This window comes from Aminobacter ciceronei, assembly GCF_014138625.1.
Classification (GTDB): domain Bacteria; phylum Pseudomonadota; class Alphaproteobacteria; order Rhizobiales; family Rhizobiaceae; genus Aminobacter; species Aminobacter ciceronei.
This window is the reverse complement of record NZ_JACJHY010000011.1, coordinates 56,879-113,592: the sequence shown is the minus strand read 5'-3', so window position 1 is coordinate 113,592 and position 56,714 is coordinate 56,879. Positions and strand designations below refer to the sequence as shown.

Genomic DNA, 56,714 nt, shown 5'->3' with positions numbered 1-56,714 from the left:
CGACGCCAATGTGCTTGACGCCTGCCGTGAAGTGCTGGAGCTCGAAGAGCTGCGTGTGGCCGCGCATGGGTCGGTCAAATCGGCGCTCGCCGGATTGAGGGCAGACACCTCGGCCGTCATCGTTTCGGACGTGCGCATGCCCGATCATGACGGCTTCGATCTGGTGGCGGCGGTACGCAAGATCGACCGCGAAATTCCCATCATCCTGATGTCTGGCCATGGCGACATTCCGATGGCGCTGCGGGCGATGCGCGACGGTGCCTGGGACTTTCTCGAAAAGCCCGCCGATCCGCTGCACCTGATCGAGACGGTGCGCCGGGCCCGTGACCACCGGCATCTTGTCATCGAAAACCGGCAGCTTCGGCTGTCGTCGGAGACGGACGCCTGGGAGACGCGGCTGATCGGTCATTCCGCGCCGATGGTCGCCTTGCGTGAGAAGCTGAAGCGGATCGCAGGTGCTGCAACCGACGTCCTGATCATCGGCGAAACCGGCACCGGCAAGGAAGTGACGGCGCGCGCCATCCACGATTTCAGCGGTCGCAAGGGGCGCTTCGTTGCGGTCAATTGCGGGGCAATCCCCGAGACCATGCTGGAAACCGAGCTTCTCGGCCACGAGGCCGGCGCCTTCACCGGCGCCCGCGAGCGCCGGATCGGCAAGATCGAACACGCCAGCGGCGGCACGCTGTTTCTAGACGAGATCGAATCGATGCCGCTCGTCGCCCAGGTACGGCTGCTGCGCGTGCTCCAGGAGCGGGTCATCGAGCGGCTCGGCTCGAATGTAGAGCTGCCTGTCGATATCAAGGTCGTCGCGGCGACCAAGGCGGACCTGCATCAGCTGGCACGGCAAGGCAAGTTCCGCGAGGATCTTGTCTTCCGTCTCGATATCGCCCGCGTCGAGATTCCGCCGCTTGCCGCCCGCAAGAGCGATGTCGGCCTGCTGTTTCGCCATTTTCTCGGACTCGCTGCCAAGCGCCAGGGGCGAACGGCCCCCAAGGTGGAAGCTGCCTGGCTGGCCGAGCTCGAAAGCAGGCCGTGGCCGGGAAACGTTCGCGAGCTTCGCAACGTCGCCGAGCGTTTCATGCTTGGTCTGGAAGATCATGCGATGTTCGACAGGCCAGCCGGCAACAGCGACAGCCTCGAGGCGCGGATGGACCGGCACGAACGGGCCGTCATACTCGACAGCCTGGCTCATCACGACGGCCGGATCGGCGCCACGGCCGACACGCTCGGCATTTCGCGCAAGACGCTTTATCTCAAGATGCGCAAGTTCGGCATCTCGGTGGCCGGCGAGGGCGAAGGCGACTAGACTAGCTGTTTGGTCCCGGAGTGTGGCGGGAGGCAGTCAAGCTGATCCTTCATTCCGGGAGAAGCTATGGGACAGATACTCCGCGGCAGTGCCACGACCACGCACGCCATCCGAGCAGCGATACAGCGATCGAACGCTCCGCTCAACGAGCTAGCCGTGCAGCACGACTAAATCAGAAATCTGTTGCCACGTGGCACAACGGGCTTTTGTCCACGATGCGCCGATGGGGCCGATGACCGTGCAAGCCGCCAATTGAGAGGCGACGGTCGTTGCCTTTCGTAAGCATACGCTGCAGCCTCTGGATGACTTCCTCTATGCGCTGCGGGAGGCAACCGGTTCAGCGGTATCACTACGAGACTCACCGCCAACTCTGAAGATCACCTTGCCGCCTTCCTCAAAGGCTGCAATATTCGTCCGACCCCTCAAGACCCTTCGCGGTCTTGCATCCTTCGAAGCCATCTGTACGGACTGGGCCTATCAGCCAGATCGCTTCCGGTTCGACCTGGTCCACTTGACCTCGGGACTGAACACCTAGTCTAGGATCGCTTTCAGGAACTCACGTGTTCTCTCTTCACTTGGATCGGTGAAAAGCTCGTCCGGCGTCCCTTCCTCGCGGATTTGCCCGCGGTCGAAGAAGCAGACACGGTCGGATATCTCGCGTGCAAACCGCATCTCGTGGGTTACGAGCAGCATGGTCAGGTCGTGTTCTTCAGCAAGCCGGCCGATAACCGTAAGCACCTCACCCACCAATTCAGGGTCGAGCGCCGACGTTGGTTCATCAAACAACAGGATACTGGGCCTCATCGCAAGTGCACGCGCTATACCGACACGTTGCTGCTGTCCCCCAGACAGCTGATGCGGGAATTTCTTCGCCTGATCGGCAAGACCTACCAGATCCAGCAGTTCCTCGGCGCGTAGCTGTGCCTCCTTCTTGCCAAGGCCAAGTACTTTTACAGGAGCTTCGGTAATGTTGCGCATCACCGTCATGTGAGGAAACAGGTTGAACTGTTGAAACACCATGCCCAGTTTGGAGCGCATTCGGCGCAGATGCGCTTCGCTGGCCGGCAGGAGGGAGCCCTCGCGCAGTTCATGCCATAGTGGTTCGCCGTCGACATGGACAACGCCGCCATCAATCCCCTCGAGCGTCATCAGGATACGCAGCACCGTCGACTTGCCTGACCCTGAAGGGCCGATGATCGAGACCTTTTCGCCCTTCTTGACCTCGAAATCGAGCTCGTCGAGCACGGTGAGGTCGCCAAAACGTTTGACCACCTTGTCGAATCTTATGATGGCATCGGTCATTTCAGCGGAAGTCCTTGCTTGGGAAGGTAGGTGTCGAGAACGCGGACGCCGGCCGAGGCCACAAGAGTCATGACGAGATAAAGGCAGCCAACCAGCGACAGCGGTACGAGATAGTCGAAGGTGCGGTCGCCGATGATCTTGGCGACATTGAGCATTTCGAGAACAGTCACAACCGACAGCACCGGAACGTCCTTCATGATTGAGACCAGATAATTGCCCATTGCCGGCACGATGCGCGGCACTGCCTGCGGCACGACAATGTGGGTAAAGGTGTTGGCGGCCGATAGGTTGAGCGCACGGGCCGCCTCGCGCTGGTCTCTGCCTACTGCCTCGATGCCGGCGCGGTAGACTTCCGAAGTATAGGCACTGTACTGGATGCCCAAGGCGAGCGCCCCGGTCATGAAAGCCGGCAGCACGATGCCGTATTCGGGCAGCACGTAGTAGAGGAAGAACAACTGTACCAGCAGTGGTGTGTCGCGAATGAATTCGGTGACGAGTCGTGCCGGCCAGGCAATGAACCGCGACCGCGCGCTCTTGAGAACGGCAAGAAAGAGCCCGAGCACCAATGCGACGAAGAAGCCGAGTACGGTTGCCTGAATTGTCACCCACATGCCGACCAGCAGGATAGGCAGGATGGAGATGGCAAAGTTCAACGGGTTCGTCAGGTCCCATTCGAAGCCGAAAAGCATGGAACTAGCTCCCCACCATGCGCCATCGACCGGCGAAGCGTTCGATAAGGTGCATGACAACTGTGACCACCAGAGCCATGCCGAAATACATCAACAGCAGCAACGTGTAGATTGTCGTGCTGTCTTGGGTGAAGTTGCGAATCTGTTCGGCGCGGAAGGTCAGATCGCCGAGGCTTATCAGTGAAACAAGCGCAGTATCCTTGAGGTTCTGTACAGCCAGATTGCCAAATGAAGGCATCATCTCGGGAATTGCCTGCGGGATGACGATGTTGAACAGTGTCTGCCTTGGGGTGAAGTTAAGGGCACGCGCCGCTTCGCGCTGGTTCTGGTGGACAGACTGGATGGCGCCGCGCACGACTTCGGCACCGTAGGCGCCGATATTGAGGCCAAGTGCCAGCACGCCGGCAACCACTGGCGGCAGCCGCAGGTCTATACCGATCGCCATGCCTGCCAAGGGCAGAGCGAAATACAGCCAGAATAGCTGCACGAGCAACGATGTACCGCGGAAGAGTTCGATATAGCCGACCGAGACGCTCTTGATTGCCATGTTGGACGACAGCTTGCCGATGCCGAAGACAAAGGCGAGAACCCCGCCCAAGATCGTGGAATAGACGGTGAGTTGGACCGTGACCCACGCGCCCTCCGCCAGGGGAAGGAGATATTCAGACCAGTGCATGAGTTGATCCTGCGGGAAAGGTGATCAGAACCGAAAAGGCGGGTACCGTGGCACCCGCCTCGATCGCGTCTATGCCGTCAGCTTAGTCGGCGCTGCAAAGATCGGCTGTGGTGTGAGCAGTCGATCCCGAAACGTCAGCTTCGGTGAACCCGTAACCGGTTACGATCTCCTTCCACTCCGGCATTTTCTTGAACTCGGACAGCGCGTCATTCACGGCATCACGCAGGCTTTCGTTGCCACTGGCGAATGTGAACCCGCCCCAACTGCGAACCTCTTTGCCGTTCACCACCGGATCGGCAAAGTCGGACGCCACTTCCACGCCGTCGTTCTGGCTGGCCAGTCCGCTCACCGTCAGGCTGGTCGCGGCATAGGCATCAGCCCGTCCGGTTGAAACCGTTGAGATTGCATCGGCGTTGGAGGCGATGGTCACCAGATTACCTTCGGCAACGCCCAGCGCCTGCATCATCTCCAACTGGTCGGCACCCGCCATGATCGCAACCTTGAGCGCGGAATTCTTGGCGAAATCTTCATATGTCTTGATATCCTTCGGGTTGCCCGCAGCAACCAGAAGTCCTTCGCCGTAGGAGGTATTGGGTTCCGAGAAGAGGACCGTCTTGCAACGGTCGGGCAGGATAGCCATCTCGGCCGCCACCATGTCGAAGCGATCCGCCTGAAGGCCGGGGATAAGCGAAGAGAAGCTGGTCGTCACCCATTCGATCTTTTCGATGCCGAGTTTTTCCATCAGCTTCTTGGCAACCGTGGGGCCGGCGCCGAGGGCCTCGCCCTTGGGGTCGACATAGCCATAGGGGATCTCATTGGCGACAGCGATGCGGATCGTGCCCGACTTCTTGATCTGCTCGAGCGTCGCGGCATTGGCCAAGGTGAGGGCGAGTGCGGACATGGCAACGCCCGAAAGCGCCATCAGTACAGTTCTTCCGAATCCGGTCATCTCTCATACTCCTGTTGTTTTGATATGCGTCGGTATTGTGGAACCTGGAACAGCTTCGCCGATCGATCGCTCCCGAAGTCAGGCCGCGGCATTCAGCGGGGACACGTAGTCGGTAGCCGCCAGTTGCCGTGTTTCGATAAGCTCCCGATGCAGGCTTGTGACGGCCAGCTCGAAGTCGGATTCCTCAATGATCACCTGAAGGTCCACCTTGCGGACCAGGGCATGGACGCCTAGCGGCGCGATCTCAGCCTTCGCCAAAGCGTCGATGGCGCGCGCGAGTATGGTGGGGTCTGCGATGTTGCGCCCGATGGCCGAGATCAGCGCGACCTTTCGCAGTGTGATCTCCGCGTTAGGGTAGGCCTTGGACAGGTCCGACTCGACCCTCTTGATTGCCTTCATCGAACCCTTGAGGAAGTGGGTGATCGTGTTGGCGTTGGAGGTCTTCGACAGGATCCAGACCTTATGGCGCGTCAGCGCTTCCAGTATCTCGGCGTCATAGCCCTTAACCCCAACCATGTTCTGGTCGTAGAACTCGAAGGCAAACACATTCTTCAACCCGGTGACGATCTCGACCTGAGCAGACTGAGCTGCAAGGTCGGCTCGTATCAGCGTACCCTCATGGTCCGGCTCGAAGGCGTTGCGCACCCGCAACGGAATGCCGGCCTGGCGCAGGCTCTTGGCCGCGCGCGGATGGATCGCTTCCATGCCCATGTTCGACAACTGATCGGCAACGTCGTAGTTGGTTGCCCCGATCACACGGACAGCGCCGGTCCCAACGATGCGCGGATCGGCGGATGACAGGTGGAATTCCTTGTGAATAATGGCTTCGCTGGCCTGGGTTACCACGGCCACGCGCGACAGTGTGACCTCGCTGTAGCCGCGGTCGTAGCTGCGCATAAGCGCTTCGGTGCACTGGGCATACCCGGTCACGATCGGTAGTTCTCGGCTCAGGTCGACATCGGCGAACGCACGGCGGATACATTCGTCAAGATCGTGCTGGACCCCTTCGCGCCAGCCGGTCAGATCGATAAGCCGGGCATTGACGCCGTGCAGGTTGAGCAGCAGCACTGTATTAAAGGCCGACTGAGCCTCGCCCAGCGAACACAGCATTTCACGCACCGTCAGCAGGTGGTGTTCGAGCTGGAAGTGGCCGAAGGAACAAAGGCGCGCCAGATCGATCATGCACGATCGGACGCCCTCTATGCGTTCACGCACAAATCGATCGGCGGTCTGGCGTGCACTGTCGTCGGCGGCGAAGACAGTGGCGTTGTGCGTCTGCATCCTCTCGGCTGCCGCATTGAGCGCATCGCCCCAGATCCAGCCGCCTTCAGCGCCGGCAAACAGCGTATAGACACCCGGCTCGCCGGTCTTCTTGTGCTCGAGCAGGCTGTCGGTCACCCCTGCATAGGCCGAGACCACTAGAATGCGGTTGTAGAGGGTGTCTTCGCTGCGGTCGCCTATCAGGACTGTATCGAGCAGTTCCTTCGAGCGGGACATCGATGTGCCGCCGATCTTTTCTGCCGTGTGGGATTTGGTCGTGGTCATGATTTCTCCGGACGCCCCATGATCTGGCGGAGCGTCGTATGTCTGGACACGTCTGAGGGCGCGGATCATCCCAGCCGGCCGCGCTCGACCTTTATCGGGCCCGAAGGGTTGCGCGAGCTCAGAAAGTCGGGTCGCGGCGCCTTGGCCGCGAAAGGCGCTCCGACGCGATTGCTCCAGGCGTTGTAGACAAAAAACGCGTTGGAACGCGGGAATGGTGTGATATTTCCATTCGATCCATGCAGAGTATTGCAGTCGAACAGGATGACGGTGCCGGCCTTGCCGGGAACACATTCGATGCCGAACGCTTCGGCCATTCTCGACAGGGTCTGCTGCGAAGGCACGCCCACCTCTTGCTTCTGCAGCGAGGTCGCATGGTTGTTGTCAGGCGTTACTCCTGCGCAGGAGACGAACGTCTTGTGCGAGCCGGGTATGAGCATCAGTGCGCCGTTGAGCGCATCGTTGTCAGTCAGTAGGACCGAAGCCGAGATGGCCCGCATCCGCGGCATACCGTCCTCCGCGTGCCATGTCTCAAAATCGGAATGCCAGTAGAATTCCTTTCCGGTGAAGCCCGGCTTGTAGTTCAGCCGCGACTGATGCAGGTACACCTCGTCGTTCAGCAGAAACCCGGCACGCCCAGCGATACGTTCGTCGCGCGCCAGGCGGTCAAACAGCGCGTTCTGCTGGTCCAGACGAAACACCGTCCGCACCTCTTTCGAACCCGGTTCGGTGATGATGTTATTGGGATCAAGTTCGGCGTCGCCGGACCGCATCCGCGAAGATTCGCCTTGCAAGGCAGCAATCTCTGACTCCGAAAATACGTCGTCGAGCACGAGATATCCGTCCTGCTCGAACGCGCGGGCCTGATCATGGGTCAGCGGCGCGTCCGGTGACCATTGGCCCCATACGGTAGGATCCTTGCGTTCGAGCCAGCGTTCTCCGGGTCGACGAGTGGGGTAGTCGTCGGGGCTGGCGACGGAGGTTGCATGTAATGCCATGGCTTAGCCTTTCATTTCTGAGTGAGGTCAGTCAGCAATCGCAAGCTGGGCAATGGGCTCATACGAGCCGTCTTCGCGGTGCACCTCTTGTCCGATGACCGGCGGATTGAAGCAGCACGCCATGACCAACTCGCTGTTGGCGGTGAGCCGGTGCCGGTCATGCAGGTTGAGTGCGTAGACGGTACCGGGCCGAATCTGATGGACCTGGCCAGTGGCCAGATCCTCGATTGTTCCCTCACCAGAGAGACAGTAGACGCTCTCGAAATGGTGCTTGTAGTGGAACACATGGCTCGTGTTGGCGTGGATGCGGGTGATGTGGAAGCTGAAGCCCATGCCGTCGCCGGCCAGCAGCAGGCGTGTGCTGTCCCAGCCGTCGGCGTTGACCAGGCGATCTGTCTGACGCGCTTGTTCCAACTGTCTGACTATCATGGTGTGACTCCTATTCGGCAGCGGCGCGCATGGTGCCCATGGTTACGGCGAACGCCGTTTCCAGCGTGTCCAGGCCCGCTGCAAATTGCTGGTTGGAAATGGTCAACGGGGCCAGGACTTTGACAATTTCGTCGTGGCTTCCCGAGGTTTCGATAATCAGCCCACGCTCAAAACATGCCTTGCAGACGGTGGCGGCGGTTTTGCCGGAGCCAGCGTCGATCCCCATCATCATGCCGCGGCCCTTGATGGACAGGCCATAGGTTTCGGCTACAGCGTCGAGGCGTTTGGCGAGATAGGCGGCCTTGTCGGCGACCTCATTTTTGAACCTATCGTCGTTCCAGAATTTCTCCAGCGCTGCCGTTGCGGTGACGAAAGCATGATTGTTGCCGCGGAAGGTGCCGTTGTGCTCGGCTGGCTTCCAGATGTCGTGCTCAGGCTTGATGAGCGTCAACGCCAGTGGCAGTCCCAGGCCCGAGAGCGACTTGGCCATCGTGACGATGTCGGGTGACAACCCCATGCCGTCGAACGAAAAGAACCCGCCTGTTCGACCGCAACCGGCCTGGATGTCATCGATGATGAAGAGCGCGCCATGCTGGCGTGCTATGGCCTCGATCTTGCGTAGCCACTCGGGCGAGGCGACATTGAGACCGCCTTCTCCCTGCACTGTTTCCACAATGATCGCGGCGGGCGCATCAATACCGCTCGATGGATCGGTAAGCTGGCGCTCCAGCATTTTGGCGGTATCGATGTCAGGCCCAAAGTAGCCTTCGAATGCGGCGCGCGTGACGCCCGACAAGGGTGTGCCGGCACCGGCCCGATGCTTGGAATTGCCGGTCGCAGCCAACGCGCCCATCGTGACGCCGTGAAAGCCATTGGTGAAGGCCACGACGTTATGGCGGCCGGTTACCTTACGCGCCAGCTTGATCGCCGCTTCGACAGCATTGGCGCCTGTTGGTCCGGTAAACTGCAGGCGATGATCCATTGCCCGTGGCTTCAGTACGATGCGCTCGAAGCTCGCCAAAAATCTCTGCTTCGCGTCGGTAAACATGTCCAGCCCGTGGGTGATGCCGTTCGCCGACAGGTATTCGACGAGCGCCCGTTTGAGGTCTGGGTCGTTGTGGCCATAATTGAGCGATGAGCAGCCGCTGAGAAAGTCGAGATAGGTATTGCCTGCGGTGTCGTACAAAGTCGCGCCTACCGCCTTGTCGAACAGTCTGGGAAAGTTGCGCGAATAGGATCGAACGCGACTTTCGACCCGCTCGAAAGTGGTCGTTGCGGCGATGGTTCCAGTGGTGGGCATTGGTAGTCTCCCTGGGAGTTCGAGCTTGAATGCCGTTCTTGCCAGAAGCGTCAGGCGGTGAGACGTGCCGCACTTTCCCGGTGAAACGGGCCGATGGTGACGGCAAATTCGCTGTCATGCAGGTGTTCGAAATGGCTATCCCGCGCGAAATGAATGCGCTGGGCTATCGGCGCGTCGAGCTTGCGGGCGATGGATCTGAAGAGGGCCCACGACGCGGCATTGCTCTCGGTGATGGTGCATTCGATATGCTTGATCTGGCTGCTGGCTTGCCTGGTCAAAACATCGGCAATGAGCTTCCTAGCCAACCCCTGTCGCTGCCCCGCAACGCTCACGCATATCTGCCAGACAAACAAGGTGGATTGCTGGTGAGGGGGGATGTAGCCGGACATCCAGCCAAGGATCTGGTCGTCGCTTTCAGCGATGGCGCAGGTGGATGCGAAATGGCTGCATTGCAACAAATTGCAGTAGAGCGAGTTGTCGTCCAGCCCTGGTGTTTGGCGGATCATCTGCCACACGCGCACGCCGTCGCCTTTGTGTGGCTTGCGAATGGAAGCCGGACCGCGAGTCGCCTTGATCGGGAGAGGAGCGCCGCCCGCCTTACTGGCCCCTATTTCATTCAACAAACCTACCACCAAAATTTTCTGATGCCGGAATTATCCCTGCTCGACAACGTCATAAGCTTAGGTTGATCGAAATAAATGTCAACCGCTTAAATTGATGGAAAGCTCCTGCTCAGGCGCAGGGCCGCGCAAATTAGATAATAAAAACAACATATTATATGACGCAAATTCGTAGGCACTTCGATGATCAGAATTTGGTTCTGATAGAAGGACGTGAAATTAGTTAGCTTTTGCGAAATTATTTACGATACCGGCAAACGCAGTGGACAGCTGTTGGGTTTGCAGTAATCAGAAGTTAGAATGCGACCGAGAAATAGAACGGGCTGCGACAGTTGGAAGACCGGACCAAGCGGGCATTGACTGCCATGCGCAAGATTCTGCGCACCACGGAACTCAACGGTAGGGCAGTGATGCGCGCGACCGGGCTGACCCCTTCCCAGTTGGTCTTCATGCAGTTACTCGAGGAGGCCAACGAGCAAACGGCAGGTTATGTCGCGGGACGAATGGGTATCACCCAGGCGACCACGACCGCGCTCATCCAGAAGCTCGAATCCCATGGGATGATAAAGCGCCGCAAGGGCGATCAGGACCGGCGTCAATCTTGGCTTTCATTGACTGAGGCCGGCCGTAGTTTGCTGGCTGCCTCACCCGATGGCGTTCAGGCGCGGTTTCAGAACGAGTTCAACAAGTTGGTCGATTGGGAGCAGGCGATGTTGACAGCCTCTCTGGAGCGCGTAGCCGCAATGATGGGAAATCATGATCAGGACGTGGCGGCTGTGCTGGATGGAAAGCCTCTGATTGAGCTTGACTGACATGAGGTCGCAAGCCGGTGCCCAGGGAGCACCTCGCGGACCTTGCATTTTCCACCTTCATTCCATGCACTGCCTTCGGAATTGCGGCAGCAAGGGTATATGCGGCGCGGGTTTTTCACCCAATGAGCATGCTTAGCTTTCGTGATTGAAACAATTTGCCTACAAGTCATCCATGACCAGATTTGCCAAGCAGCCTCGTAGGGTGCCGATGCTTCGGCGCTCGCGCGCAATGTGGGTTTCGCCGCGCCTTTGGCGCCCCCGTGTTGTCTTCTGGGTGGGAGCAATCGCAATTGGTCTGATTAGTGTTCTTTTTGCCAAGATGGCCGATCAGGCGCAATTCCTGTTCCGGCAATTCTTCTCTGACAATGGAAGATCTTGGCTGCCTTTGTTCGTCACTCCAGCGGGTTTTGTTTTTTGTGCCTATGTCGCTGGCAAGTTTTTCCCTGGGTCGCAGGGGAGCGGCATTCCACAGGCCATCGCGGCTCGACATCTGCGCGACGGGCAAGAACGAGCTCGGCTTTTGTCTTTGCGCCTGGTTGTTGGCAAGGTCGCTCTGACTATTGCCGGACTCTTCGTCGGAGCCTCAATCGGCCGCGAAGGCCCAACGGTTCAGGTCGGCGCATCAATAATGCTGCAAGTTGCACGCTGGGGCGGGATGGCACAGGCACGCGGCCTTATTCTCGCAGGCTCAGCTGCCGGTATCGCTGCAGCCTTCAACACACCGTTGGCAGGGATCGTTTTTGCCATCGAGGAAATGGGGCGCAGCTATCAGGCACGGACCAACGGCGTCGTATTGGCCGCTGTTATCCTTGCCGGCTTGGCTTCGCTTGGTGTCCTCGGCAACTACACCTACTTTGGCATAACCCACGCCACAGTCGCCTTTCCAGGAGATTGGCCGCTGATTGTTGCTTGCGGGATTGTCGGTGGAGGGCTTGGCGCATGCTTTAGCCTTGCCGCACTAAGGATTTCCCGGCGATTGCGCCGATGGCTAGCTCCCCACCCACTAGGCCGCTCGCTCATCCTTTCAGGGGCTTGTGGTCTATGTGTCGCATTGATTGGAATTTCATCAGACGGGCTGACCTTCGGTACCGGATATGATCAGGCCCGTAGCGCAGTCGAAGGTGTGCCGCTTCCGACATTTTATTTCGCGGAAAAGCTACTCGCTGGCTTGTTTTCGATGTTGTCAGGAATTCCCGGTGGCATATTTGCCCCGTCTCTGTCGGTTGGCGCTGGACTGGGCAGCAGTCTCGGGGTGCTCTTGGGTGCCAATGTGGGACTTGCAGCATTGCTTGGAATGGCTGGTTATTTCGCCGGCGTGGTGCAGGCGCCTATGACCGCATTTGTTATCATTCTTGAAATGACAGGCAACCACGACAATGTCATTCCGCTGATGTTGACCTCGATGCTCGGTTACGGGACAGCCCGACTGGTATCTCGCGAGCCCCTCTATCATGCCATGTCACGGATATTCGTGGCAGACGCCCTACGTCGCAGGCGCGCGGAAACGCCAATGCGCCATGTAGCATAGCTACTGGTTTAGTTGCAGAGCCGCTTGGGCGTTTATCATCGCAACGTCGGGCGGGCATCACATGCCTGAGCGGAATCCCCCCGAAAAATGAAAAGACGCGCGACTTCAGCGGCGATTTCATTCTAGACCACCTTGGCAACACGACTGCGGCGTCCACTAGCCGACGCTTGCGATGTTACCCGTCTGACCCATGCCGGGCAGATCAGATGTTACCGCTATTTCCCATGTCGCATTTCGAAAGTCCGGAAATCAGGGCTTTCGCCAATTGGCACGCGCCTTGCTGTCCATGAAGTGGCCGCCGGCATTTGGCGGTGTCATTGGGAGGAGTACCTATGTTGAAGACCATTGCCGCGGCGATGCTGGTTTCGGCCGCCGCCATTTCGACCGCCTACGCCCAGGATGGCGGCAAGGTGACCGTCGTCACCTCCTTTTCCAAGGATGTGACCGACCCGTTCAAGGCCAGCTTCGAGGCGGCCAATCCGGGCTTCACGCTCGACGTCCAGAACAAGAGCACAAGCTCGGGCGTGAAGTATCTCGATGAAATCAAGGCCAACAACCAGGTCGACCTGTTCTGGGCATCGGCGCCCGACGCCTTCGACAGCCTCAAGGGCAAAAGCCTGCTGGCCAAGTTCGCGCCATCGGTGACCGGGTTGCCGGAAAAAGTCGGCTCCTATCCTGTGAACGATCCGGACGGCTTCTACTTCGGCTTCGCCGCGTCCGGTTACGGCATCATGTGGAACGACCGCTATCTCGAGGCCAACAACCTGCCCAAGCCGGCTGAGTGGAGCGACCTGACCAAGCCTGAATTCCACGACCACGTCGCCATCGCAGCACCCTCGCGTTCGGGCACGACGCACCTGACCATCGAGACCGTGCTGCAGGGCGAAGGCTGGGACAAGGGCTGGGGCACGCTGAAGGGCATCGGCGGCAACCTGCAGCAGGTGACCGAGCGCTCCTTCGGCGTTCCGGATGCAGTCAACTCTGGCCAGGCCGGCATCGGCATCGTCATCGACTTCTTTGCCTTCTCGGCGCAGGCCGGTGGCTTCCCGGTCAGCTTCGTCTACCCGTCGGTGACGACGGTGGTGCCGGCGAACATCGGCATCGTCGCCAACGCCCCGAACCAGAAGGGCGCCGAAACCTTCGTCAACTACCTGCTCTCGGAGAAGGGTCAGTCAGTCCTGCTCGAGCCGTCGATCCGCCGCTTGCCGATCAACCCCGCGCTCTATGCGAACGCGCCTGAAGGCTTCCCGAATCCGTTCAAGGATCCGCGCTTCCAGTCGATGATCACCTTCGATGCCGATGTGTCGAAAAAGCGCACGGATGTCGTCGACACGCTGTTCGACCAGTTGATCTCGTTCCAGCTCGATCCGCTGAAGGGCGCGACCAAGGCGATCTACGCCGCCGAAAAGGCGCTTGCCGCCAAGGACGTGGCGGAAGCGCGCACGCTGGTCGACGAAGCGCGTGCCCTGATCTCGGCAATGCCCGTCACGGCCGACGAGGCCGCCAGCCCGCAGATCCGCGACGCCTTCACCGGTGGCGAGCAGAAGACCGCGCGCCAGGCCGAGCTCGAGCAGCAGTGGGCGGCATTTGCGACCAAGAACTACGCCGAGGCCCAGGCCAAGGCGGAGAAGGCACTGTCCCTCGTCGACTGAGACGTCAGGGCAACAGCGGCCGCCTGCCTGGCGCGGGCGGCCAACCTCTTCACATCCTTGATAGCAGGCGATCCTGGCGCATCGATGCGGCCGGGCCAGCCGATATCATTTCGGAGTCTGCCTCATGGCTTTTGTTACTTCGTTCCCGCCGCGGCGGGTTACCGCCAAGCCCGGCCAGATCGCCGCGGTGGCGTTGATCGGCCTGTTCCTGGCGATCTTCCTGATCATTCCCGCGGGAACCGTGATCTACACGGCCTTCACCGAGAAGGGCACCGGCGCCCTGACCTTCGTCAACTTTCTGGATTTCTTCGCCACCGACCTGTTCCGCCGTTCGTTCTTCAACTCGGTCTATGTCGCCGGCATGTCGGTCGTGTGGGCGACGCTGATTGCGCTGCCGCTCGCCGTGTTGACGACGCGCTTCGATTTTCGCGGTTCGATGGTCATCCAGACATTGGGCTTCGTGCCGCTGATCATGCCGCCCTTCGTCGGCGCGGTGGCGATGCAACTGCTGTTCGGCCGCAACGGCACCGTCAACCTGCTGCTCAATGACTGGTTCGGCGTCCGCATCCCCTTCATGGAAGGGTTGAACGGCGTCATCTTCGTTCAGTCGCTGCACTATTTTCCGTTCATCCTGATCAATCTCTCGACCAGCCTGCGCAACATCGACCGGTCGATGGAAGAGGCAGCCCAGAACCTCGGCTCGTCCGGCTTCCGCCTGTTCCGCCGCATCGTGTTTCCACTGTCGATGCCGGGCTATCTGGCCGGCGCTTCTCTGGTGTTCGTCAAGGTTTTCGACGACCTCGCCACGCCGCTGCTGCTCAACGTCAAGGACATGCTGGCGCCGCAGGCCTATCTGCGCGTCACCTCAGTCGGTCTGACCGATCCCATGGGCTACGTCATCTCGGTGATCCTGATCATCGTTTCGATCTTCGCCATGTGGCTGTCGGCCGTTGCGATGCGCGGCAAGGATTATTCGACCGTGCAGCGCGGCGGCGGCGGCCTGATGCGCCGGAGCCTGAGCCGTGGCGAGAGCATCGTCGCCTATGGCGTCGTCGGCTTCATCCTGCTGCTCGTCCTGTCGCCGCATATCGGCCTGCTGCTGCTGTCTTTTGCGACCGTCTGGTCCTACAGCCCGCTGCCTGACGATTTCACCATGGTTCACTACGCCAGGGTGTTCGACGAAAGCTCTGTCTACATCAAGAACACGCTGATCTATGCCTCGCTTGCCGGGCTGATCGACGTCGTCATCGGTGGCGCCATCGCCTATCTCGTGCTGCGCACCAAGGTCGTCGGCCGCCGCTGGCTCGACTGGGCGGCAACCTCAGCCCTGGCGATTCCCGGCGTCGTCCTCGGCATTGGTTATCTCCGCACCTTTTATGGCGTGACGTTGCCTGATGGCACGCCACTGGCGACGTTGTGGGTGATGGTCGTTCTGGCGCTGGCGATCCGCCGCCTGCCATATGCCTTGCGCGCCTGCTACGCCGCCTTGCAGCAGGTGTCGGAATCGCTCGAGGAGGCTGCCGAAAATCTCGGTGCCACAAAGCAGCGTACGATCCGCCGGATCGTGCTGCCGCTGATGACCGGCGGTTTGCTCGCCGGCTTCGTCACCAGCTTCTCGACAGCGGCGGTTGAGCTCTCGGCGACGCTGATGCTGATCCAGAGCAACTCGGACGCACCGATCGCCTACGGCATCTACGTCTTCATGCAGTCGCCGGCAGGGCGTGGGCCCGGTGCCGCGCTCGGGGTCATCGCCGTCATCATGGTGGCGCTCTGCACCTTGCTTTCGCACTACGTCATCGAACGCCGGCAAAAGGCCATCGGATCGGCCAAATAGGAACTTGGGGAGAGAACAATGAACATGAACGCTAGCACCACCGGCCTTGCGCCAAGCCCCGCCAAGGCGATCAGCATTCGCGACGTCAACCTGTTCTACGGCGACCTGCAGGTGCTGAAGGACATCAATCTTGAAATCCAGCCGGGCGAATTCTTTGCCTTTCTCGGACCTTCGGGCTGCGGCAAGACCACCTTGCTCAGGCTGATCGCCGGCTTCAACACCGCCCGCCAGGGCAGCGTGGTCGTCGGCGGCGTCGACGTACTCGACATGCCGCCCTGGAAACGTGACATCGGCATGGTGTTCCAGTCCTATGCGTTGTGGCCGCACATGACGGTGGCCCGCAACGTCGCCTTCGGACTGGAAGAGCGCCGGTTGCCGCGGGCCGAGGTCGAGCGCCGTGTCGATGCCGCGCTCAACCTGGTTGGGCTCAAGCATCTGGCCGGGCGGCGTCCCGCCCAGCTGTCGGGCGGACAGCAGCAGCGCGTCGCGCTCGCCCGCACCATCGCCATCGAGCCCAAGGTGCTGCTGCTCGACGAGCCGTTGTCGAACCTCGACGCCAAGATGCGTGTCGAGGTGCGGCGCGAACTGCGTGAATTGCAGCAGCGGCTGCAGCTGACGACCATCTTCGTTACCCACGACCAGGAAGAGGCCAACACCGTCTGCGACCGCATCGCCGTGTTCAACGAAGGCCGAATCCAGCAGGTCGGCACGCCGATGGGGCTGTATGAGAAGCCGGCGAACCTGTTCGTCGCCAACTTCCTCGGCACGGCGAACATCCTTGACGGCCATGTCGTCGGAAGCGGTGCGGATCGCCTGTTCGAAGTGCCGGGTGCGGGCAGTATTCCTATCCCGGCAGGGACCACCGTGCCACGCGGCGCCAAGCTCGTCTTCCGGCCGCAATACGCAACCATCGGCACCGTTGCATCAGACGCCGTGGCGCTGGCAGGAACCATCACACATCGAGAGTTTCTCGGCGCAACCGTGCGCTACGGCGTGCAGGTTGGCACCGCATCGGTGTTGGTGGACGTGCCCTTCCATTCCGGTGACGCATTGCTCGAAACGGGCGCCCGGACGTCGGTCGGGCTGCAGCCCTCGTCGGCGCAATGGCTCGCCGAATGACATCATGGCCGCCGGCATCGCTCGGCGGCCCATCCCTCCCATTTTCAGCACGCAGAAATTCATGCCTTTTCATTTTCCCGATATGCTCGTCATCCGCCACGGTGAAACCCAGTGGAATGTCGCCGGCCGCCTGCAGGGTCACAAGGACACGCCGCTGACAGCCAATGGCGTGCGGCGGACACTTGAGGTGGGCACACATCTCGCGGTGCGGGTCGCCGCTTGCAAGGACGCCAGATTCTGGGTCAGCCCGCTCGGCCGCGCCCGCCAGACGGCGTCGATACTCGCCGATGTCTGGGGTGTCTCCTTCGACTGCTTCGTCGACCAGACGTCGCTTGTCGAGCGTGCTTTCGGCGTCTGGGAGGGACGCTCAGCCGAAGAAATCGAACAGGCGTTTCCCGAGCAGTTCGAGGCCGACCGCGCCGATCCCTGGGGGTATGCGATGCCTGGTGGCGAGAGCCATGTCGAACTGATGGCACGCATGCGGTCCTGGCTCGTCGGTCTCGACCGCTCGACGCCGCATGTCGTGGTCGCCCACAGTGTCAGCCTGCGGGCGCTGCGCGGGGTCTACACAGGCGCGGCGCCTGAGGACATTCTCGCCTATTGCGAGCCACAAACTGCGGCCTTCTGGCTCTCGGGCGGCCAGGAGACGATGATCGACGCGCTGGCTTGATCGGATTTAGCGTAGCCGGGCGAGGTCCGCGGCGCGGTTCTCGATGATCGCTTCCATGGAAAAGAAACCGGTCACCGTCGCCAGGTCGAAGTTGGTGATCAGTTTCTGGTAGAAGCCGTCGTAGCCCGACATGCCCCTGGTCACCACCTTGATCAGATAGTCCCAGTCGCCGCCGATGCGGTAGAAGTCGGTCACCTCGGGCATGCGTTCGACATGCTTGCGGAAATTGTCCGCCCATTCCTTGGAGTGGTGGCGGGTGCGGATCATGACGAACACGGTCAGGTCGTAGCCGAGTGCCGCAAGGTCGATGTCGGCATGGGTGCCGCGGATCAAGCCTGATGCGTTGAGCCGTTGGAGGCGGCGCCAGCAGGCGTTTTGCGACAGCCCGACACGCTCGGCCAGGTCGCGCTGCGAGATCGCACCGTCCTTTTGCAGGCACGCCAGAATCTTGTTGTCGATTTCGTCGATTTTTTCCATGATTCAGATCATATGACCCAAGTTGGCGCCAAAGTCGTGCGAAAACGATGAGGTTTCATCTCCCACATCCGATTAGAATCGCCTTGAGTTGGTTGCGGGAGAGATTCGATGAAGACCGAGCGCTGCGAAAATCCTGGCGGCACCGGCTTGCTGGACAAGTTCAAGGAGTGCCTTGCCGTACGTGACGTCGTCGCGGAGCTGCGCAGCGGCCTTGTCGGCAAGGACGCGAAGATCGACGGTCCGTTCGGTCTCAAGCCCATGGTCTATGCCGACTATGTCGCATCAGGTCGGGCGCTGATGCAGATCGAGCGCTTCGTGCTCGAGGAAGTCTTGCCCTATTATGCCAACAGCCACACCGAGGCTTCCTACTGCGGCGGCATGATGACCCGCCTGCGCCGCGAGGCGCGCGCGGCGATCGCCGCGTGCTGCGGCGCGAGCGACAGGCATGCGGTCATCTTCGCCGGATCGGGCGCGACGGCCGGCATCAATCGGCTGGTCAAGCTTCTGGGTGTTACCGATGCGGTTGCAGCCGGCAAGCAGGTCCGTGTCATCATCGGCCCCTACGAGCACCATTCCAACATCCTGCCCTGGCGCGAAAGCGGGGCGGAGGTGATCGAGATCGCCGAATGCGCTGCCGGTGGACCTGATCTCGTCGCACTGGACGAAGTGCTGCAATGGGAGGCTGACCTCACCGTCTGCGCGTTTTCGGCTGCCTCCAACGTCACCGGCATCATTACCGATGTCGCTGCCATCACCAGGCAGGCGAAGGCGGCTGGCGCCAAGATCGTCTGGGACTACGCCGGTGCGGGACCCTACATGCCGATCGCCATGTCGCCCGTATCAGGCGCTGAAATCGATGCCGTGGTCATCTCGCCGCATAAGTTCCTTGGCGGTCCGGGCGCTTCGGGCGTGCTGATCGTCCGCCGCGATGCGGTTACGACTGACAAGCCGTCATGGCCCGGCGGCGGCACCGTCAAGTTCGTCTCGCCCTCGGGCCACGACTACAGCACCAGCCTGGAAGCGCGGGAAGAGGCGGGCACGCCCAATGTGGTCGGCGACATCCGCGCGGCCCTAGCCTTCCTGGTCAAGGAAGCGCTCGGCGCGGACGCGATGCGGGCTCGCAATGCCGAACTGACCAGCCGCGCCATGTCGGCCTGGAACGGCGCCGGCAACATCGAGCTGCTCGGTGCGCTGGAGCCTCAAAGGCTGCCGATCTTTTCGTTCCGGGTCAGGGACGGCAAGGGCGGCTATGTTCACCAGCAACTGGTGACCCGCATGCTCAGCGATCGTTTCGGCATCCAGGCGCGTGGCGGCTGCGCCTGTGCCGGGCCTTATGTCCATCGCCTGCTGTCGATCGGCGAGACGGAATCTGAGCGCATGCGCCAAGCGATCCTGGCCGGCGACGAGATCAGCAAGCCGGGTTTTGTCAGGCTCAATTTCAGCGTGCTGTTGCCGGAAGAGAAAGTGCAGTTCATCCTCGATGCGGTGCTGAAGCTGGCTTCGGACGCGGTGCAGTATCAGGAGCGCTACGATTTCGATGCCAGCCGTGCGATTTTCTATCCGCGCGCTGCCGAAATGGCCGAGGCTTGAGCGATGGCAAGACCAGACGTCGCCGCCTTTTTCGACCCACGCACCTGGTCGGTGCAGTATGTCGTCTCCGACCCGCGAACCCGAAAATGCGCCATCATCGATCCGGTCCTCGATTTCGACGAGAAATCGGGCGCAACCGCAACCGCCAACGCCGACAAGCTGCTGGACCATGTTCGCGAACAGGATCTGGAGATCCAGTGGATCCTCGACACCCATCCGCATGCCGACCACTTCTCGGCGGCGTCCTATCTGAAGGCAAAGACCGGTGCGCCGACGGCGATCGGGGCGCGCATCGTCGACGTGCAGAAACTCTGGGCCGGTATCTACAACTGGCCTGAGCTCCGCACCGACGGTTCGCAATGGGACCACCTGTTCGACAAGGGCGACACCTTCGAGATCGGCGACATCAGGACGGGTGTGATGTTCTCGCCCGGTCACACGCTGGCATCCGTCACCTATGTCGTCGGCGATTCAGCTTTCGTCCACGACACCGTCTTCATGCCGGACAGCGGCACCGCACGTACGGATTTCCCCGGCGGCAGCGCCAATGCGTTATGGTCGACGATCCAGGACATCATGGCGCTGCCTGATGACACCCGCATTTTCGTCGGGCACGACTACCAGCCTGGCGGGCGCACCCCGTTGTGGGAAAGCACCGTTGCCGCCCAGAAAAGTCAGAACATTCACCTGACGCGTTATGAGCGGGAAGAGGATTTCGTGGCGTTCCGCAATGGGCGCGACGCCACGTTGCCGATGCCGAAGCTGATCCTGCATGCACTGCAGATCAACATCAATGGTGGCCGGCTCCCCGAACCCGAAGCTAATGGCCAGCGCTATCTCAAGTTCCCGCTCAACGCGCTTGACGGAGCTGCCTGGGATTGATTTCCCCCGCTTCCGGGAACAGGACGCTCGCGGATTTGGCGAAGGTCACTTCTTCCTGTTGGCGCGGCGTTCGAGATAGGCGGTCGTCTGCAACGCGGCGAGGATGACGATTGCGCCGATGACGATGCGCTGGTCGGGCACTTCGGCGAAGAAGACATAGCCGGCGGCAGTCGTGACGACGATCGAGAGATAGCCGATCGGCGCGAGCAAGCTGGCATCGGCAAGGCGATAGGCGCGCAGGAAGCAGTATTGACCGGCCTGCGCCAGAAGCCCGATGCCGAGCAGGGGCACCCAGTCGAAGGTCTTGACAGGCTGCCAGACGAAGATGGCCGGAACAGCGGTGATGACCGCAAGGCCGACAGTGTAGAATACCATCATCACGGTCGTGTTTTCATCGCGCAGCATGCGTGTCTGGATGATGGCGAGCGAGCCGAAGACGATCGTAGCAAACACTGCAAGCAAGCCGAGATTCCACTCGACGCCGCCCGGCGCCAGCATGACGAGCACGCCGGCGAAGGCGAAGGCAGCACCCACCCAGCGCAACCGCGAAACGGTCTCGCCGAGGAAGGCGACCGCCATGGCCATGGTGACGAGCGGCCTGGAAAAGCTCAGCGCGTTGACCACCGCCAGCGGCAGCAGCGTGTAGGCCATGAACTGGCTGGTCAGCGCGATGGCGTTGCAGCTGATGCGCGAGACGTTCTGCCAGGGATGCCTGGTGTGACGGATGTGGTGACGATGGCGCCAGATCAGCGGCAGGATGAACAGCAAGCCGATCATCGCCCGGATGAAGACGAGCTGGAACGCCGGATAGACGAGCCCTTGCGCCTTGACGAGCGCCGTCATGCCGCCGGAGACCAGCAGCATGTCTGCGAGCACCCAGACGATGCCTTCGCGGTTGGCCTTGTGACGCTCGTCCCCCGCCTCGGGCGTCACCGTGCCGTCAGGCTGGCTGGACAAGATTTGCCATCAGGCGGAATGCTCCCGGCACCAGCTTGTCCATCTGGTGATGCAGCACGAGGCTGGTGTGGGTATGGCGGCCCTTGCCGATCTCGGCAGAGACCAGAGCGCCCATCAGCGGCTGTTCGTTGGCGTCGTGCATCGCCAGCAGCGGTTGGTAGGCCTCGTCCCAGCGCGCGGCGAAGTAGAGCCCACGCTCCTTGTTCCAGCCGGACCAGTCCTGCGGGCCGATGATGTTCGGCCCCTTGAGCAGGACGTGGTCCGGCACCAGCACCGTAACCTCGGCGGTCGGATCCGTTACGCGCCAGCGTAAAGACGGCGAGCCGATCTCGAGTTTCCTCGGCGGCGTCGCTAGTGGATCCCAACCGTCGGTCGGGCGGTGGTAAAGGGTGACAAGGTGGCCGCCATTTTCGACGAAGCGGTGCAGCTTCTCGGTGCTTGCTGCCAGATCCTTGCGAATGCCGAAGGCAAAGATGCCGACGACGATTGATGTGTAGCGGCTGAGGTCTCCGGCCAATGCCTTGGCGTCGAGCTCGGTGACGTCGAGCCCCATGCGCGTGAGCCAAAGCCCGACGCGGTCGGCGCCTGCGCCGACATAGCCGACGACAGCACCCTGCGGCAGCTTGAGGTCGAGCGTGAGCACGCGCAGCGCTTCCGGCTGGCGATGGGTGACGCGGCCGATATGCGAATAGGCAATCGGGGTCAGCCGCAATGCCGGCCTGCCGCCGACCAGCGGCGTGATGGTGGTTAGCCCGGCAACACGTGTCTCGGGAGCGCGGATGACCTGGCCACCTTCCGCCTGGGCCAGCGACCAGCCGTCTTCCATGTTGAGCGAGACGGGCGCATCCTTGCCTGCGACCACTGACTTGACCGGCCATTCGCGTCTGGTGCCGTCGAGCGGTACGATCAGCGCTTCGGGCTCCATCACGACCGAGCTTGCCGGCAGCACGGCAAATGGCTCCTCGAGGTCATAGGTGGCGCGGGCGGTATGATCGCCGAACTTTGCCGAGATGACGACATGGGCGTCACCATTGCCGCCGAGAGCCGACCATGATGGCGGATAGAGCTTTGTGTAAGCGGCGTCGACGGTGGCAACGATCTTCAGGCTGCGTCGGCGTCCGGTGATGGTCTCCGCCTTGGCCGTGACGCCATTGGGCAGCACAGCTTCGACCTCGACAGAACGACTGTCGCCGGCGGAGGCCAGATCGACAGTGAGTTCAGCCGTTTCATCAGGCGCCACTGTCGATGGCGACAGCGTCGCGCGGTCGAAGAGGCCGGCGGCCTCGATCAAGGCGGCGTCGATCTCGCGTGCCTTGCGGTCGAGGCGGTGGCGATGGCGTTCGAGGAAATCGGGCGAGGCGTTATTGCGGGCAGCGGCAAGCTGGGTAGCCGCTTCGGTGAGGGCTGCAATGATCGCATCGGCGTGTGGGAATGCCGCGATTGCCTTGTCGACGGCCAAACCGGCGGCCTTCAGTGCCTGCGCGGCTTCATAGGAGAGGTCTCGCGATGCGGCGAGATCGGCGAGCGTTGCCGGCAGCGCGTCGAGCACCGACGTCTCGGCCTTTGTGCCGTTGGCGGCAAGCAGTAAATGCAGCGGCCAGCGCGTCTCGGCGACATCAGGCCAATGACCCATGCCCTGCGAGGCGTGGTAGTAGCGCGACCATTCTCCGATGCGGTCATATTCCGCGCCCGTCGCCGGTTCGCGCCCGGGCGCGTTGACGACAACCGTCGCATCGGGAGGTGGCACTTCGTCGTCATAGGTGTCGCCACCGCCCGACCATGCCGGCAGATAATACTTCGCCACCTGCCAGGGGCTCATGCCTTCCTTGAAATGTTCGGGGAACGCCTGCGGGTCGGCGGCAAGCCCGATTGCCTTTTCGGCTGCGCGGGTCATGGCGCGGTGGTGGCCATGCTGGCCGGGGACATCGAGAAAGGTCGGAATGACGATGTCGGGCCGTTCGCTGCGATAGGCACGCACCAGGCGTTCGACAGTGCGCATCTCGCCCCAGCGGGTGAAGGTCTGGTCGCCATCCTTGGAGAAGCCGAAATCATGCACTTCGTCATCTGGGCCATGGCCGAGCCAGACGACGTCGGCATCGAGCGCGCGCGCCGCTTCTTCCATCTCGCGGGTGCGCATCATGCCGAGCACGCCAAGGCGCTCCGGCCCGAGCGAGTTCTGACCGCCTTCGCCACGCGTCGAGCAGGCGACGATGACGCGCATGCCGAGGCCGAGGCGGAAATACGCAAGCAGGCCGCTCTGCTCGTCATCGGGATGAGCGCCGGTGTTCATCATGGTGACGGTAGAGCTGAGACGGCTGAGGGCACGGTGAAGCCTGAGCAGCGACGGGCTGGCCTTTTGTCTTTCGATACGTTCGCGGGCGCTCGGCATTCAGGTCCTCCGGTATTCCAGTCTGCTATTCGGTGGTCGTTGTGGCGGCGGTTTCGAGCTTGGGCGTGACCACCTCGAACAGCGGCAGCGCGGCGGCACCGAGTGCCGCCGTGTATTGCCCGGTCTGGCCGCGCATGACGCGGGGCAGGGCGCGGGTCCGTCGGCTGGCGACGGAAATGGGCAACGGTCCCATCCGCTCGATCAGCTCGTCGATGATCGCGTCCGGCAACACGCCGCCAAGGATCACCGTTTCGGGGTCGAGGATGTTTTCGATCATCGCGATCATCGGCGCGAGATAGGTCGCGGTCTCCTCCATCCACGCCAGCAGCACCGGATGGCGCTTGGCATGGAGTTCGGAGAAGTCGGCGAAGTCGCAGTCGGGGATGCCTGCCTCGCACAGCTTTTCGCGCAGCGCATGGACCGAGGCGTAGCGCTCGAGGCAGCCGTGCTGGCCGCATGGGCAAGCCCTGCCTCTGGGAACGACGACGACGTGGCCGATTTCGCCGGCATTGCCGAAGGCGCCACGGAACGGAGTGCCGTCCTGGATCATGCCAAGGCCAAGGCCGGCGCCGAAATAGACCATGCAGAAGCTGGAGATGGTGTGGCCAGCACCGAAGAAGCGTTCGCCGACGGCCGCGGCGTTGGCGTCGTTTTCCACCGTCACCGGCTCCCCGCAGGCTTCGCTGAGCAGGCTTGCCGCATCGATGTTTGCCCAGCCCGGCAGCGTCGTCGGGCCGACCGAGGTCATGCCTTCGATCTCGAACGGGCCGGGCATCACCACGCCGATGCCGAGCAGCCGCGACTTGAACGTCGACCTGACCGCATCGAGCTCGGCGCGCAGATGCGCGATGACCTGGCTCGGGCTGGTGTCGCTGACCGGCATGATTCGCCTGGAACGCGGCTGGCCCGACAGGTCGAGCACTGTCGACACCATGTGGTCGGAGGCCATCTCGATGCCCATGGTCATGGCGCCGTCGGGGTTGACGGCGAACTGGATCGGCGGCTGGCCACGGCCCGAACGCAGGCGCCCGGTCTCCATCAACAGGTTTTCGCTGACCAGCTCGTCGACGATGTTGGCGATGGCTTGCGCTGTCAGGTGCGTCAGCCGGGCAATATGCATGCGCCCCAGGGCGCCGTTCCGGCGCACGACGTCGAGCACCACGCGACGGTTATGGTCGCGGCTGCGCTCGGGGTTGTTGCCCAATGTGACCTGATGCGTGCTGCCCGGCTGAAATGCCATTTCGCCCATCCTGACCTCGGTTGCAAAATTGATAACGCGGAAGCGACGTTAGCTGCAATAGATTAATTCAAGTAGATTATCTTATTGACAAACGGCTGATGAAAGGGAACCGTAGAGGGAGTGTGCGGGGAGGATCCGCAGCTCCTTGGTGTCAGTTTTGTCGGGCGTGTTCCGCCCGCGTTCGATGGCCCATGAATTTAAGCGAGTGGCCCGTTTCTCGACTGCGAGAAAAATCGGGCCAAGGGGATAATGGTCGCCCGTGGTTCGGGATATCCGATGGGCGCATTTGGAGGCTAATATGCGTAGAGCAACCTTGTTTGCCGGTCTGATTGCTGGTTTCAGCACACTGGCTATGAACGCGGCGCAGGCCGTCGAGATCGAATATTGGCAGTATGTCTTCGACTCGCGCGTCAAGGCGATGGACCAGCTGATCGAGAACTTCGAGAAGGCCAATCCTGACATCACCGTCAAGCAGACGACCTTCCCCTATGCCGACTACCAGACGCGCGTCATCGCTGCGAAGATGGGCGGCCAGGGCCCCGACGTGATGCAGCTGTTCTACGGCTGGCTCGACAAGTTCGTTGCCGGCGGCCTGCTGCAGCCGCTGCCGACCGATGCGTTCCCGCACGACAAGATCGAAAGCGAATTTTTCCCGATCGTCAGCGCCATGAAGCGCGGCGAGGATTATTACGGCCTGCCGACCGCCGTGCGTTCGCTGGCGCTGTTCTACAACAAGAAGCTGTTCACCGAAGCCGGCCTCGACCCGGCGAACCCGCCCAAGACGCTCGACGAGTTCGTTGCCGCCGCCGAGAAGGCGACCAAGCGTGACGCCGCCGGCAATCTGATCGTCGCCGGCTCGACCCTCGACATGGCCGGCCAGGATCACCAGTGGTGGCGAGAAGTGCTGGTGCGCCAGTTCGGCGGCCAGCCCTACACCGACGGAGACCGCAAGGTGGCCTACAACACCGAAGCGGGTGAAAAGGCGCTGAAGTTCTACACCGACCTGCAGACCGAGAAGAAGATCGGCCAGGCCGGCTTCATGGACGAAGGCCAGGCGGCCTTCCGTGCCGGCATGGCGGCGATGACCATCGACGGCACCTTCCGTCTCGGCGCCTTCAAGTCGATCGAAGGCTTCGAGTGGGGCGTGACCGAACTGCCGGCAAATGCCGACGGCACCCGTTCCAACTATGCCAGCTACTTCGCCAACGGCATCTCGGCGACGACCAGCGGCGAGAAGCTCGAAGCCTCGAAGAAGTTCCTGGCCTACATCTCCTCGCCCGAGGCGATGGACGTCTGGCTGAAGACGGTCGGCGAGCTGCCGGCACGCCGTTCGGCTGCCATGACCGAAGCCAATCTAGCCGATCCGGTCTACGGCCCGTTCCTCAAGGGTCTCGAATACGCCCGCACCACCATGTTCGTTGATGAGGCAGCCCAGCGCCAGACCACCATCGACATGGCCAACCGCGTGCTGCTCGAAGGCCAGTCGGTGAAGGATTCGCTCGCACAGGCCGCAGCGGCCGAGCAGGCGATCATCGACGCAGCAGCCCCGAAGTAAGGCGAAGGCTTGATGTCTGTGACAGCGGATCAACAGGGGGCGGCGCTGAGCCGCCCCGGCGCGACCTTCTGGGAACGCCGTTCCATGCGGACGAAGCGGCTGGTGTGGGTGTGGAGTTTCCTCGCTCTGCCGATCCTGTTCTATTCGGTGATCCGCTTCTACCCGACCATCGAAGCCTTCTGGCTTTCGCTGACCAACTGGGACCTTTTGAAGCCGCCGCAGTTCATCGGCCTGGCCAACTACGAGAAGCTGTTCGCAGACCCGCAGTTCTGGAAGGTGTTCAAGAACACCTTTGCCTATCTGCTCGTCGGCACGCCGATCAGCCTGTTGCTGTCATTCGTCATTGCCTACCATCTCGATCGCGTGCGTTTCATGCACGGGTTGATCCGCGGTCTCTATTTCCTGCCCTATTTGACCACGGCTGCCGCGATGGCCTGGGTGTGGCGCTGGTTCTACCAGCCGGCACCGATCGGCGTGATCAACAATGCGCTCGGCACGCTCGGCATCCCCCAGCAGCCGTTCATCCGCTCGGTCGACCAGGCCTTGCCGTCGATCATGCTGACGGCGATCTGGGCCGGCCTCGGCTTCCAGATCATCATCTTCATGGCCGGCCTGCGGTCGATCCCCAACACCTTCTACGAGGCGGCGCGGATCGACGGCCTCGGCGAATGGGCAATCCTGCGCAAGATCACGCTGCCGCTGCTCAAGCCGACAACCGTGTTTCTCGTCGTGTTCTCGTCGATCGGCTTCCTGCGCATTTTCGACCAGGTCTACAACATGACCACCAACGACCCGGGCGGCCCGCTCGGCTCGACCAAGCCGCTGGTGCTGATGATCTACCAGACGGCGTTTTCGTCCTACGCGATGGGATATGCGGCGGCCCAGACGGTGGTGCTGTTCACCATCCTGCTGTTCGTATCGCTGTTGCAGCTCTGGATCCTGAGGGAAAAGAAATGAGTGCCGTCACCCAAACGCCGGCGCTGTCCCACGCCAACGTCAAGCCCGGCCGCATCCTCGCCTGGACGCTGTTGTTCATCGGCGGCCTGATCATGGTGACGCCGCTGGCCTTCATGTTCTCGACGTCATTCAAGACGGCCGGTCAGGTCTATGACCTCAGGCTCATTCCGGCAGCGCCAACCTTCGCCAACTACGTCGCGATCCTGGCCGACGGGCGCTTCATGCGCTGGTTCTTCAACTCGATGTTCGTTGCCGTCATGGTGACGCTGTCGAACGTCTTCTTCGACAGCCTGGTCGGCTACACGCTGGCCAAGTTCGAGTTCCGCGGCCGCTACTTCATCTTCCTGGCCATCCTGTCGACGCTGATGATCCCGACCGAGATGCTCGTCATCCCGTGGTACCTGATGTCGGCCAATCTCGGCTGGCTGGACAGCTATTGGGGCATCATGTTTCCCGGCATGATGACGGCCTTCGGCACCTTCCTGATGAAGCAGTTCTTCGAAGGCGTGCCCAACGATTTCCTCGAAGCAGCCCGCGTCGATGGCCTGAACGAGTTCCAGATCTTCTGGAAAGTGGCGATGCCGCTGGTGACACCGGCTCTGTCCGCGCTCGCCATCTTCACCTTCCTCGGCAACTGGACGGCGTTCTTCTGGCCGCTGATCGTGACCACCAGCAAGGAGCTCTACACCTTGCCGGTCGGCCTATCGAGCTTCGCGGTCGAACAGTCCATCCAGTGGGAAATGATCATGACGGGTGCTGCGATCGCCACCCTGCCGACGCTGATCGTTTTCCTCGTGCTCCAGCGCTACATCGTCCGCGGCGTCATGCTCGCCGGGCTCAAGGGATAGAAAATGTCTGAACTGAACCCGAGGCTCTCCGACAAGAGCGTCTTCCCCGATCCCGTCTACAAGGAGACGGTGCTTCGGCCGCTTTTCGACGGCGCCAAGACACACCATGTCGACGGCTTCCGCGCCATCGACCGGGCGCATCTGGTAATGCTGACCGAGACCGGTATTCTTGATGCCAAGCAGGCGTCGGCGATCGCCGGCGCTCTCGAAGCCATCGACCGTGAAGTCGATCCTGAGAAGCTGGTCTATACCGGCGAGGTCGAGGACTTCTTCTTCCTTATCGAAAAGGAACTGAAGGCCCGCCTCGGCGCTGATGTCGCCGGACGCCTGCACACCTCGCGCTCGCGCAACGACATCGATCACACGCTGTTCAAGCTAGGGCTCAAGCAGCGCATCGATGCGCTGATGGTCAAGGCGCGACATCTGCTGGCCGCGATGATCGACGCGGCCGAGCGTGAAAAGGCGACACTGATCGTTGCCTACACGCACGGCCAGCCGGCGCAGCCTTCGACATTCGGGCATTACCTGTCGGCTGCCATCGAGGTGCTGCTCCGTGACATCGAGCGCTTCGAAGAGGCGCGCAAGATCGTCGACCTGTCGCCGATGGGGGCCGCCGCCATCACCACGTCGGGTTTCCCGATCGACCGGCAGCGCGTCGCCGATCTGCTCGGCTTTGCCGCACCCTTGCGCAATTCCTACAGCTGCATCGCGGCATCCGACTACATCACCTCGACCTATTCGGCGATCGAGCTGATGTTCCTGCATCTCGGCCGCCTGATCCAGGACTTCCAGTTCTGGACCAGCTTCGAGGTCGGACAAGTCTACGTGCCGAACGCATTCGTGCAGATCTCCTCGATCATGCCGCAGAAGCGCAACCCGGTGCCGATCGAGCATATGCGGCTGCTCGCCAGCCAGACGATGGGCCGCGCCCGCACCGTACTCGGTGTCATCCACAACACGCCGTTCACCGACATGAACGACAGCGAAGGTGAAACGCAGTCGATGGGCTACGAGGCGTTTACCGCTGCCTCCCGCGTGCTCGACCTGCTCGCCGCCTTCGTCGGCGCGATCCGCATAGATCCGGAGCGTGTGGCTGAAAACATCCGCCGCTCGTGCATCACCATCACCGAACTTGCCGACTCGCTCGTCCGCATCGAGGACCTGTCCTTCCGCGAGGCGCACGAGATCGCGGCGACGGTCGCCAAGGCAGTGGTCGCGGCTGGCGGCGGGCTTGCCAAGGATGGCTACGCGCCGTTCCTCGAAGCCTTCAGGCATTCGACCGGACGCGAACCGAGCTTCGGCCGTGACAAGTTCGAAGAGATCGTCTCGCCCGAACATTTCGTTGCCGTGCGCGACCGTTTCGGCGGCCCGGCACCGGCGGCGATGGCCGAGGCGATCGGCGTCTACAGGAAGAAGGCAGCGGCATTGGAAGCCGTCGCACAGGAACATGCCGGGCACGAGGCGAAAGCCGCAAAAGAACTCGGTGAGAAATTCAAGGCACTGGCGGGGGCGCTCTGATGGCGACGATCGAACTTGAAAAGCTGGTCAAGCGCTACGGCAAGGTGGACGTCGTCCAGGGTATCGACCTTGAAATCGCCGACGGCGAATTCGTGGTCTTCGTTGGGCCTTCGGGCTGCGGCAAGTCGACGACCTTGCGCATGATCGCCGGGCTCGAGGACATCTCCGGCGGCACGCTGAAGATCGGCGGCGAGGTGGTCAACGAGCGTGACCCCAAGCAGCGCAACATCGCCATGGTGTTCCAGAACTACGCCATCTACCCGCACCTGACCGTGCGCCAGAATATCGGCTTCGGTCTCTACACCTCGAAGCTGTCCAAGGCCGAGAAGGACCAGCGCATCGAAGAGGCGGGCAAGATCCTCGGCCTTGAGAAATATCTCGACCGCCGTCCGGCGGCTCTTTCGGGCGGTCAGCGCCAGCGCGTCGCCATCGGCCGCGCCATGGTGCGCAATCCTTCGGCCTTCCTGTTCGACGAGCCCTTGTCCAACCTCGACGCCCAGCTGCGCGCCCAGATGCGCATCGAGATCAAGCGCCTGCACCAGAAGCTCAAGACGACCACGGTCTATGTCACCCACGACCAGGTCGAGGCGATGACCATGGCCGACCGCATCGTCGTCATGAAGGACGGCCACATCCTGCAGGTGGGCACGCCGACCGATCTCTACGAAAACCCGGTCGATGTCTTCACCGCGCGCTTCATCGGCAGTCCGTCGATGAACCTGGTGCCGGGCCGCAAGAACGGCAAGGGCATCGAGCCCGCTGCCGGCGGCGACATCCTGATTGGTGTGCGCCCGCACGAACTGACTGCAGCCGTCGAGAAGTCGGACGGCGGTCTGGAGCTCACCGGAACGGTGACGGCGGTCGAGCCGCTCGGACCGGAGACGCTGGTGCATCTCGATGTCGACGGCAGTGCCGTGATTGCCACTGCGCCGAGCAAGTTCATCCCCGCGACGGGCAGCACGCTGACCTGCCGCGCGGCGCCGGGCAGCCTCTATCTCTTCGACGCCAAGACCGAGAAGAGCCTGGGCCGGCAATGACATCGGAAAATGCAAAGCGTCCGGCGGTGCTTAGCATCGGGCGGATTTACTGTGACCTGATTTTCACCGGCCTGGCTGCGCTGCCCGAGCCGGGGCGCGAGGTGTTTGCGCAGGACATGAAGATGGCTGCCGGCGGCGGCGCGTTCATTGCGGCCGCCCACATGGCCCATGCCGGGCGTCAAGTCGCTCTGGTGGCGCGCCTTGGCACGGACGCGCTGTCGACAGGGATCGAGGCTGAGCTCGGTGCCAGCAATGTCGACCTGCGCTTCGTCGAGCATTCGCCCGGTGCCGGGCCGCAGGTTACCGTCGCCTCGGTGATCGGCAACGACCGCGCCTTCCTGTCGCGGCGTGCTGGGACCGCGCTGCCGGCGACGCTTGACGCCGCACTCGACTGGAGCGACGCCGGCCATCTGCACATCGCCGAATATGCCACGCTGCACGAGATCCCCGATCTGGTCAGCCGCGCCAAGGCCAGGGGGCTGACCGTCTCGCTCGATCCGAGCTGGGACGAGACGCTGATCTACGAAGCCGAACTGCTCGATCGCTGCGCCGGCGTTGATATCTTCCTGCCCAACATGGAAGAGGCCACCGCCATTACGCAGGAGAACGATCCGATCGCGGCAATCGAGATCCTGTCCAGGGACTTCCCGATCGTGGCCCTGAAAGCGGGCGGCGAGGGCGCGTGGTTGAAGGCCGCTGCCCAGTTGCTGCACCGCCGGGCCGAAGAGGTCCCTGTCGTCGATACGACGGGCGCGGGCGATGCCTTCAATGCAGGCTTCATCGACGCATGGCTTTCGGGTCAGTCCGAGCAAGCCTGCCTTGCCGCCGGCATCACTTATGGCAGCCTTGCCGTCCAGGCGGCGGGAGGTTCGGCGATCCTGCGCCAGCCGCTGCGCAGGGCTGCTGGCTGACGGTTACGAACGAGGCGCGCCGCCTGCTACGGCCGGCTAATCAAAAGCGAGATGCCCTGGCCGACACCGATGCACATGGTGGCCAGCGCGCGTCTTGCGCCACGCAGGTCGAGTTCCAGTGCTGCGGTCAGTGCCAGACGTGCGCCCGACATGCCGAGCGGGTGGCCAAGCGCGATGGCGCCGCCGTTCGGATTGACGTGGCCCGCGTCGTCGGCAAGGCCGAGCTGGCGCATGCATGCCAGCGACTGCGCGGCGAAGGCTTCGTTGAGTTCGATTATATCGATGTCTGATATGACAAGGCCGGCGCGGTCCAGAAGCTTTTGCGTCGAGGCGACGGGGCCGATGCCCATGATGCGCGGGGCAACGCCTGCGGTCGCCATGCCATCGATTTTGGCAAGCGGCTTGAGACCGTGGCGTTCGACGGCGCGTGCCGATGCGATGATGACGGCTGCGGCCCCGTCATTGACGCCCGACGCGTTGCCGGCGGTCACCGTGCCGCCATCTCTGAAGGGTGCCGAAAGGCCCGCAAGCTTTTCGATCGTCGTTTCGCGCGGATGCTCGTCGTGCTCGACGACGGTCGCTTCGCCCTTGCGGCCCTTGATGGTGACAGGAGCGATTTCGCGGGCAAAACGGCCGCTCTTCTGCGCTGCGGCGGCACGAGCCTGGCTGCGCAGGGCGAAGTGATCCTGATCCTCGCGTGAAATGGAAAACTCGGCGGCGACGTTCTCGGCCGTTTCAGGCATGGAATCGATGCCGTATTGTCTTTCCATCAACGAATTGACGAAACGCCAGCCGATGGTGGTGTCGAAGATCTCGGTGCTGCGCTGGAATGCGCTTGAAGCCTTGGGCATGACAAAGGGCGCGCGCGACATGCTTTCGACGCCGCCGGCAATGATGATGTCAGCTTCTTCGAGCTTGATGGCGCGTGCTGCATAACCAACCGCGTCGAGGCCGGAGCCGCAGAGGCGATTGATCGTCGTTCCGGACACCGATACCGGCAGGCCCGCAAGCAGGGCAGCCATGCGGGCGACATTGCGGTTGTCTTCGCCGGCCTGGTTTGCGCAGCCGAGCACGACCTCATCGATCTGGTCGGCGGGGATGCCAGGGTGCCGCGCCAGCGCTTCGCGAATGGCGTGAGCGGCGAGATCATCAGGGCGCACAGAGGCAAGCGCGCCGCCATAACGGCCGATCGGGGTGCGGACGCCGCCTACGATGTATGCTTCGGTCATGGTGTGATGTCCTTGTGCGTTTCGGCTGCAAACATCGGCCCGCCCTTGTGCTCCGGAAAACCGTAGCCATTGATCATCACCAGATCGATGTCGCTCGATCGCGCGGCGATGCCCTCGGTGAGCAAGGCAGCGCCTTCGCCGGCCATGGCGCGCAGCAACCGGTCGACGATCTCGTCGACCGTAAAGCGGCGGGGCGAGATGTCCTTGGCCGCGCGTGCGGCGGCGATCAGCGCAGTGACCTCTGGATCGACGGCCTTTTCGCCTGACGCATAGTCGTACCAGCCCTTGCCTGTCTTGCGACCGAAACGGCCGGCTTCGCAAAGCTTGTCGGCGATCTCGACATAACGCGCGTTTGGATCGCGCGTTGCCGCCTGCCGCTTGCGTCGCGCCCAGGCGATCTCCAGCCCGGCCATGTCGTAGACGGTGAAGATGCCCATCGGAAAGCCGTAGGCTTCGAGTGCTGCGTCGACCTCTTCGGGGGCTGCACCGTCCTCGACCATGAACTCCGCCTCGCGGCGATAGGCCGAGAAGATGCGGTTGCCGATGAAGCCTTCGGTTACGCCTGAGACCACCGGCAGCTTGCCGAGTTGCCTGGCGAAGGCCAATGCGGAAGCGAGCACGTCGGGCGCGGTTGCCTTGCAGTCGACGACCTCGACCAGGCGCATGATGTTGGCCGGCGAAAAGAAGTGCAGGCCGACCACGCGCCCGGGGTGAGCAGTCGCCGCCGCGATCTCGTCGGGGTTCAGGTAGCTGGTGTTGGTTGCGAGGATCGCATCCGGCCTGACGATGCCGTCGAGGCGTTGGAACAGCTCGGTCTTGACCGCGAGATCGTCGAACACCGCCTCGATGACGAGGTCTGCTGCGGCGAGTTCGCCGATGTTCGCAGCCACGGCCAGCCGCGCAAGGCATCCGTCGCGAACTGTCGCCGTAAGGCGCCCTGACTGGACCGCCTTGTCGAGAATGCCGGCGATGCGCTCGCGCCCTTTGGTGGCGGCGTCTTCGGTCTGCTCGATGCCGACGACGCGGTAGCCAGCTGTCAAGGCTGCGACCGCGATGCCGGCACCCATCAGACCGGTACCGACGATGCCGACCGTCTCGATCCTGCGTGGGGCAATGCCCTCAAGCTTGTCGACCTTGCCGGCTTGCCGCTCGGCGAAGAAGACATGGCGCAGGGCTGCCGCCTCATTGGAGTCCCGCAGGCGCAGGAAGGTGGCGCGCTCCTCGGCGAGACCGTCCCGGAAAGTCCTTTCCGAAGCCAGCCGGACAAGGCGAACGGCCTCGGCAGGTGCCGATTGGCCGCGTGATCTGGACAAGACCTTTTTTGACGCCGCCTCGACGGCGGCTAATTCGGCGATCGGGACATCGAGCAAGCCCGTGCGCCTTTGCGACTGACCGGCGAGTTGATGGACAAGGCCGACGGCTGCCGCGAGATGATCGGCTGCGACGCCGTCGACAAGGCCGAGCTTGATGGCTTCATCAGGCCTGACTGTGCGGCCGCTGCCGATCAGGTCGATTGCCGCGACGGTGCCGATGAGGCGCGGCAGGCGCTGGGTGCCGCCGGCGCCCGGCACGATGCCGAGCTTGACCTCCGGCAAACCGAAACTCGCCGCCTCGCCGGCAACGCGCCCATGGCAGGCAAGCGCGATCTCGCAGCCGCCGCCGAGGGCAGCACCATTGACGGAAGCAACCACCGGCTTGCTGCAATTCTCGATACGCTGCATGACCTCGGGAAGCGTCGGCTCGACCGGTGGCTTGCCGAACTCCCTGATGTCGGCGCCGCCGACAAAGGTGCGGCCGGCGCCGGTGATGACGACGCCGATGACGGTGCCAACGGCTGACGCATGGTCGAGTGCCTTGACCAGCCCCTGCCGGACATGCGCCGAGGTGGCGTTGACGGGCGCATTGTCGATGATGACGACGAGCACGCCGTCACGGATGCTGCCCGAAACGCTCTCCGAAAACCGCGTCGCGCTCATGGCTATGCCGGGATGACCGCGGTGGCCTGGATCTCGATCTTGGCGCGGTCCTCGACCAGCGCCACCACCTGCATGGCGGCCATGGCGGGGAAGTGGCGGCCGATCACGTCGCGATAGGCCTGGCCGAGGCCGCGCAGGTTCTCGGTGTATTCCTTCTTGTCGGTGAAGTACCAGGTCATCGTGGTGATGTGGTGCGGCTCGGCGCCGCCGGCCTTCAGCACGGCGACGACGTTTTCCAGCGTCTGGCGCACCTGGCCGACGAAGTCGTCGGTCTCGAACTGGCACTGCGCGTTCCAGCCGATCTGGCCGCCGACGAAGATGGTGCGGCCGCTCGCGGCGATGCCGTTGGCATAACCGATGGGCTTGGCCCACCCTTCGGGTTGCAGGATCTCATGCATCTCAAGTCTCCAGGCGGCTTTCGAGCGCGGCGCGGAGGTCATCCGGCCAGGCAAGCGATTTGTGGGTATCGAGCGAAGTGGCGACCACGCTGTGGCGGGCGCTCCAGAGCAGCGTGCCGGCGGCCGAAACCTTGTGCTCGAGATCGAGCGAGGAGCGGCCGATGCGGCGGACGAACAGCTCGAAGTCGAGCGTGTCGCCATGGAAGCCCGGGTGGGCAAAGGTGAGGTCCAGTCGCACCGTCGGCGTGCCGATGCGCCGTTCGGCGATCAGGTCTTTCCACGGCGCACCTGCATCGCCGAAGAACTCCTCCAAAACACCGACGAGGATGTTCAGGTAAGACGGGAAGTAGGCGATTCCGGAGGGATCGCAGTCTCCGAAACGCAGCGGCCTTGAGGTACGGAAGGGCACGTCAGCTCTCCTACCTCAAGGCCTTCATCAGCTCGCGGCCGATGATCAGCTTCTGCACTTCGGTGGCGCCTTCGTAGATGCGCAGCGCACGGATCTCGCGATAGAGGCGCTCGGTGATCTCGCCGACACGCACGCCGCGGCCGCCGAACAGCTGCAGTGCCTGGTCGATGACCCACTGGGCGTTCTCGGTCGCCGTCATCTTGGCCATGGCGGCCTCGCGGGTGATCGGCAGCTTTTGCACGTCGCGCCGCCAGGCAGTACGCACGGTCAAGAGCGAGGCTGCGTCGATGGCAGTCGCCATCTCGCCCAGCGTGCTCTGAGCGGTCGGCAGGTCGGCCAGCGTCGCCCCGAACATCTTGCGGGACCTGGCGTGCGCTACGGCTTCGTCGAGGGCGCGGCGGGCAAAGCCGAGGGCTGCGGCAGCCACTGACGGCCGGAAAATGTCGAGCGTGCGCATGGCAATCTTGAAGCCTTCGCCCGGTTCGCCCATCAGCTGGGATGCCGGGATGCGGCAATCGTCGAACCTGACGCGTGCCAGGGGATGCGGGGCGATCGTCTCGATGCGCTCGGCGATCGAAAAGCCCGGAGTGTCGGCATAGACGACGAAGGCCGAGATACCGCGCGTGCCGGGCGCCTCGCCGGTGCGGGCAAAGACGGTGTAGACGTCGGCGATGCCGCCATTGGAGATGAAGACCTTCTCGCCGTCGAGCACATAGGTGTCGCCATCACGGCGGGCGCTGGTACTCATGGCGGCAACGTCGGAGCCGGCCTCTGGCTCGGTCAGGGCGAAGGCCGAGATCAGTTCGCCTCGGGCAATCTTAGGCAAGATGGCCTGCTTGAGTTCGTCCGTACCGGACAGGCTGATCGCGCCGGTGCCTAGTCCCTGCATGGCAAAGGCGAAGTCGGCGAGACCGTCGGCATAGGCCAGTGTCTCGCGGATCAGGCAGAGCGAACGGCTGTCGATCACGTCCGACGCGCCGCCGAAGGCCGCCGGCACGCAGTGGCGCAGCATACCCGCCTGACCAAGCGCCGCCACCAGCTTCTTGCAGGCGCCGTCGGCATTGCCATGGTCGATCTCGCCCAGCCCGCCGCTGGCGATGAAGGCGTCGAGTTCAGCCGCCAACGCGCGGTGGGGGTCGGCGAAGAACGGCCAGTCGAGGTGGTCGCGGGTTGGCGCACTGGTCGGCATCAAATGCGCGGCCATGGCTCAGTTCCCCTTGAATTCGGGCTTGGCTTTGGCGGCGAAAGCCTCGAAGGCGCGGCGAAAGTCGCCGGTCGCCATGCAGATCGCCTGGGCCTGCGCTTCGGATTCGATCAGCTGGTCGATGCCCATCGCCCATTCCTGGTCGAGCATCTTCTTGGTCATGGCATGCGCAAACCAGGGGCCGTCGGCCAGGTTGCGGGCGAATTTCTGCGCCTCGGCGAGCAGTGCGCCACGCTCATGCAGCGCATTGTAGAAGCCCCAGGCATGGCCCTCGGTCGAGGTCATGACGCGACCGGTGAACAGAAGTTCGGCGGCGCGGCCCTGGCCGATGATGCGCGGAAGGATGCCGCAGGCGCCCATGTCGGCGCCGGCCAGGCCGACGCGGGTGAACAGGAAGGCGGTCTTCGCCTCCGGGGTTGCGACGCGGTAGTCGGACGACATGGCGATGATCGCACCGGCGCCAGCGCAGATGCCGTCGACGGCGGAGATGATCGGTTGCGGGCAGGCGCGCATCTGGCGCACCAGATCGCCGGTGAGGCGGGTGAAGTCGAGCAGGTCATGCATCGGCATGCGGGTCAGCGGCTCGATGATCTCGAAGACGTCGCCGCCCGAGCAGAAGTTGTTCTCGGCACCCGTGATGACGATGGCGCGCACGTCGCTGGCCCGGTGCAAGGCGCGGAACAGGTTGCCGAGTTCCTCGTAGCTCTCGAAGGTCAGCGGGTTCTTCTTCTCTGGGCGGTTCAGCGTGATCGTCGCGACCTTGCCGTCGGCATCGGTCTCGAACTTGAAGTGCTGAGCCTTGTGGCCCTGGAAGGGATGCTTCTTGTCCTGCATCGGGTTGGTCACGGTCATCCTCCCAGAACTTCGCCGCCGGCGACCGGGATCGCCTGGCCTGTGATTGCGGTTGCCTTTTCCGAGGCGAGCCAGAGCACGGTGTCGGCCACTTCCTCTGGCGTCACCAGCCGCCCTTGCGGATTGACGCGGGCGAGCGTGGCGCGTGCCTCTTCGGCCGAACGCCCGGTCTTGCCGGTGATGGTTTCCACGGCGCCGTCGAGCAGCGGCGTGTCGGTGAAGCCGGGGCAAACCGCGTTGACGGTGACGTCGGTGCGGGCAAGCTCAAGAGCCAGCGCGCGCGTCATGCCGACCACGCCATGCTTTGAAGCGCAATAGGCTGAGACATAGGCATAGCCGGTCAGGCCGGCGGTGCTGGCGACATTGACGATGCGGCCCTTGCCGGCGCGCTTGACCGAAGCAAGCGCTGCCTGTGTGACCAGGAACGTGCCGGTGAGGTTGATGCCCATCACCCGGTTCCACAATGCCAGGTCGGTTTTGTCGAACGGTGCCGACGGCGCTTCGCCGGCGCAGTTGACCAGCACGGCGATGTCGCCTGCATGCGCAATCGCCTTGGCGATGCCTGCCTCGACCGAATGCGCATCAGTGACGTCGAAGCCATCAAGGACGAAGGCCTCGCCGCCCATCTTGGCGATCTCGTCGCGCACCGCCTCGAGCGGCGCGGCACGCCGTCCGCACAGGCTGACGCCATGGCCGTCGGCGGCGAGCGCAAGTGCGATGGCGCGGCCGATGCCGCTGCCGGCGCCGGTGACCAGGGCGTGACGCTTGGCCATGCTCATGCCTTGCCCGTGGGAGCAGCCGCCGCGGCGCGGGCGAGGTTGTTCACATATTGGGCACGGGCCGAATGATACTGCTTTGGCCAGGCCTGTTCGGCATAGCCGATCTTTGCCGCCTCATGCATGACGAAAGACGGGTCGGCGAGGTGCGGGCGGGCGACGGCGCAGAGATCGGCGCGGCCGGCGGCGATGATCGAGTTGGCGTGATCGGCTTCCGAGATCGCACCCACGGCAATTGTCGGCACCTGGATCTCGTTGCGAATCTTGTCGGAGAAGGGCGTCTGGAACAGGCGGCCATAGACTGGCTGCTCTTCCTTGACCACCTGGCCCGACGAGCAGTCGATCATGTCGGCGCCGGCGTCCTTGAACATCCTTGCGAAGATCGCCGCGTCTTCAGGCGTGTTGCCGCCTTCGTACCAGTCATGGGTGGAGAGACGCACCGAGATCGGCTTGTCCTCAGGCCAGACGGCACGAATGGCGCGGAACACTTCGAGCGGATAGCGGGCGCGGTTCTCGTGGTTGCCGCCATATTCGTCGTCGCGCAGGTTGGTCAGTGGCGACAGGAAGGAGGACAGCAGGTAGCCGTGGGCGGCATGCAGTTCGAGGATGTCGAAGCCGAGGTCGCGGGCCCGCTCCGTGGCACTGACGAAATCGGCCAGAACGCGATCCATATCCTCGCGGGTCATGGCGCGCGGCATGTCGGAGTGCTTGAGATAAGGCAGGGCGGAGGCCGAGATCAGCGGCCAGCCGCCTGAGGTCACCGGCTGGTCGATGCCTTCCCAGGCAACCTTGGTCGCGCCCTTGCGGCCGGCATGGCCGATCTGGATGCCGATTTTCGCCGGCGTCTGCTGGTGGACGAAGTCGACCATGCGCTTGAAGGCTTTCGCCTGCTCGTCGTTCCACAAGCCGAGGCAGCCGGGCGTGATGCGCGCGTCTGGCGACACGCAGGTCATCTCCGGGAAGACGAGTGCTGCACCACCCATGGCGCGGGCGCCGATATGGACGAGGTGGAAGTCGTCGGGCAGGCCGTCGGTGGCCGAATACATCGCCATCGGCGACATCACGATGCGGTTCTTCAGCGTCAGCCCGCGGATCGAAAACGGCGTGAACATCGGCGGCGGTACCGAGCCGTTGGGGGCAGGCGACACGCCGGCGCGCTCGGCGAACCAGCGCTCGAAACCTTCCAACCAGTGCTTGTCGCGCAGGCGCAAATTCTCATGGCTGATGCGCTGCGAGCGGGTCAGCATCGAATACATGAATTGCTCGGGTTCGAGCGTGTCGGCATAACGGGTGCCCACCACTTCGAACCACTCCATGGCGTTGCGTGCCGCATTCTGGATGCGGGCGACGTCGACGCGGCGTACTTCTTCATAGGCTTCGAGCACGGCCGGGATGCTGGCCTTGTCGTGGCCGATGAGGTCGAACTGGCGGGTCAGCTCGATGGCGTCGTCGATGGCGAGCTTCGTGCCGGAGCCGATGGCGAAATGCGCGGTATGGGCACTGTCGCCCATCAGGACGACGTGGCTTTGGCCATTGAAGTGGCTCCACTTGTCGCAGATCAGGCGGCCGAAATTCAGCCAGGCCGAGCCGCGCAGATGGCGCGCGTTGGTCATCAGCTTGTGGCCTTCGAGCGTCCCGGCAAACAGCTTCTCGCAAAACGCGATCGACTGATCCTGGTCCATCTCGTCGATGCCATGCGCCTTGAACACTTCGTCGGTGGTTTCGACGATGAAGGTCGAGGTGTTGTCGTCGAAACGATAGATGTGCGCCTGGAACCAGCCGTGCTCGGTGCGCTGGAAGTCGAAGGTGAAGGCGTCGAAGCGCTTGTCGGTGCCGAGCCAGATGTAGCGGTTCGGCCGCATCACCATGTCGGGCTTGAAGATGTCGGCATATTTGTGCCGGATGCGCGAGTTCACGCCATCCGACGAGATGATGAGGTCGGCTTCGGGGAAGTCATGGTCGCCCTGCACGTCGGTCTCGAACACCAGCTCTACGCCGAGCTCGATGCAGCGCTCCTGCAGGATGTTCAGCATCTTTTTGCGGCCGATGCCGACGAAGCCGTGGCCGGTGGTGCGGATCTTGCGACCCTTGAACACCAGCTCGATGTCATCCCAGTGGTTGAAGGCGTCCTCGATGGTCTCGGCGGTAGCCGGGTCCCACTGGCGCATCGACTGCATGGTGGCGTCGGAGAAGACCACGCCCCAGCCGAAGGTGTCGAAGGGACGGTTGCGCTCGACGACGGTAACCTGATGCTCGGGGTGCTGCTTCTTCATCAGCAGGGCAAAATAGAGACCGGCCGGTCCGCCACCGATACAGACAATGCGCATGCCGTCCTCCTCCTGAAGCCGTTCGGTCAAGTGGACATGCGTGCCCGACCCTGACCATGGAGGCACCATGGACGCTTTCAAAAAAAACTTCAAGCTTAAAGTTATTTTGGAAGTGAACGCAAAAAGGCCCCGGTCGGCGAGCGCGCGACCGGGGCCAGAAGGCCTGAATGTACTAGCGCGACAGGTACGTCGTGGTATCCACGAGTTCGCCATAGCCGAAGGCGATCGCTGCCATGACGGCGTCGTGGACCTGGGCGGCTGGCACCGTCTTGCCGTTGAACTCGAGATCGCGCGTGGCGCAGGCATCGTGGACGACCGATGTCTTGTAGCCGAAGTCGGCCGCAGCACGGGTGGCGCCTTCGACGCACATGTGGCTCATCGCGCCGACGATGACGACTTCCTCAATGCCCTTGGCGTCGAGTGTCGCCTTGAGGTCGGTCTCGCGGAATGAATTGACGAAGTTCTTGGTGATGACCTTCTCGCCGTCGGCCGGGGCGACGGTGGCGTTGATCTCGATGCCCGGCGTGCCGGGCGCAAAGATCGGAGCGTCGGCGGCCTTCGAGAGATGGCGGACGTGGATGACGGTGTCGCCCTTGGCACGCGCCGCCGCGATGATGCGGGCGGCGTTTTCAGTTGCCTGTTCGATGCCGACGAGCGGCATGTTCCCGCCCGGGAAATATTCGTTCTGGATGTCGATGGCGATCACCGCGCGTTTGCTCATGTCCCTGATGCCTTTGCTGTTGGGAAGGATATTGCCTGCAGGATGCAATGGATTATGGTGCCGACCCATTGGCGATATCGACATAACAAGGGGTGATTTCGACAAATGGCAAAAGCTGGCGTCATCGAGATCGGGCTGGTGTTGTACCCCGGCGCGCAGATGTCGGCGGTGCTTGGCATGACCGACCTGTTCGAGCTCGCCAACCGCACCGCCGCACGCAAGAGCCGCGGTGCAGCGCCGAACCAGCTGCGCGTCAGCCACTGGCGCGCGGACCAGGCGGAGCATGCGCCTCAGCGGGTGTTCGACACCCATCCCGACGCTTCAGGCGTAGCTGAGGTCTATGTCGTGCCGCCGGCGCTCGGCGATCCGATTTCGCGAGAGACTATCGCGTCGCTCGCCGGCTGGCTGCGCCAGCGCCATGGTGCTGGCAGCGTGCTGGCGTCCGTCTGTGCCGGCGCCTTCGTGCTCGGCGAGACCGGGTTGCTGGCCGGGCGGGTGGTGACGACGAACTGGGTCTATGACGAGGCGTTCCGGTCGCGTTTCCCCGAGGCCAGGCTCGACACCGACAGGCTGCTCATCGATGACGGTGACATCATCACTGCCGGCAGCCTGATGGCCTGGACCGACCTGGGCCTTCGGCTGGTCGACCGCTTCCTTGGGCCGACCGTGATGATCGAGACGGCCCGCATCCTGGCGCTCGACCCTCCCGGGCGCGAGCAGCGCTACTACAGCGCGTTTGCGCCGCGACTCAGCCATGGCGACGCCGCCATCCTCAAGGTGCAGCATTGGCTGCAGGCGGGCGAAGGCAAGGAACTGAACCTGGCCGTGCTGGCGTCAATGGCCGGCCTTGAGGAACGCACCTTCCTGCGCCGCTTCCAGAAGGCGACCGGGCTCACCACAACCGAATATGGCCAGCGCCTGCGTGTCGGCAAGGCGCGCGAGCTGCTGCAATTCACCACGCAGACGGTCGACAAGGTGGCCTGGGAGGTCGGCTATGGCGATCCTGGTGCTTTCCGAAAAGTCTTTGCTCGCATCGTCGGGCTGACGCCGAGCGACTACCGGGCCCGGTTTCGGGCTTAGCGCATTCTTGAGGCGAGTGACGCAGCGCTTAGCTGCCCTTGGCCAGCGACGCGACGATGGAGCGCTTCAGCTTGCCGAGTTCGTCGAGCAGGATGCCGCCGTCCTTGGCCGACAGAGTGCCGAACAGGTCGCCGATCCAGTCGGCATGGGCTGCGGCCATCTTCTCGAATTCGGCGCGGCCGAAGGGCGTCAGCGCGATGATCTGGACGCGGCGGTCGGTGGGCGAGGTGGTGCGGCTGATGTGGCCGCTCTCGGCCAGACGCTCGACCAGGACGGTGATGTTGCCGGGCGATACCATCATGCGCTTGGACACTTCGCCCAGCACCATGCCGTCCTGGGCTCGTTCGAGCTGTGCCATCAGGTCGAAGCGGGGCAGGGTGGAATCGAACTCTTCGCGCAGGCGGCGGCGCACTTCTGTTTCAACCAGCGTCGAGCAGGTCAACAGGCGCAGCCAAAGGCGAAGCTCGGTGCCGTGATCCGCAGGCGCTTCGAGTACCTTGGTCTCGCCGTCCACCCAGCCTTCGGCGCCGGCTGTATCCTTGCGCTCTTCCATCTGTGTCAGGGTCTTTCCTCGCCGCGGCCGGTGCGCCGGCTATCCTCTCGGGCAGTTGTAGTGCCGTTTCGCGCGATAGTACAAGCTTGAAAGGTTCAAGGGGCAGGAATGTTGCCGGCAAGAACCGCCGAGTAAGCGGCGGCATCGATGTTGCCGCCAGAGATTACGCATACGATGTTGCCCCTGGCATGTTGGCTCGTCAGCGCCGCAGCCAGCGAAGCTGCCCCCGCGCCCTCGGCGACGACCTTGGACTTGGCGAACAGCAGCCGCATAGCCTCGGTGACCTGCATCAGGCTGACTGACACCGCGCCGTCGATCAGCTCGCGCGCGATGGGCCACAGCTGTGGCACCAGCGACGGGCCGCCGATGCTCTTGATGAAGGAGGGGCGCGTCTCGATGTCGACGATGCGGCCAGCCGCAAGAGCCGCCGTCACAGGGGCGGCGTTCTCGTCCTCGACGGCGAAGACTTTTGCCTCGGGTCGCAAGGCCTTGACGGCGCTCGCCACGCCCGTGGTCATCGAGCCGCCGCCATAAGGCGTCAGCACGACGTCGACCTCGGGCAGGTCCTCGACAATTTCCATGCCGATGGAGCCGTTGCCCGAAAGTACTGCCTGGTCCGTAACCGGGTTGATCAGAAGCTCCGGAAATTCGGGCCGGTCAGCGCCGATGATGTATTGCCACCATGTCTCCATGGAGATGAAACGGACTTCGCCGCCGAGGCGACGAACGCCATCGATCTTTGTCTGCGGCGCGCCCGCATACATGTAGGCTGCCATCGGCACGCCGAGCCTGTTGGCAGCCCAGGCCATGCCATAAGCCATGTTGCCGGAGCTCGTGGTGGCGACACCCCGGGCGAGCGTCTCGCGGTCGCGTGACAGAAGGGCGTTCAGCGCCGGCCGCAGCTTGAACGCGCCGATCGGTGACAGCGTCTCGAGCTTGAGGAAGATCTGCCGGTCGGGCAGGCCGAGATCGAGGCGGACCAGCGGCGTTCGCGGAACATGAGAGGCGATTCGGGCGCGGGCGGCGCTGATCTCGTCCAGAGACGGGCGATAGGGGGCGGTCATTCGGCGGCCGAGGGTGTTCTGAGGCTGCCGGCGCGGGCGGCGTGTCTGCTGCCGCTGTAGTCCTCGGTGTGGACATAGACATGCAGCGTGTAGCCGATGTGATCGATCATCAACGCCTTGGCCTTTTCGAGATCGCGGTCGAGTGCGGCTTCCATCAGGGCGGTGTGCGGTCCGATCGACTGTGCCTCGTTAAGGGCTGCCATTGCCTCTTCGTAGCCCTGCTTCTGGCCCGCGGCCGCGCGCAAGGTTGGTGCTAGTCCTAGGAACCTGTGATGGCGCCGGAGCTGGTCGGAGATTGTCGAGCGGAAGCGCAGCAGCCAGTTCGAGGTGGCGGCACTTAGCAGCGCCGAGTGGAACGCCTCGTGCTTCTCGTCCCAGTCATCGACGGAGGCATCGGAAGGATCCTCGACTGCGGTCTTGCAGCGCGACAGGCGGTAATGCGCGGTAACCACAGCCTCTTCCCAGTCGCTGCCACCCTTCTCGATCGATTCCAGCAGAAGCGGCAGTTCGACCACCATCCTGGCTCGCGCCAGATCTTCCAGCTCCTGGCGTGAAACCGAAGCCACGGTGAAACCGCGATTGGAAATCGCCGTCACCAGCCGTTCAGCCTCAAGTCGCGACAATGCCTCGCGCAGCGGCGTCCAACCAACGCCATAGGCCGTGCGCAGTGCGCTCAGCTTGAGTGGAGCTCCCGGCATCAGCCGGGTGGTCAGGATGTCTCGGCGCAGCAGCCGGTAGGCTGCTTCCGTCTTGGTCGAATGCTCGTCATCCTGCATCGTGATCCGTCCCTGTCTCTGCAAAAAATTATATATCATGGAGGCTCATGGCAAGAATTATATATAATGTTTGACAGAGCCCTCCGGACTGCTCATGATTGCCTCCATGCCGCCGCTAGGGGTGTGGCGCAGTCAATCTGGGAGGAATCGATGAGAAACTTGAAATCCGGTCTGATGTCGGGCCTGGTTCTGGCCGGCGCGCTTGCCGTCAGCCTTGGTGCAGCCGTTGCCGACCCGATCAAGATCGGTGTCGCCAATTTTGGCGAACACCCGCAGCTCAACGCCGCCGTCGCCGGCTTCAAGAAGGCGCTGGCTGACAATGGCTATGTCGACGGCAAGGACGTCGTCTTCACCGAAAGCCACACCAATTTCGACGCGTCGCTGGTTCCCCAGATGATCGCCAAGCTGCAGGCCGAACAGCCCAAGCTGATGTACACCGTCACCACCCCGGTGTCGCAGATCGCCAAGAAGGCGCTCGCCGGCTCGGGCATCAACATCGTCTTTTCGGCTGTGACCGACCCGGTCGCCGCCAAGCTGGTCCCGTCGTGGGAAGCCGGCGACGAAGGCATGACGGGTGCTACCGACCTGCAGGACGTCAAGGCGGTGATGGAATTCACCAAGAAGCTGCTGCCGAACGCCAAGCGTTTCGGCGTGCCCTACAATCCGGGTGAAGCCAACGACGTCGCTCTGGTCGAGAAGATCAAGGAAGCAGCGCCTGCCGCTGGCTTCGAAGTGGTCGAAGTGGGTATCGACAACGTCAACGACATCCAGCAGCGCATCGCTTCGCTCGCCGGCAAGGTCGACGTGATCTACGGCCCGACCTCGAACCTGATCCAGCCGGCTATCCCGGCCGTTGCCGCCGCGGCCCGCCAGGCTGGCATTCCGGTCGTCAATGCCGACGACAATGCAGTCCGCGACGGTGTCGTGCCTGCCAGCTTCGCGGTGAACTACGAGCAGGTTGGCATCAACGCCGGCAAGATCGCCGCCGAAATCCTGAAGGGCAAGGACCCCAAGACCATCGCGCCGTCGCGCCCGGCCTATGAGGACCATGCCGCGACGATCTCGAAGAAGGCCATGGCCGCCTTCGGCATCGAGATCCCCGCGTCGCTCGCTGATTGCGGCTGCATCGTCGACTAACACTCGACTTCGTCAATACTGGTAGCGGCGTCTGGCGCATCGGCCCAAGAGGCACGATGCGCAGGTTCAGAAACTTGGAGCGCCCTGGCGCTCCAAGGCGCCGTTACCTTTTCCGGGAGGGACGGATGCTCGAAATCCGATCTGCACGTAAAGTTTTCTACAAGGGCCAGGCCGACGAAAAAGTCGCGCTGGACGGCCTCAGCCTCAAGCTCGCCACCGGTGAATTCGGCGTCGTCATCGGCTCCAACGGTGCCGGCAAGAGCAGCATGCTCAATGCCATTTCGGGGGCGCTGGTGCTCGATTCCGGCCAGATCCTGATCAATGGAGACGACGTCACCGGCATGCCCGTTCACAAGCGCGCCATTCGCCTGGCTCGCGTTTTCCAGGATCCGATGAAAGGCACCGCCGCCTCGATGACGGTCGCCGAAAACATGCTGCTCGCAGATCTGCGCAGCAAGAAACGTACCTTGCGCCAGGGGCTCAATGCTTCACGCCTCGCGGCCTACAAGGAGCGTCTGGCACTTCTCGGCCTCGGTCTCGAAAATCGCCTGGACACCCGCGTCGAACTGCTTTCGGGGGGGCAGCGCCAGTCGCTGTCGCTGATCATGGCGGTGGGCGGCTCTCCGGATCTGCTGCTGCTCGACGAGCATACCGCGGCGCTCGATCCGCGCACCGCCGACATCGTCATGCAGGCGACCGTGCGCGCCGTCGATGCCCTGAAGCTCACCACGCTGATGGTGACGCACAACATGCAGCATGCCGTCGATTTCGGTCACAGCGTCATCATGCTGGATGCCGGCAAACTTCGGCTCGAAATCTCCGGCGAGGAAAAGGCCAAGGTCACGGTTGTCGACCTGATCGGCCATTTCTCCGTGAAAACCGACCGCATGTTGCTGGCGAGCTGATCATCATGGACTTTATCCAGACCGTTTTCACGAGCTTCGTCTCGCTCATTCCCGTCACCCTGGCGCAGAGCCTGATCCTGGCATTTGTCGTGCTTGGCATCATGATTCCGTTCCGTACCCTCAATTTCCCCGACCTCACCAGCGAAGGCGCATTCCCGCTCGGCGGCTGCGTCTGCGGCGTGCTTCTGGCGGCTGGTGCTTCTCCGCTGACGGCGCTTGCCGTGGCGCTGATCGCCGGTTTCCTCGCCGGCTGCTGCACCGCCTTCATCCACCTGCGCTTCCGCATCCACACACTGCTCGCCGGCATCCTGATGATGACGATGCTGTACAGCATCAACCTGCGCATCATGGGCAAGTCGAACCTGTCCGTGTTCGGCGCGCCGACGGTTTTCGACTGGGCGCCGTTCGTCCAGCCCGGCTTTCCGGCCGCCAAGATCATCGTTGCCGGCCTCATTGGCGCGATCGTCTTCATCCTGCTCAACATGTTCTTCAAGACCGAGAAGGGCACCGCGATCCGCGCCGTCGGCGCCAATCCCGACATGGCCGAAGCGCAAGGCATCAATGTCTGGGTCGCCACCATCGGCGGCGTCGGCCTCGCCAGTGCGTTCTCGGCGACCAGCGGCGCGCTGATGGTGCAGAGCCAGGGCTTTGCCGACGTCAATATGGGCCTCGGCATCCTGATCAACGGCCTTGCCGCGCTGATGATCGGCGAAGCCATCGTCGGCAAGCAGACTGTGCTGCGCCAGCTCGCTGCTCCGTTCGTCGGCGCTGTCGTCTACTACCAACTGGTCTCGTTCTGTCTCGCCGCCGGCATGCCGCCCCCCGATCTGAAGCTCGCCACCGGCCTGTTCGTGCTCGCCATGCTTGCACTTCCAAGCCTGCGTCGCAGCCGGGGCCCGGCACAAGCACGCGAAACCGTTCGCGAATAATCAAGGATAGCCCGCATCATGACTGCATTTCCCGATCTCGCCGCTGTCGAGGCGATGGACGCTGTCGACCCGCTGCGTTCGATGCGTGATCGCTTCATCCTGCCGGAAGGAGTGATCTATCTTGACGGCAACTCTCTGGGCGCCGCGTCGCATGCTGCCTTCAGCGAGCTCCAGGCAGCTGCCTCCAAGGAGTGGGGGCAGGATCTGATCCGCGCCTGGAACACCGCCGGCTGGTTCGACATGCCGACCGAGCTGGGCGACCGCATCGGCCGCCTGATCGGTGCTGCAGCTGGCCAGACGGTTGTCTGCGACACCACGTCGACCAACATCTACAAGGTGCTGCATGCAGCCCTTGCGATGCGACCCGACCGTTCGGTCATCGTCGCCGAAGGCAACAGCTTCCCGACCGATCTCTACATGGCGGAAGGCGTTGCCTCGACGCGGGCCGGTGCCGTGCTCCGGCTCGAGGGCGTCGATGCGCCAAGCATCGAAGAGCTGATCGACGACAAGGTTGCGGTGGTTCTCGTCAACCACGTCAACTACAAGTCGGGCGAGCTGCGCGACATGGCGGCGCTGACCAGAAAGGCCCAGGCGGCAGGTGCCCTGATCGTCTGGGATCTCTGCCACTCGGCAGGTGCCCTGCCGGTTGATCTCGACGGTGCCAATGTCGATTTCGCCGTTGGCTGCACCTACAAGTATATCAATGGCGGTCCCGGCGCCCCGGCCTTCATTTACGCCGCCACGCGTCACCTCGCCGACGTTCAGCAACCGCTGAGCGGCTGGTGGGGACATGCCAGACCCTTCGCCTTCGAGCAGGGTTATGCGGCGGACGCCGGCATTCGCCGGTTCCTGTGCGGTACCCAGCCGATCCTGACCATGCGGGCGCTCAAGGGCGCGCTCGATGACTGGGACAACGTCGACATGGCAGCGCTGCGCAAGAAAAGCATTGCCCTGACCGACCTGTTCATCCAACTGGTAGAGGCCAGGTGCGGCGCCTACGGCCTCAAGCTGGAAAGCCCGCGCGACGGCACGAAGCGCGGCAGCCAAGTCTCGTTCGAGCACGACAACGCCTATGCCATCATGCAGGCGCTGATCGCGCGCGGCGTCATCGGCGACTTCCGCGCACCGGCTACGGTGCGCTTCGGCTTTACGCCGCTCTATGTCGGCTTCAAGGACGTCTGGCAGGCGGTCGAGATCCTCGAAGACATCATGCGGACCGGCGCCTGGAAGGAAGCCCGTTTTGCCGTCAAGTCGGCAGTGACCTGATCTCAGGTCGAATGGAAACGAAAAGGGCGGCAGATGCCGCCCTTTTTCATACACCGAGATAGCGGTCCTGGATGTCAGGCGTCAGCCGGTCCGGCGTGCCTTCGAATACGGTCACGCCCTTCTCCAGCACGAAGCAGCGGTCGGCCACCGGCAGCAGCTCCGACAGCGTCTTGTCGACAACCAGGATCGACTGACCCGCAGCCTTGAGCTTGCGGATCGCCGCCCAGATGTCCTGACGGATGACGGGTGCAAGACCCTCGGTCGCCTCGTCCAGAATGAGCAGGCTGGGATTGGTCATCAGCGCGCGGCCAATCGCCAGCATCTGCTGTTCGCCGCCCGAGAGCGTGTTGGCATACTGGTCGCGGCGTTCGCCGAGGCGTGGAAACAGCTCGACGACTTTTTCCAGTGTCCACTCGCTGCCGCGCGCTGCGGCAAGCAGGTTTTCCAGAACGGTCAGGTTGGGAAAGCAGCGCCGTCCCTCCGGAACCAGACCCAGGCCGAAGCGGGCGATGCGATGTGGACGCATGCCGGCGACCTGGCGGCCGGCGAAGCTGATTGAACCGGAGCGCGGCTTCGCCAGGCCGAGAATGGAGTTGATCGTCGTCGTCTTGCCCATGCCGTTGCGGCCCATGAGCGCCACGACCTCGCCCTCCTTGACGTCGAGCGAGACGCCGAAGAGCGCCTGCGATGCGCCGTAGAAGGTTTCGACGCCTTTGAGTTCGAGCAGGCTCACGCGGCTTCTCCGAGATAGGCCCGGCGGACTTCGGGGTCGTTGCGGATCTGGTCGACAGTGCCGGTGGCAATGACGCGGCCGTAGACAAGCACGGAGATTCGGTCGGCGAGGGCGAAGACGGCATCCATGTCGTGCTCGACCAGCAGGATCGGCGCTTCATGGCGCAGACCGTCGAGGAACCTGGTCAGCGCTTTCGAGCCCTCCGGACCCATGCCGGCCATCGGTTCGTCGAACAGGAAGGCCTTTGAGCCGAGCGCCAGCGCAATTGCGATCTCGAGCTGACGGCGTTCGCCATGCGACAGCTCGGCAGCGGGCAGGTGGGCGCGTCCGGCGAGACCGACGCGCTCCAGCATCGCCATTGCCGGTTCGGTCAGGCTCTTGTCGCTCATGACAGGGCGCAAGAATCGGAAGCTCGTGCCCTGGCGTGCCTGCACCGCCAGCATGACGTTGCGCAGGGCGGAAAACTCCTGCGCCAGCGACGAGATCTGAAAGCTGCGGCCGAGGCCGAGACGGGCGCGCGCGGCCATGTCGAGCCCGGCCATGTCCTGGCCGAGGAAGCGGATGCTGCCGCTGTCCGGCCGCAACGAGCCGGAGATCTGGTGGATCAGCGTGCTCTTGCCGGCGCCGTTGGGCCCGATCAGCGCGTGGATCTCGCCGGGCCTGAGTTCAAGGCTGACGCCATCTGTCGCCTTCAGGGCGCCGAAGGTCTTGCGGAGGTCGCGGATTTCGAGGATCGGCTCAGCCATGACGCGCCTTTCCGGCCAGCAGACCGAGCAGCCCGCCGCGGGCAAACAGAACGACCCCGAGCAGGATCAGCCCAAGGAAGAACTGCCAGCGTTCGGTGATGCCGCCAAGGGCGAATTCGAACAGGACATAGAGCATGGCCCCGGCGACGGGTCCGAACAACCGGCCCTTGCCACCCAGGATGATCAGCACGATCAGTTCGCCCGACATATGCCAGGACAGCATGGAGGGGCTGACGAATTTGTTGAGGTCGGCAAACAGCGCGCCGGCGAGGCCGGTGACCATTGCCGAGATCGCGAAGGCAACCAGCCTGATGTTGAATGGAGCGATGCCGACAGCGGACAGCCGCGTTGCGTTCTGCCGGGCCGCCTGCAAGGACGCGCCGAAGCGCGAGCCGCGCAGCAGCCAGAACAGACCGAGCGCCAGCATCAGAACTGCATAGCAGATCAGGAAATAGGACAGCGGCTGGGCGGTGTTCACACCGGGGAATTCGTTGCGCACATAGATCGAAAGCCCGTCCTCGCCACCATAGGCCGGCCAGGACACGGCGAAGTAGTAGATCATCTGCGCGAAGGCGAGCGTGATCATGATGAAGTAGACGCCCGCGGTGCGCAGGCTGATGGCGCCGATCGGCAAGGCGATCATGCCGCAGACGAGAACCGCGACGAGCCAGATGATGGGCATCGATGCGGTGCCGGGGATACCGGCGAACAGCGGCACGCCGTCAAAGGCATGGGTGGCGAGGATACCGGCAGCATAGCCGCCGAGGCCGAAGAAGGCGGCGTGGCCAAACGACACCAGCCCGCCAAGGCCAAGTGCGATGTTGAGGCCGACGGCGGCGAGCGCCAGGATGGCGATGCGCGTTGCGAGCGTGATGTAGAACGGCTCGCCCATCGTCTGCGCCACCAGCGGCAGGCCGAGCAAAAGCAATGCGAGGCTGACGTTGACGATGGTTTCGGGGGTCATGATGGGTGCGTTGGTCATGACGTCCTCACGACTGCGTCGCAAACAGGCCGCTCGGCCTGAAGGCAAGGATGAGCGCCATGACGATGTAGATCAGCATCGAGGCAAGTGCTGCACCTATCGGGCCGGCCTGGGCGGCGGGGATCATCAGCGCCAGAGCCTTGGGCAGCAGGAAACGCCCCATGGTATCGACGACGCCGACCAGGATGGCGCCTAACAAGGCGCCCTTGATCGAGCCGATGCCACCGATGACGATGACCACGAAGGCGAGGATCAGCGCCGGCTCGCCCATGCCGACCTGCACCGACTGCAATGCGCCGACGAGCGCGCCGGCAAGACCGGCCAGTGCAGCGCCAAGTGCGAAGACGACGGTGTAAAGGGTGCGGATATCGACGCCGAGTGCGGCGATCATCTCGCGGTCGGACTCGCCGGCGCGGATACGCATGCCGAGCCGCGTCCGCGAGATCAGCACATACAGGCCCAGTGCTACCACGACACCGACGCCGATGATGGCGAGACGGTAGAGCTGGTACTGGCCGCCGCCGGGCAGGGGGACTGCGCCTTGCAGCAGCGGCGGAATGTCGAGATAGAGCGGGAACGAGCCGAACAGCCAGCGCGTGCCTTCGGAAAAGATCAGGATCAGCGCGAATGTCGCCAGCACCTGGTCGAGATGGTCGCGGTCATAGAGGCGGCGTATGACCGTCACTTCGATGATTGCGCCGGCCGCTGCCGCAGCAACGAGGCTCGCCGCCAGGCCGATCCAGAACGAGCCGGTGGCAGCCGCGACCGCAGCACATGCGAAGGCGCCGATCATGTAGAGCGATCCATGGGCGAGGTTGATCAGGCCCATGACGCCGAAGATCAGCGTCAGGCCGGCGGCCATGAGGAACAGCATCACCCCGAGCTGCAGCCCGTTGAGAAGTTGCTCGAGGAGCAGTGCTATGGACAAGGGGACGCTTTCGCTGGCTGGATTGTCGTTTCAGTGTGGCGGGACGCCTACAACTCTTCAAATGCGCTGCTGAGGGAATTCGACCCCCACTCCGGGTTGCTTCGCAAACCACCTCTCCCCCGTTCGACAGTGGAGAGGAAAAGCCGCTGCGGCTTGGCTCCTTTCCTCTCCCCTTATGAGGAGGAGAGGTGCCGAGCGCCGCGAGGCGGAGTGGGGGTCGGACGCTTCGTTACAAGGCTGGCCTGCAACGAGCGGGCCTGAACCCATCCTACATCTTGCACTGGTCGGCGTAGGCGTCCTTGTGGTGCTCGAAGGCAGTGGCGACGATCTTGTTGGTCAGCACGTCGCCTTCCTTGATCACTTCACGCACGTAGATGTTCTGCACCGGGTGGTTGTTGGTGTTGAAGGTGAACCCGCCGCGCACCGACTTGAAATCGGCGGCCTTGAGTGCTGCGCGGAAGGCATCCTTGTCCTTGACGCTGGCCTTGCCGAGCGCCGAGAGGATCAGGTTTGCCGTATCCCAGCTCTGGGCGGCATAGACCGAGGGCAAGCGCTTGTATTCGGCCTGGAAGGCCTCGACGAACTGCTTGTTGGCCTCGTTGTCGAGATCCTTGGACCAGCTCGCCGAGTTCTTGACGCCGAGGGCTGCGTCGCCGACCGCCGGCAGTATGTCCTGGTCGAAGGAGAAGCCCGGGCCCATGACCGGAATGTTCACGCCCGACTGGGCGTACTGCTTCATGAACGAGATGCCCATGCCGCCGGGCAGGAAGAAGAACACCGAGTCGGCGCCGGAATCGCGGATCTGGGCGATCTCGGCGGCGTAGTCGGTCTGGCCGACCTGGGTGTAGACTTCGCCGGCCAACTCGCCCTTGTAATAGCGCTTGAAGCCGGTCAGCGAATCCTTGCCGGCCGGATAGTTGGGCGCGAGGATGAAGGTCTTCTTGTAGTCCTTGTTGGCGTACTGGCCCATCGCCTCGTGGAAATTGTCGTTCTGGTAGGCGACGTTGAAATAATTCTTGTTGCACTTGGCGCCGGCGAGCGCCGACGGGCCGGCGTTGGGCGACAGGTAGATGACGTCCTGCGCCACAGCGTTAGGCACCACGGCCATTGCGAGGTTCGACCAGATGATGCCGGTCAACAGGTCGACCTTGTCGCTCTGGATCATTTTTTCGGCGAGCTGGACGGCGATCTCGGGCTTCTGGGCATCGTCCTCGACGACCAGTTCGACATCCTTGTTGCCGGACTGCTTCATGGCCAGCGCAAACGCGTCGCGCATGTCGACGCCGAGGCCCGCACCGCCGCCCGAAAGCGTGGTGATGACGCCGATCTTCACCGGTTCGGCATAGGCAAGGCCGGATGCCGCCAACGAAAGGCCGAAAATTCCTGCCGCAATGATTTTCTTCATTAGGTTACTCCTCCCAAGTGTTCCCGATTATTTGATTTGAAGTCCTAGAGCCGGGTGCGAACTTTCCAGAGTTCGGGAAACAGTTCAACCTCCAGCATCTTCTTCAGATACGAGGCGCCAGACGTGCCGCCGGTGCCGCGTTTCATACCGATGATACGCTCGACCGTGGTGACATGGTTGAAGCGCCAGCGCCGGAAGTAATCCTCGAAATCGACAAGCTTCTCGGCCAGCTCGTAGAACATCCAGTAGCGTTGCGGATCGCGATAGATCGCCTGCCAGGCGACGAGCACTTCTTCGCTTTCGCTGCGCGTTTCGCGCCAGTCGGTGCGCTTGCCGTCGGCGCCGATATCGAAGCCGTTGCGACCAAGCAGCAGGATCGCCTCGTCATAGAGCGAAGGCTGGGCGAGAACCGCCTCGAGCTTTTCGCTAAGTTCGGGCTGGTGGGCGTGCGGGCGCAACATGGCTGTGTTGCGGTTGCCAGCCATGAACTCGATGGCGCGATACTGCCAGGACTGGAAACCCGAGGACTGCCCGAGCGAGTCGCGAAATTCGGTGTATTCGCTCGGCGTCATCGTCCTGAGCACATCCCAGGCGCTGTTGAGCTGCTCGAAGATGCGCGACACGCGGGTCAGCATCTTGAACGAGGGCTCAAGCTTGTCGGCACGAATCGAGCGGATCGCCGAGCCGATCTCGTGCAAAGCGAGCTTCATCCACAGCTCCGACGTCTGATGCTGGATGATGAACAGCATCTCGTCATGGGCGGTCGACAGCGGCGCCTGAGCGTCGAGGATCTTTTCGAGATGCAGATAATCGCTGTAGGACATGCGGTCCTTGAACGACATCTGCGCGCCCTCGACGGAGGGATCGTAAGGCTTGCTCAATTCATCTTCTCCGCACGCAACCGGAAGCGCTGGATCTTGCCGGTCTGGGTCTTGGGCAGGGCGTCGATGAACTTCACCGAGCGCGGGTATTTGTAGGGCGCGATCGTTGCCTTGACGTGATCCTGAAGGCGCTTGACGGTTGCGGCGTCGGCGGCGACGCCGGCAACCAGCACGACATAGGCCTCGACGATCTGGCCGCGTTCGCTGTCAGCCGCGCCGATGACGGCGCATTCGGCGACTTCGGGATGCGAGAACAGGGCGGCTTCAACCTCGGGACCGGCGATGTTGTAGCCGGCGCTGACGATCATGTCGTCGGAACGCGCGGCGAAGTGGAAGAAGCCGTCGGTGTCCTGGATGAAGGCATCGCCGGTCACGTTCCAGCCGTCGCGGACATATTCGAGCTGCCTGTCATCGGACATGTAGCGGCAGCCTGTCGGGCCACGCACGGCAAGCTTGCCGACAGTGCCGCGTGGCACCTCGTTCATGTCGCCGTCGACGACCCGCGCTTCATAGCCGCCGACCGGCTTGCCGGTGGAGGCGGGTTTCATGTCCTCGAAGCGGTTGGAGATGAAGATATGCAGCATCTCGGTGGCGCCGATGCCGTCGAGGATCGGCTTGCCCGTCTTGGCCAGCCATTCCTCGAACACCGGTCCGGGCAAGGTCTCGCCGGCAGAGACCGCGACGCGCAGCGACGACAGGTCGGCGCCTTCGTCCATGGCCTTCAGCATGGCGCGATAGGCGGTCGGCGCGGTGAACGAGATCGTCGCCTTGTAGGTCTCGATGATGTGGATCATGTTCGGCGGCGTTGCCTGCTCGAGCAGGGTCGCGGCCGCGCCGAAGCGCAATGGGAAAATGGCCAGGCCGCCAAGACCGAAGGTGAAGGCCAGCGGCGGCGAGCCGACGAAGACGTCGTCGGAGGTGACCGAAAGCACCTCCTTGGCATAGGCGTCGGCGATGATCAGCAGGTCGCGATGGAAATGCATCGTCGCTTTCGGCACGCCCGTGGTGCCCGAGGTGAAGCCGAGCAGGGCGACGTCGTCGCGGCCGGTCTTGACCGCTTCGAAGATGACGGATTTGTCGAGCGCGACCCGGTCGAGTTCGGCGTCGTGGTTGGCGGTGCCGTCGAAGCCGATCACCTTGGTCAGGAAGGCGCTGTCCTTGGCGCAGGCGATCATCTCGTCCATCAGGCGCGTGTCGCACAGCGCAATCGTGATCTCTGCCTTGTCGACGATCTTGGCGAGCTCACCGGCGCGCAGCATAGGCATGGTGTTGACGACGACAGCACCTGCCTTGGTCGCGGCCAGCCAGCAGGCGACCATTGCCGGGTTGTTGGCCGAGCGGATCAGCACCCGATTGCCGGGCTTGACGCCGTAGTTTTCGACCAGCGCATGCGCCAGTCGGTTGGTCCAGTCGGACAGCTCCTTGTAGGTGCGGCGGCGGCCGTTGCCGATCAGCGCGGTGTGGTCGCCCAGGCCTTTTTCGACCAGGCGATCGGTCAGCTCGACGGCCGCATTGAGGTGCTCGGGATAGTCGAAGCCGTCGAGCAGAAAGGTCGGCCACTGGTCCTGCGGCGGCAGGTTATCGCGCGTGAAGGTGTCGATATGCGCTGACGGTCCAAGCATTCTGCGGCTGTCCCCTACCTGCTCATCG

At 63.0% G+C, this 56,714-nt stretch carries 52 protein-coding genes (1 of these 52 cut by a window edge); 20 read left to right on the top strand and 32 right to left on the bottom strand.

Annotation, left to right across the window (positions count from 1 at the left end; translation table 11 throughout):
- On the top strand, positions 1-1,306 hold the 3' portion of the coding sequence (locus HNQ95_RS13380) for a sigma-54-dependent transcriptional regulator (RefSeq protein WP_182574324.1). 29 nt of this gene lie to the left of the window's left edge; the window shows 1,306 of its 1,335 coding nt (coding positions 30-1,335); the start codon falls outside the window, past its left edge; the stop codon is at positions 1,304-1,306.
- Between the two features lie 531 nt (positions 1,307-1,837).
- Here the strand turns inward: HNQ95_RS13380 and ehuA are convergent.
- From ehuA to ectA, 9 genes are all read right to left on the bottom strand, one after another.
- Positions 1,838-2,608 carry an ectoine/hydroxyectoine ABC transporter ATP-binding protein EhuA gene (gene ehuA, locus HNQ95_RS13375; protein ID WP_067967659.1) on the bottom strand — a complete coding sequence of 257 codons (771 nt, stop codon included), beginning with the start codon at positions 2,606-2,608 and terminating at the stop codon, positions 1,838-1,840.
- Entirely contained in the window at positions 2,605-3,297 is a 693-nt protein-coding gene (gene ehuD, locus HNQ95_RS13370) for an ectoine/hydroxyectoine ABC transporter permease subunit EhuD (RefSeq protein WP_067967662.1), read from the bottom strand. The genes ehuA and ehuD overlap by 4 nt, the downstream gene beginning before the upstream one ends.
- 4 nt (positions 3,298-3,301) lie before the next feature.
- Positions 3,302-3,973, bottom strand: coding sequence for an ectoine/hydroxyectoine ABC transporter permease subunit EhuC (ehuC, locus tag HNQ95_RS13365; protein WP_067967664.1), 672 nt, complete (start codon positions 3,971-3,973; stop codon positions 3,302-3,304).
- Positions 3,974-4,055: 82 nt separating this feature from the next.
- Positions 4,056-4,922: an ectoine/hydroxyectoine ABC transporter substrate-binding protein EhuB gene (gene ehuB / locus HNQ95_RS13360; protein WP_067967667.1), complete on the bottom strand. Its 867-nt coding sequence runs from the start codon at positions 4,920-4,922 to the stop codon at positions 4,056-4,058.
- A 78-nt stretch (positions 4,923-5,000) separates the two neighbouring features.
- A complete protein-coding gene (locus HNQ95_RS13355; RefSeq protein ID WP_154384289.1) occupies positions 5,001-6,467 on the bottom strand; it encodes an aspartate kinase in 1,467 nt (488 codons plus the stop codon).
- Between the two features lie 65 nt (positions 6,468-6,532).
- A complete protein-coding gene (thpD, locus tag HNQ95_RS13350) occupies positions 6,533-7,462 on the bottom strand; it encodes an ectoine hydroxylase (RefSeq protein WP_067967672.1) in 930 nt (309 codons plus the stop codon).
- Between the two features lie 27 nt (positions 7,463-7,489).
- Positions 7,490-7,891, bottom strand: a complete 402-nt coding sequence (locus HNQ95_RS13345) for an ectoine synthase (protein ID WP_067967674.1) — start codon at positions 7,889-7,891, stop codon at positions 7,490-7,492.
- 10 nt (positions 7,892-7,901) lie between these two features.
- The gene (gene ectB, locus HNQ95_RS13340) at positions 7,902-9,191 is read right to left on the bottom strand and encodes a diaminobutyrate--2-oxoglutarate transaminase (RefSeq protein ID WP_067967677.1); all 1,290 of its coding nucleotides are present in this window, start codon (positions 9,189-9,191) and stop codon (positions 7,902-7,904) included.
- Between the two features lie 50 nt (positions 9,192-9,241).
- Positions 9,242-9,823, bottom strand: a complete 582-nt coding sequence (ectA, locus tag HNQ95_RS13335; protein WP_246787052.1) for a diaminobutyrate acetyltransferase — start codon at positions 9,821-9,823, stop codon at positions 9,242-9,244.
- A 353-nt stretch (positions 9,824-10,176) separates the two neighbouring features.
- Here ectA and HNQ95_RS13330 point away from each other — a divergent pair, with 353 nt between their 5' ends.
- The 6 genes from HNQ95_RS13330 (at position 10,177) to HNQ95_RS13305 (ending at position 17,426) form a co-directional block, all read left to right on the top strand.
- Positions 10,177-10,623 carry a MarR family winged helix-turn-helix transcriptional regulator gene (locus HNQ95_RS13330; RefSeq protein WP_083948821.1) on the top strand — a complete coding sequence of 149 codons (447 nt, stop codon included), beginning with the start codon at positions 10,177-10,179 and terminating at the stop codon, positions 10,621-10,623.
- Between the two features lie 172 nt (positions 10,624-10,795).
- Positions 10,796-12,151 (top strand): chloride channel protein, encoded by a 1,356-nt coding sequence (locus HNQ95_RS13325; RefSeq protein WP_067967682.1) that lies wholly within the window; start codon positions 10,796-10,798, stop codon positions 12,149-12,151.
- 332 nt (positions 12,152-12,483) lie between these two features.
- Positions 12,484-13,803: an ABC transporter substrate-binding protein gene (locus HNQ95_RS13320; RefSeq protein WP_067967686.1), complete on the top strand. Its 1,320-nt coding sequence runs from the start codon at positions 12,484-12,486 to the stop codon at positions 13,801-13,803.
- 124 nt (positions 13,804-13,927) lie between these two features.
- On the top strand, positions 13,928-15,637 hold the full coding sequence (locus HNQ95_RS13315; protein WP_067967688.1) for an ABC transporter permease: 1,710 nt from the start codon (positions 13,928-13,930) through the stop codon (positions 15,635-15,637).
- Between the two features lie 24 nt (positions 15,638-15,661).
- Positions 15,662-16,756, top strand: coding sequence for an ABC transporter ATP-binding protein (locus HNQ95_RS13310; protein WP_246340752.1), 1,095 nt, complete (start codon positions 15,662-15,664; stop codon positions 16,754-16,756).
- Between the two features lie 61 nt (positions 16,757-16,817).
- Positions 16,818-17,426 (top strand): histidine phosphatase family protein, encoded by a 609-nt coding sequence (locus HNQ95_RS13305; protein ID WP_083948861.1) that lies wholly within the window; start codon positions 16,818-16,820, stop codon positions 17,424-17,426.
- Between the two features lie 6 nt (positions 17,427-17,432).
- Here the strand turns inward: HNQ95_RS13305 and HNQ95_RS13300 are convergent, their stop codons facing one another.
- Positions 17,433-17,903 carry an Lrp/AsnC family transcriptional regulator gene (locus HNQ95_RS13300; protein ID WP_067967698.1) on the bottom strand — a complete coding sequence of 157 codons (471 nt, stop codon included), beginning with the start codon at positions 17,901-17,903 and terminating at the stop codon, positions 17,433-17,435.
- Positions 17,904-18,011: 108 nt separating this feature from the next.
- Between HNQ95_RS13300 and HNQ95_RS33655 the strand changes: the two genes are divergently transcribed.
- Together HNQ95_RS33655 and HNQ95_RS33650 are read left to right on the top strand one after the other, a co-directional pair.
- Positions 18,012-19,493, top strand: a complete 1,482-nt coding sequence (locus HNQ95_RS33655) for an aminotransferase class V-fold PLP-dependent enzyme (protein ID WP_067967700.1) — start codon at positions 18,012-18,014, stop codon at positions 19,491-19,493.
- A gap of 3 nt (positions 19,494-19,496) precedes the next feature.
- Positions 19,497-20,375, top strand: a complete 879-nt coding sequence (locus tag HNQ95_RS33650) for an MBL fold metallo-hydrolase (protein ID WP_154384292.1) — start codon at positions 19,497-19,499, stop codon at positions 20,373-20,375.
- Between the two features lie 45 nt (positions 20,376-20,420).
- Here the strand turns inward: HNQ95_RS33650 and HNQ95_RS13290 are convergent, their stop codons facing one another.
- The 3 genes from HNQ95_RS13290 to HNQ95_RS13280 are packed head-to-tail and all read right to left on the bottom strand — an operon-like array spanning position 20,421 to position 24,961.
- On the bottom strand, positions 20,421-21,332 hold the full coding sequence (locus tag HNQ95_RS13290) for a DMT family transporter (RefSeq protein WP_182574325.1): 912 nt from the start codon (positions 21,330-21,332) through the stop codon (positions 20,421-20,423).
- Entirely contained in the window at positions 21,316-23,721 is a 2,406-nt protein-coding gene (locus HNQ95_RS13285) for a PIG-L family deacetylase (protein WP_067967703.1), read from the bottom strand. The genes HNQ95_RS13290 and HNQ95_RS13285 overlap by 17 nt, the downstream gene beginning before the upstream one ends.
- Before the next feature lie 25 nt (positions 23,722-23,746).
- Positions 23,747-24,961, bottom strand: coding sequence for an ROK family protein (locus HNQ95_RS13280; protein WP_371818663.1), 1,215 nt, complete (start codon positions 24,959-24,961; stop codon positions 23,747-23,749).
- 298 nt (positions 24,962-25,259) lie between these two features.
- Here HNQ95_RS13280 and HNQ95_RS13275 point away from each other — a divergent pair, with 298 nt between their 5' ends.
- The 6 genes from HNQ95_RS13275 to HNQ95_RS13250 are packed head-to-tail and all read left to right on the top strand — an operon-like array spanning position 25,260 to position 31,787.
- On the top strand, positions 25,260-26,516 hold the full coding sequence (locus HNQ95_RS13275; RefSeq protein ID WP_067967706.1) for a sugar ABC transporter substrate-binding protein: 1,257 nt from the start codon (positions 25,260-25,262) through the stop codon (positions 26,514-26,516).
- Between the two features lie 18 nt (positions 26,517-26,534).
- Positions 26,535-27,473, top strand: coding sequence for a carbohydrate ABC transporter permease (locus HNQ95_RS13270; protein ID WP_067968462.1), 939 nt, complete (start codon positions 26,535-26,537; stop codon positions 27,471-27,473).
- Positions 27,470-28,321: a carbohydrate ABC transporter permease gene (locus HNQ95_RS13265; RefSeq protein ID WP_154384298.1), complete on the top strand. Its 852-nt coding sequence runs from the start codon at positions 27,470-27,472 to the stop codon at positions 28,319-28,321. Before HNQ95_RS13270 ends, HNQ95_RS13265 begins: the two co-directional genes overlap by 4 nt.
- 3 nt (positions 28,322-28,324) lie before the next feature.
- Positions 28,325-29,839, top strand: a complete 1,515-nt coding sequence (argH, locus tag HNQ95_RS13260) for an argininosuccinate lyase (protein WP_182574326.1) — start codon at positions 28,325-28,327, stop codon at positions 29,837-29,839.
- Complete coding sequence (locus HNQ95_RS13255) at positions 29,839-30,876, top strand: ABC transporter ATP-binding protein (protein WP_154384300.1); 1,038 nt, start codon at positions 29,839-29,841, stop codon at positions 30,874-30,876. The genes argH and HNQ95_RS13255 overlap by 1 nt, the downstream gene beginning before the upstream one ends.
- Entirely contained in the window at positions 30,873-31,787 is a 915-nt protein-coding gene (locus HNQ95_RS13250; RefSeq protein WP_067967718.1) for a carbohydrate kinase family protein, read from the top strand. The genes HNQ95_RS13255 and HNQ95_RS13250 overlap by 4 nt, the downstream gene beginning before the upstream one ends.
- Before the next feature lie 26 nt (positions 31,788-31,813).
- Here the strand turns inward: HNQ95_RS13250 and pcaF are convergent, their stop codons facing one another.
- The 9 genes from pcaF to HNQ95_RS13205 form a co-directional block, all read right to left on the bottom strand.
- A complete protein-coding gene (gene pcaF, locus HNQ95_RS13245) occupies positions 31,814-33,016 on the bottom strand; it encodes a 3-oxoadipyl-CoA thiolase (protein WP_154384301.1) in 1,203 nt (400 codons plus the stop codon).
- Positions 33,013-34,992: a 3-hydroxyacyl-CoA dehydrogenase NAD-binding domain-containing protein gene (locus tag HNQ95_RS13240; protein WP_182574327.1), complete on the bottom strand. Its 1,980-nt coding sequence runs from the start codon at positions 34,990-34,992 to the stop codon at positions 33,013-33,015. Before HNQ95_RS13240 ends, pcaF begins: the two co-directional genes overlap by 4 nt.
- 2 nt (positions 34,993-34,994) lie before the next feature.
- Complete coding sequence (locus tag HNQ95_RS13235) at positions 34,995-35,390, bottom strand: RidA family protein (protein ID WP_067967726.1); 396 nt, start codon at positions 35,388-35,390, stop codon at positions 34,995-34,997.
- A 1-nt stretch (position 35,391) separates the two neighbouring features.
- Positions 35,392-35,799: an acyl-CoA thioesterase gene (locus HNQ95_RS13230; protein WP_067967728.1), complete on the bottom strand. Its 408-nt coding sequence runs from the start codon at positions 35,797-35,799 to the stop codon at positions 35,392-35,394.
- Between the two features lie 10 nt (positions 35,800-35,809).
- Complete coding sequence (locus HNQ95_RS13225; RefSeq protein ID WP_246340736.1) at positions 35,810-37,003, bottom strand: acyl-CoA dehydrogenase family protein; 1,194 nt, start codon at positions 37,001-37,003, stop codon at positions 35,810-35,812.
- Positions 37,004-37,006: 3 nt separating this feature from the next.
- Positions 37,007-37,855 (bottom strand): enoyl-CoA hydratase family protein, encoded by an 849-nt coding sequence (locus HNQ95_RS13220; RefSeq protein WP_182574328.1) that lies wholly within the window; start codon positions 37,853-37,855, stop codon positions 37,007-37,009.
- The gene (locus HNQ95_RS13215) at positions 37,852-38,628 is read right to left on the bottom strand and encodes an SDR family NAD(P)-dependent oxidoreductase (RefSeq protein WP_246340738.1); all 777 of its coding nucleotides are present in this window, start codon (positions 38,626-38,628) and stop codon (positions 37,852-37,854) included. Before HNQ95_RS13215 ends, HNQ95_RS13220 begins: the two co-directional genes overlap by 4 nt.
- A gap of 2 nt (positions 38,629-38,630) precedes the next feature.
- Complete coding sequence (locus tag HNQ95_RS13210; protein ID WP_154384304.1) at positions 38,631-40,958, bottom strand: bifunctional salicylyl-CoA 5-hydroxylase/oxidoreductase; 2,328 nt, start codon at positions 40,956-40,958, stop codon at positions 38,631-38,633.
- Between the two features lie 172 nt (positions 40,959-41,130).
- The gene (locus tag HNQ95_RS13205; protein ID WP_154384305.1) at positions 41,131-41,679 is read right to left on the bottom strand and encodes a cysteine hydrolase family protein; all 549 of its coding nucleotides are present in this window, start codon (positions 41,677-41,679) and stop codon (positions 41,131-41,133) included.
- A gap of 105 nt (positions 41,680-41,784) precedes the next feature.
- Here HNQ95_RS13205 and HNQ95_RS13200 point away from each other — a divergent pair, with 105 nt between their 5' ends.
- Positions 41,785-42,759, top strand: coding sequence for a GlxA family transcriptional regulator (locus tag HNQ95_RS13200; protein ID WP_182574330.1), 975 nt, complete (start codon positions 41,785-41,787; stop codon positions 42,757-42,759).
- 28 nt (positions 42,760-42,787) lie between these two features.
- Here HNQ95_RS13200 and HNQ95_RS13195 read toward each other — a convergent pair whose 3' ends face one another.
- The 3 genes from HNQ95_RS13195 to HNQ95_RS13185 form a co-directional block, all read right to left on the bottom strand.
- Entirely contained in the window at positions 42,788-43,312 is a 525-nt protein-coding gene (locus HNQ95_RS13195; protein ID WP_182574331.1) for a MarR family winged helix-turn-helix transcriptional regulator, read from the bottom strand.
- 95 nt (positions 43,313-43,407) lie between these two features.
- On the bottom strand, positions 43,408-44,376 hold the full coding sequence (locus tag HNQ95_RS13190) for a threonine ammonia-lyase (RefSeq protein WP_182574332.1): 969 nt from the start codon (positions 44,374-44,376) through the stop codon (positions 43,408-43,410).
- Positions 44,373-45,152: a GntR family transcriptional regulator gene (locus HNQ95_RS13185; RefSeq protein WP_182574333.1), complete on the bottom strand. Its 780-nt coding sequence runs from the start codon at positions 45,150-45,152 to the stop codon at positions 44,373-44,375. Before HNQ95_RS13185 ends, HNQ95_RS13190 begins: the two co-directional genes overlap by 4 nt.
- Before the next feature lie 150 nt (positions 45,153-45,302).
- Between HNQ95_RS13185 and HNQ95_RS13180 the strand changes: the two genes are divergently transcribed.
- The 4 genes from HNQ95_RS13180 (at position 45,303) to kynU (ending at position 49,389) form a co-directional block, all read left to right on the top strand.
- Entirely contained in the window at positions 45,303-46,289 is a 987-nt protein-coding gene (locus HNQ95_RS13180; protein ID WP_067967750.1) for an ABC transporter substrate-binding protein, read from the top strand.
- A 125-nt stretch (positions 46,290-46,414) separates the two neighbouring features.
- Positions 46,415-47,194 (top strand): ABC transporter ATP-binding protein, encoded by a 780-nt coding sequence (locus tag HNQ95_RS13175; RefSeq protein WP_182574334.1) that lies wholly within the window; start codon positions 46,415-46,417, stop codon positions 47,192-47,194.
- 5 nt (positions 47,195-47,199) lie between these two features.
- Positions 47,200-48,123, top strand: coding sequence for an ABC transporter permease (locus HNQ95_RS13170; RefSeq protein ID WP_182574335.1), 924 nt, complete (start codon positions 47,200-47,202; stop codon positions 48,121-48,123).
- Positions 48,124-48,141: 18 nt separating this feature from the next.
- Positions 48,142-49,389, top strand: a complete 1,248-nt coding sequence (gene kynU, locus HNQ95_RS13165; RefSeq protein WP_182574336.1) for a kynureninase — start codon at positions 48,142-48,144, stop codon at positions 49,387-49,389.
- Positions 49,390-49,435: 46 nt separating this feature from the next.
- On the opposite strand, the gene HNQ95_RS13160 is transcribed toward kynU, so the two are convergent.
- The 7 genes from HNQ95_RS13160 to HNQ95_RS13130 all read right to left on the bottom strand — a co-directional run bounded on the left by HNQ95_RS13160 (position 49,436) and on the right by HNQ95_RS13130 (position 56,686).
- Positions 49,436-50,122 carry an ABC transporter ATP-binding protein gene (locus tag HNQ95_RS13160; RefSeq protein ID WP_182574337.1) on the bottom strand — a complete coding sequence of 229 codons (687 nt, stop codon included), beginning with the start codon at positions 50,120-50,122 and terminating at the stop codon, positions 49,436-49,438.
- The gene (locus HNQ95_RS13155; RefSeq protein ID WP_067967763.1) at positions 50,119-50,868 is read right to left on the bottom strand and encodes an ABC transporter ATP-binding protein; all 750 of its coding nucleotides are present in this window, start codon (positions 50,866-50,868) and stop codon (positions 50,119-50,121) included. The genes HNQ95_RS13160 and HNQ95_RS13155 overlap by 4 nt, the downstream gene beginning before the upstream one ends.
- On the bottom strand, positions 50,861-51,832 hold the full coding sequence (locus HNQ95_RS13150) for a branched-chain amino acid ABC transporter permease (RefSeq protein ID WP_182574372.1): 972 nt from the start codon (positions 51,830-51,832) through the stop codon (positions 50,861-50,863). The genes HNQ95_RS13155 and HNQ95_RS13150 overlap by 8 nt, the downstream gene beginning before the upstream one ends.
- Before the next feature lie 25 nt (positions 51,833-51,857).
- Positions 51,858-52,778 (bottom strand): branched-chain amino acid ABC transporter permease, encoded by a 921-nt coding sequence (locus tag HNQ95_RS13145; protein ID WP_182574338.1) that lies wholly within the window; start codon positions 52,776-52,778, stop codon positions 51,858-51,860.
- A gap of 268 nt (positions 52,779-53,046) precedes the next feature.
- Positions 53,047-54,183: an ABC transporter substrate-binding protein gene (locus tag HNQ95_RS13140; protein ID WP_154384311.1), complete on the bottom strand. Its 1,137-nt coding sequence runs from the start codon at positions 54,181-54,183 to the stop codon at positions 53,047-53,049.
- 44 nt (positions 54,184-54,227) lie between these two features.
- A complete protein-coding gene (kynA, locus tag HNQ95_RS13135; protein WP_083948826.1) occupies positions 54,228-55,064 on the bottom strand; it encodes a tryptophan 2,3-dioxygenase in 837 nt (278 codons plus the stop codon).
- Positions 55,061-56,686, bottom strand: a complete 1,626-nt coding sequence (locus HNQ95_RS13130) for an AMP-binding protein (protein ID WP_182574339.1) — start codon at positions 56,684-56,686, stop codon at positions 55,061-55,063. Before HNQ95_RS13130 ends, kynA begins: the two co-directional genes overlap by 4 nt.
- Between the last annotated feature and the right edge of the window lie 28 nt (positions 56,687-56,714).

Bases quoted from the DNA above. Each gene is read 5' to 3' on its own strand.
- HNQ95_RS13235 (WP_067967726.1), bottom strand. From the start codon at position 35,390: ATGCATGAGATCCTGCAACCCGAAGGGTGGGCCAAGCCCATCGGTTAT.
- HNQ95_RS13300 (WP_067967698.1), bottom strand. From the start codon at position 17,903: ATGGAAAAAATCGACGAAATCGACAACAAGATTCTGGCGTGCCTGCAA.
- HNQ95_RS13255 (WP_154384300.1), top strand. From the start codon at position 29,839: ATGGCGACGATCGAACTTGAAAAGCTGGTCAAGCGCTACGGCAAGGTG.
- ehuA (WP_067967659.1), bottom strand. From the start codon at position 2,608: ATGACCGATGCCATCATAAGATTCGACAAGGTGGTCAAACGTTTTGGC.
- HNQ95_RS13285 (WP_067967703.1), bottom strand. From the start codon at position 23,721: ATGCCGAGCGCCCGCGAACGTATCGAAAGACAAAAGGCCAGCCCGTCG.
- HNQ95_RS13190 (WP_182574332.1), bottom strand. From the start codon at position 44,376: ATGACCGCCCCCTATCGCCCGTCTCTGGACGAGATCAGCGCCGCCCGC.
- ehuD (WP_067967662.1), bottom strand. From the start codon at position 3,297: ATGCTTTTCGGCTTCGAATGGGACCTGACGAACCCGTTGAACTTTGCC.
- HNQ95_RS13185 (WP_182574333.1), bottom strand. From the start codon at position 45,152: ATGCAGGATGACGAGCATTCGACCAAGACGGAAGCAGCCTACCGGCTG.
- HNQ95_RS13210 (WP_154384304.1), bottom strand. From the start codon at position 40,958: ATGCGCATTGTCTGTATCGGTGGCGGACCGGCCGGTCTCTATTTTGCC.
- HNQ95_RS13130 (WP_182574339.1), bottom strand. From the start codon at position 56,686: ATGCTTGGACCGTCAGCGCATATCGACACCTTCACGCGCGATAACCTG.
- HNQ95_RS13275 (WP_067967706.1), top strand. From the start codon at position 25,260: ATGCGTAGAGCAACCTTGTTTGCCGGTCTGATTGCTGGTTTCAGCACA.
- HNQ95_RS13150 (WP_182574372.1), bottom strand. From the start codon at position 51,832: ATGACCCCCGAAACCATCGTCAACGTCAGCCTCGCATTGCTTTTGCTC.
- HNQ95_RS13215 (WP_246340738.1), bottom strand. From the start codon at position 38,628: ATGGCCAAGCGTCACGCCCTGGTCACCGGCGCCGGCAGCGGCATCGGC.
- HNQ95_RS13330 (WP_083948821.1), top strand. From the start codon at position 10,177: ATGCGCAAGATTCTGCGCACCACGGAACTCAACGGTAGGGCAGTGATG.
- ectB (WP_067967677.1), bottom strand. From the start codon at position 9,191: ATGCCCACCACTGGAACCATCGCCGCAACGACCACTTTCGAGCGGGTC.
- HNQ95_RS13325 (WP_067967682.1), top strand. From the start codon at position 10,796: ATGACCAGATTTGCCAAGCAGCCTCGTAGGGTGCCGATGCTTCGGCGC.
- pcaF (WP_154384301.1), bottom strand. From the start codon at position 33,016: ATGACCGAAGCATACATCGTAGGCGGCGTCCGCACCCCGATCGGCCGT.
- argH (WP_182574326.1), top strand. From the start codon at position 28,325: ATGTCTGAACTGAACCCGAGGCTCTCCGACAAGAGCGTCTTCCCCGAT.
- HNQ95_RS13195 (WP_182574331.1), bottom strand. From the start codon at position 43,312: ATGGAAGAGCGCAAGGATACAGCCGGCGCCGAAGGCTGGGTGGACGGC.
- HNQ95_RS13205 (WP_154384305.1), bottom strand. From the start codon at position 41,679: ATGAGCAAACGCGCGGTGATCGCCATCGACATCCAGAACGAATATTTC.
- HNQ95_RS13320 (WP_067967686.1), top strand. From the start codon at position 12,484: ATGTTGAAGACCATTGCCGCGGCGATGCTGGTTTCGGCCGCCGCCATT.
- HNQ95_RS13355 (WP_154384289.1), bottom strand. From the start codon at position 6,467: ATGACCACGACCAAATCCCACACGGCAGAAAAGATCGGCGGCACATCG.
- HNQ95_RS13140 (WP_154384311.1), bottom strand. From the start codon at position 54,183: ATGAAGAAAATCATTGCGGCAGGAATTTTCGGCCTTTCGTTGGCGGCA.
- thpD (WP_067967672.1), bottom strand. From the start codon at position 7,462: ATGGCATTACATGCAACCTCCGTCGCCAGCCCCGACGACTACCCCACT.
- HNQ95_RS13345 (WP_067967674.1), bottom strand. From the start codon at position 7,891: ATGATAGTCAGACAGTTGGAACAAGCGCGTCAGACAGATCGCCTGGTC.
- HNQ95_RS13170 (WP_182574335.1), top strand. From the start codon at position 47,200: ATGGACTTTATCCAGACCGTTTTCACGAGCTTCGTCTCGCTCATTCCC.
- HNQ95_RS13315 (WP_067967688.1), top strand. From the start codon at position 13,928: ATGGCTTTTGTTACTTCGTTCCCGCCGCGGCGGGTTACCGCCAAGCCC.
- HNQ95_RS13200 (WP_182574330.1), top strand. From the start codon at position 41,785: ATGGCAAAAGCTGGCGTCATCGAGATCGGGCTGGTGTTGTACCCCGGC.
- ehuC (WP_067967664.1), bottom strand. From the start codon at position 3,973: ATGCACTGGTCTGAATATCTCCTTCCCCTGGCGGAGGGCGCGTGGGTC.
- HNQ95_RS13175 (WP_182574334.1), top strand. From the start codon at position 46,415: ATGCTCGAAATCCGATCTGCACGTAAAGTTTTCTACAAGGGCCAGGCC.
- HNQ95_RS13305 (WP_083948861.1), top strand. From the start codon at position 16,818: ATGCCTTTTCATTTTCCCGATATGCTCGTCATCCGCCACGGTGAAACC.
- HNQ95_RS33655 (WP_067967700.1), top strand. From the start codon at position 18,012: ATGAAGACCGAGCGCTGCGAAAATCCTGGCGGCACCGGCTTGCTGGAC.
- HNQ95_RS13220 (WP_182574328.1), bottom strand. From the start codon at position 37,855: ATGACCGTGACCAACCCGATGCAGGACAAGAAGCATCCCTTCCAGGGC.
- HNQ95_RS33650 (WP_154384292.1), top strand. From the start codon at position 19,497: ATGGCAAGACCAGACGTCGCCGCCTTTTTCGACCCACGCACCTGGTCG.
- HNQ95_RS13155 (WP_067967763.1), bottom strand. From the start codon at position 50,868: ATGGCTGAGCCGATCCTCGAAATCCGCGACCTCCGCAAGACCTTCGGC.
- HNQ95_RS13280 (WP_371818663.1), bottom strand. From the start codon at position 24,961: ATGGCATTTCAGCCGGGCAGCACGCATCAGGTCACATTGGGCAACAAC.
- HNQ95_RS13250 (WP_067967718.1), top strand. From the start codon at position 30,873: ATGACATCGGAAAATGCAAAGCGTCCGGCGGTGCTTAGCATCGGGCGG.
- kynU (WP_182574336.1), top strand. From the start codon at position 48,142: ATGACTGCATTTCCCGATCTCGCCGCTGTCGAGGCGATGGACGCTGTC.
- HNQ95_RS13265 (WP_154384298.1), top strand. From the start codon at position 27,470: ATGAGTGCCGTCACCCAAACGCCGGCGCTGTCCCACGCCAACGTCAAG.
- HNQ95_RS13225 (WP_246340736.1), bottom strand. From the start codon at position 37,003: ATGGCCGCGCATTTGATGCCGACCAGTGCGCCAACCCGCGACCACCTC.
- HNQ95_RS13310 (WP_246340752.1), top strand. From the start codon at position 15,662: ATGAACGCTAGCACCACCGGCCTTGCGCCAAGCCCCGCCAAGGCGATC.
- HNQ95_RS13180 (WP_067967750.1), top strand. From the start codon at position 45,303: ATGAGAAACTTGAAATCCGGTCTGATGTCGGGCCTGGTTCTGGCCGGC.
- HNQ95_RS13240 (WP_182574327.1), bottom strand. From the start codon at position 34,992: ATGAGCGCGACGCGGTTTTCGGAGAGCGTTTCGGGCAGCATCCGTGAC.
- ehuB (WP_067967667.1), bottom strand. From the start codon at position 4,922: ATGACCGGATTCGGAAGAACTGTACTGATGGCGCTTTCGGGCGTTGCC.